This window comes from Streptomyces sp. NPDC033136, from assembly GCF_055578235.1.
In genome coordinates this window covers 194,260-250,921 of sequence record NZ_JBVIPD010000001.1, presented here as the reverse complement: position 1 = coordinate 250,921, position 56,662 = coordinate 194,260, and the positions used below count along the sequence as shown (strand labels likewise).

At 70.6% G+C, this 56,662-nt stretch carries 48 protein-coding genes, 1 tRNA gene and 4 pseudogenes (2 of these 53 running past the window's edge); 24 read left to right on the top strand and 29 right to left on the bottom strand.

Features of this window, described 5'->3' with window-relative positions; translation table 11 throughout:
• Positions 1-520, top strand: partial view of a globin domain-containing protein gene (locus ACZ5TL_RS01200; protein ID WP_468586388.1) — the 3' end only. It extends 1,070 nt beyond the left edge of the window; the window shows 520 of its 1,590 coding nt (coding positions 1,071-1,590); the start codon falls outside the window, past its left edge; it ends in the stop codon at positions 518-520.
• Between the two features lie 9 nt (positions 521-529).
• Here ACZ5TL_RS01200 and ACZ5TL_RS01195 read toward each other — a convergent pair whose 3' ends face one another.
• From ACZ5TL_RS01195 to ACZ5TL_RS01175, 5 genes are all read right to left on the bottom strand, one after another.
• Entirely contained in the window at positions 530-1,012 is a 483-nt protein-coding gene (locus ACZ5TL_RS01195) for an NUDIX domain-containing protein (protein WP_468586386.1), read from the bottom strand.
• 88 nt (positions 1,013-1,100) lie between these two features.
• A complete protein-coding gene (locus ACZ5TL_RS01190; RefSeq protein ID WP_468586384.1) occupies positions 1,101-2,006 on the bottom strand; it encodes a LysR family transcriptional regulator in 906 nt (301 codons plus the stop codon).
• Between the two features lie 189 nt (positions 2,007-2,195).
• Positions 2,196-3,398, bottom strand: a complete 1,203-nt coding sequence (locus ACZ5TL_RS01185; protein ID WP_468586382.1) for a cystathionine gamma-lyase — start codon at positions 3,396-3,398, stop codon at positions 2,196-2,198.
• On the bottom strand, positions 3,395-3,886 hold the full coding sequence (locus ACZ5TL_RS01180; RefSeq protein ID WP_468586380.1) for a low molecular weight protein-tyrosine-phosphatase: 492 nt from the start codon (positions 3,884-3,886) through the stop codon (positions 3,395-3,397). Before ACZ5TL_RS01180 ends, ACZ5TL_RS01185 begins: the two co-directional genes overlap by 4 nt.
• A gap of 6 nt (positions 3,887-3,892) precedes the next feature.
• On the bottom strand, positions 3,893-4,270 hold the full coding sequence (locus ACZ5TL_RS01175; RefSeq protein ID WP_468586378.1) for a phage holin family protein: 378 nt from the start codon (positions 4,268-4,270) through the stop codon (positions 3,893-3,895).
• Between the two features lie 60 nt (positions 4,271-4,330).
• Between ACZ5TL_RS01175 and ACZ5TL_RS01170 the strand changes: the two genes are divergently transcribed.
• The 4 genes from ACZ5TL_RS01170 (at position 4,331) to ACZ5TL_RS01155 (ending at position 6,619) form a co-directional block, all read left to right on the top strand.
• Complete coding sequence (locus ACZ5TL_RS01170; protein WP_059414731.1) at positions 4,331-4,648, top strand: cupin domain-containing protein; 318 nt, start codon at positions 4,331-4,333, stop codon at positions 4,646-4,648.
• Between the two features lie 164 nt (positions 4,649-4,812).
• Entirely contained in the window at positions 4,813-5,025 is a 213-nt protein-coding gene (locus ACZ5TL_RS01165) for a DUF5326 family protein (RefSeq protein ID WP_468586375.1), read from the top strand.
• A gap of 346 nt (positions 5,026-5,371) precedes the next feature.
• Complete coding sequence (locus ACZ5TL_RS01160; RefSeq protein ID WP_468587062.1) at positions 5,372-6,085, top strand: IclR family transcriptional regulator; 714 nt, start codon at positions 5,372-5,374, stop codon at positions 6,083-6,085.
• 99 nt (positions 6,086-6,184) lie between these two features.
• Positions 6,185-6,619 carry an SsgA family sporulation/cell division regulator gene (locus ACZ5TL_RS01155; protein WP_468586374.1) on the top strand — a complete coding sequence of 145 codons (435 nt, stop codon included), beginning with the start codon at positions 6,185-6,187 and terminating at the stop codon, positions 6,617-6,619.
• Positions 6,620-6,739: 120 nt separating this feature from the next.
• Here ACZ5TL_RS01155 and ACZ5TL_RS01150 read toward each other — a convergent pair whose 3' ends face one another.
• Positions 6,740-8,374 carry a YibE/F family protein gene (locus ACZ5TL_RS01150; RefSeq protein ID WP_468586372.1) on the bottom strand — a complete coding sequence of 545 codons (1,635 nt, stop codon included), beginning with the start codon at positions 8,372-8,374 and terminating at the stop codon, positions 6,740-6,742.
• Positions 8,375-8,628: 254 nt separating this feature from the next.
• On the opposite strand from ACZ5TL_RS01150, the gene thiC reads away from it, so the two are divergent.
• The 3 genes and pseudogenes from thiC to ACZ5TL_RS01135 form a co-directional block, all read left to right on the top strand.
• Positions 8,629-10,431, top strand: coding sequence for a phosphomethylpyrimidine synthase ThiC (thiC, locus tag ACZ5TL_RS01145; RefSeq protein ID WP_468586370.1), 1,803 nt, complete (start codon positions 8,629-8,631; stop codon positions 10,429-10,431).
• A gap of 412 nt (positions 10,432-10,843) precedes the next feature.
• The gene (locus ACZ5TL_RS01140; protein ID WP_261680111.1) at positions 10,844-11,197 is read left to right on the top strand and encodes a VOC family protein; all 354 of its coding nucleotides are present in this window, start codon (positions 10,844-10,846) and stop codon (positions 11,195-11,197) included.
• A 197-nt stretch (positions 11,198-11,394) separates the two neighbouring features.
• Positions 11,395-11,802 (top strand): annotated as a pseudogene (locus ACZ5TL_RS01135) (replication initiator); the annotation flags it as partial.
• Between the two features lie 149 nt (positions 11,803-11,951).
• Here ACZ5TL_RS01135 and ACZ5TL_RS01130 read toward each other — a convergent pair.
• Positions 11,952-12,404: a recombinase family protein gene (locus tag ACZ5TL_RS01130; RefSeq protein ID WP_468586368.1), complete on the bottom strand. Its 453-nt coding sequence runs from the start codon at positions 12,402-12,404 to the stop codon at positions 11,952-11,954.
• Positions 12,405-13,028: 624 nt separating this feature from the next.
• Here ACZ5TL_RS01130 and ACZ5TL_RS01125 point away from each other — a divergent pair.
• A pseudogene (locus ACZ5TL_RS01125) lies at positions 13,029-13,154 on the top strand (thiamine biosynthesis protein ThiC); the annotation flags it as partial.
• Between the two features lie 112 nt (positions 13,155-13,266).
• Here ACZ5TL_RS01125 and ACZ5TL_RS01120 read toward each other — a convergent pair.
• From ACZ5TL_RS01120 to ACZ5TL_RS01110, 3 genes are all read right to left on the bottom strand, one after another.
• Positions 13,267-14,136: a hypothetical protein gene (locus ACZ5TL_RS01120; protein ID WP_468586366.1), complete on the bottom strand. Its 870-nt coding sequence runs from the start codon at positions 14,134-14,136 to the stop codon at positions 13,267-13,269.
• A gap of 183 nt (positions 14,137-14,319) precedes the next feature.
• A complete protein-coding gene (locus tag ACZ5TL_RS01115) occupies positions 14,320-15,411 on the bottom strand; it encodes a metallophosphoesterase (protein ID WP_468586364.1) in 1,092 nt (363 codons plus the stop codon).
• 280 nt (positions 15,412-15,691) lie between these two features.
• Complete coding sequence (locus ACZ5TL_RS01110) at positions 15,692-16,804, bottom strand: LacI family DNA-binding transcriptional regulator (protein WP_468586363.1); 1,113 nt, start codon at positions 16,802-16,804, stop codon at positions 15,692-15,694.
• 453 nt (positions 16,805-17,257) lie between these two features.
• Between ACZ5TL_RS01110 and hisC the strand changes: the two genes are divergently transcribed.
• The 5 genes from hisC to ACZ5TL_RS01085 all read left to right on the top strand — a co-directional run bounded on the left by hisC (position 17,258) and on the right by ACZ5TL_RS01085 (position 25,840).
• Positions 17,258-18,337: a histidinol-phosphate transaminase gene (hisC, locus tag ACZ5TL_RS01105; protein WP_468586361.1), complete on the top strand. Its 1,080-nt coding sequence runs from the start codon at positions 17,258-17,260 to the stop codon at positions 18,335-18,337.
• Between the two features lie 297 nt (positions 18,338-18,634).
• Positions 18,635-20,143 (top strand): cytochrome ubiquinol oxidase subunit I, encoded by a 1,509-nt coding sequence (locus ACZ5TL_RS01100; protein WP_468586359.1) that lies wholly within the window; start codon positions 18,635-18,637, stop codon positions 20,141-20,143.
• Between the two features lie 20 nt (positions 20,144-20,163).
• The gene (gene cydB / locus ACZ5TL_RS01095) at positions 20,164-21,168 is read left to right on the top strand and encodes a cytochrome d ubiquinol oxidase subunit II (RefSeq protein ID WP_468586357.1); all 1,005 of its coding nucleotides are present in this window, start codon (positions 20,164-20,166) and stop codon (positions 21,166-21,168) included.
• A gap of 12 nt (positions 21,169-21,180) precedes the next feature.
• Complete coding sequence (cydD, locus tag ACZ5TL_RS01090; RefSeq protein WP_468586355.1) at positions 21,181-24,678, top strand: thiol reductant ABC exporter subunit CydD; 3,498 nt, start codon at positions 21,181-21,183, stop codon at positions 24,676-24,678.
• Between the two features lie 100 nt (positions 24,679-24,778).
• Positions 24,779-25,840, top strand: coding sequence for a M23 family metallopeptidase (locus tag ACZ5TL_RS01085; protein WP_468587060.1), 1,062 nt, complete (start codon positions 24,779-24,781; stop codon positions 25,838-25,840).
• A gap of 98 nt (positions 25,841-25,938) precedes the next feature.
• Here the strand turns inward: ACZ5TL_RS01085 and ACZ5TL_RS01080 are convergent, their stop codons facing one another.
• The 5 genes and pseudogenes from ACZ5TL_RS01080 to ACZ5TL_RS01060 form a co-directional block, all read right to left on the bottom strand.
• Entirely contained in the window at positions 25,939-26,826 is an 888-nt protein-coding gene (locus ACZ5TL_RS01080; RefSeq protein WP_468586353.1) for a Cof-type HAD-IIB family hydrolase, read from the bottom strand.
• A gap of 98 nt (positions 26,827-26,924) precedes the next feature.
• Complete coding sequence (locus ACZ5TL_RS01075; protein ID WP_468586351.1) at positions 26,925-27,824, bottom strand: LLM class flavin-dependent oxidoreductase; 900 nt, start codon at positions 27,822-27,824, stop codon at positions 26,925-26,927.
• 174 nt (positions 27,825-27,998) lie between these two features.
• Positions 27,999-28,451, bottom strand: a pseudogene (locus tag ACZ5TL_RS01070) (LLM class flavin-dependent oxidoreductase).
• A 113-nt stretch (positions 28,452-28,564) separates the two neighbouring features.
• Positions 28,565-29,113 carry an RNA 2'-phosphotransferase gene (locus ACZ5TL_RS01065; protein WP_468586349.1) on the bottom strand — a complete coding sequence of 183 codons (549 nt, stop codon included), beginning with the start codon at positions 29,111-29,113 and terminating at the stop codon, positions 28,565-28,567.
• A gap of 143 nt (positions 29,114-29,256) precedes the next feature.
• Entirely contained in the window at positions 29,257-31,014 is a 1,758-nt protein-coding gene (locus ACZ5TL_RS01060; RefSeq protein WP_468586347.1) for an SDR family oxidoreductase, read from the bottom strand.
• Between the two features lie 166 nt (positions 31,015-31,180).
• Here ACZ5TL_RS01060 and ACZ5TL_RS01055 point away from each other — a divergent pair, with 166 nt between their 5' ends.
• From ACZ5TL_RS01055 to ACZ5TL_RS01030, 6 genes are all read left to right on the top strand, one after another.
• Entirely contained in the window at positions 31,181-32,149 is a 969-nt protein-coding gene (locus tag ACZ5TL_RS01055; protein WP_468587058.1) for an ABC transporter ATP-binding protein, read from the top strand.
• Positions 32,139-33,056: an ABC transporter permease gene (locus ACZ5TL_RS01050; protein ID WP_468586345.1), complete on the top strand. Its 918-nt coding sequence runs from the start codon at positions 32,139-32,141 to the stop codon at positions 33,054-33,056. The genes ACZ5TL_RS01055 and ACZ5TL_RS01050 overlap by 11 nt, the downstream gene beginning before the upstream one ends.
• A complete protein-coding gene (locus ACZ5TL_RS01045) occupies positions 33,053-33,964 on the top strand; it encodes an ABC transporter ATP-binding protein (protein ID WP_468586343.1) in 912 nt (303 codons plus the stop codon). Before ACZ5TL_RS01050 ends, ACZ5TL_RS01045 begins: the two co-directional genes overlap by 4 nt.
• A 9-nt stretch (positions 33,965-33,973) precedes the next feature.
• A complete protein-coding gene (locus ACZ5TL_RS01040) occupies positions 33,974-34,693 on the top strand; it encodes an ABC transporter permease subunit (protein ID WP_468586341.1) in 720 nt (239 codons plus the stop codon).
• A 100-nt stretch (positions 34,694-34,793) separates the two neighbouring features.
• Entirely contained in the window at positions 34,794-35,066 is a 273-nt protein-coding gene (locus tag ACZ5TL_RS01035; protein WP_468586339.1) for an SGM_3592 family protein, read from the top strand.
• A gap of 283 nt (positions 35,067-35,349) precedes the next feature.
• Positions 35,350-35,436, top strand: a tRNA-Ser gene (locus tag ACZ5TL_RS01030).
• A 67-nt stretch (positions 35,437-35,503) separates the two neighbouring features.
• On the opposite strand, the gene ACZ5TL_RS01025 is transcribed toward ACZ5TL_RS01030, so the two are convergent.
• The 9 genes from ACZ5TL_RS01025 to ACZ5TL_RS00985 all read right to left on the bottom strand — a co-directional run bounded on the left by ACZ5TL_RS01025 (position 35,504) and on the right by ACZ5TL_RS00985 (position 45,530).
• Positions 35,504-36,331: an HAD family hydrolase gene (locus ACZ5TL_RS01025; RefSeq protein WP_468586337.1), complete on the bottom strand. Its 828-nt coding sequence runs from the start codon at positions 36,329-36,331 to the stop codon at positions 35,504-35,506.
• Positions 36,328-37,605: a serine--tRNA ligase gene (gene serS / locus ACZ5TL_RS01020; RefSeq protein WP_468586335.1), complete on the bottom strand. Its 1,278-nt coding sequence runs from the start codon at positions 37,603-37,605 to the stop codon at positions 36,328-36,330. The genes ACZ5TL_RS01025 and serS overlap by 4 nt, the downstream gene beginning before the upstream one ends.
• Before the next feature lie 584 nt (positions 37,606-38,189).
• A complete protein-coding gene (gene pheA, locus ACZ5TL_RS01015; RefSeq protein ID WP_468586333.1) occupies positions 38,190-39,122 on the bottom strand; it encodes a prephenate dehydratase in 933 nt (310 codons plus the stop codon).
• A 62-nt stretch (positions 39,123-39,184) separates the two neighbouring features.
• The gene (gene efeB, locus ACZ5TL_RS01010) at positions 39,185-40,474 is read right to left on the bottom strand and encodes an iron uptake transporter deferrochelatase/peroxidase subunit (RefSeq protein WP_468586331.1); all 1,290 of its coding nucleotides are present in this window, start codon (positions 40,472-40,474) and stop codon (positions 39,185-39,187) included.
• A 7-nt stretch (positions 40,475-40,481) separates the two neighbouring features.
• On the bottom strand, positions 40,482-42,566 hold the full coding sequence (locus tag ACZ5TL_RS01005; protein ID WP_468586329.1) for a copper resistance CopC/CopD family protein: 2,085 nt from the start codon (positions 42,564-42,566) through the stop codon (positions 40,482-40,484).
• A gap of 13 nt (positions 42,567-42,579) precedes the next feature.
• Positions 42,580-43,059: a copper chaperone PCu(A)C gene (locus ACZ5TL_RS01000; protein WP_468586327.1), complete on the bottom strand. Its 480-nt coding sequence runs from the start codon at positions 43,057-43,059 to the stop codon at positions 42,580-42,582.
• Positions 43,056-43,709, bottom strand: coding sequence for an SCO family protein (locus ACZ5TL_RS00995; protein WP_468586325.1), 654 nt, complete (start codon positions 43,707-43,709; stop codon positions 43,056-43,058). The genes ACZ5TL_RS01000 and ACZ5TL_RS00995 overlap by 4 nt, the downstream gene beginning before the upstream one ends.
• Before the next feature lie 94 nt (positions 43,710-43,803).
• The gene (locus ACZ5TL_RS00990; RefSeq protein WP_468586323.1) at positions 43,804-44,553 is read right to left on the bottom strand and encodes a YcnI family copper-binding membrane protein; all 750 of its coding nucleotides are present in this window, start codon (positions 44,551-44,553) and stop codon (positions 43,804-43,806) included.
• A 155-nt stretch (positions 44,554-44,708) separates the two neighbouring features.
• A complete protein-coding gene (locus ACZ5TL_RS00985) occupies positions 44,709-45,530 on the bottom strand; it encodes a hypothetical protein (RefSeq protein WP_468586321.1) in 822 nt (273 codons plus the stop codon).
• A gap of 266 nt (positions 45,531-45,796) precedes the next feature.
• Here ACZ5TL_RS00985 and ACZ5TL_RS00980 point away from each other — a divergent pair, with 266 nt between their 5' ends.
• Positions 45,797-46,261, top strand: coding sequence for an ATP-binding protein (locus tag ACZ5TL_RS00980; protein ID WP_468586319.1), 465 nt, complete (start codon positions 45,797-45,799; stop codon positions 46,259-46,261).
• A 52-nt stretch (positions 46,262-46,313) separates the two neighbouring features.
• Here ACZ5TL_RS00980 and ACZ5TL_RS00975 read toward each other — a convergent pair whose 3' ends face one another.
• On the bottom strand, positions 46,314-49,307 hold the full coding sequence (locus ACZ5TL_RS00975; RefSeq protein ID WP_468586317.1) for a glycine--tRNA ligase: 2,994 nt from the start codon (positions 49,305-49,307) through the stop codon (positions 46,314-46,316).
• Positions 49,308-49,483: 176 nt separating this feature from the next.
• Here ACZ5TL_RS00975 and ACZ5TL_RS00970 point away from each other — a divergent pair.
• Positions 49,484-50,070: pseudogene (locus ACZ5TL_RS00970) on the top strand (triphosphoribosyl-dephospho-CoA synthase); the annotation flags it as partial.
• On the opposite strand, the gene ACZ5TL_RS00965 reads toward ACZ5TL_RS00970, so the two are convergent.
• A complete protein-coding gene (locus ACZ5TL_RS00965) occupies positions 50,069-51,532 on the bottom strand; it encodes an aminopeptidase P family protein (RefSeq protein WP_468586316.1) in 1,464 nt (487 codons plus the stop codon). The pseudogene ACZ5TL_RS00970 and the gene ACZ5TL_RS00965 overlap by 2 nt on opposite strands.
• Positions 51,533-51,607: 75 nt before the next feature.
• The gene (locus ACZ5TL_RS00960) at positions 51,608-53,158 is read right to left on the bottom strand and encodes a PP2C family protein-serine/threonine phosphatase (protein ID WP_468586314.1); all 1,551 of its coding nucleotides are present in this window, start codon (positions 53,156-53,158) and stop codon (positions 51,608-51,610) included.
• 503 nt (positions 53,159-53,661) lie between these two features.
• On the opposite strand from ACZ5TL_RS00960, the gene ACZ5TL_RS00955 reads away from it, so the two are divergent.
• Together ACZ5TL_RS00955 and ACZ5TL_RS00950 are read left to right on the top strand one after the other, a co-directional pair.
• Entirely contained in the window at positions 53,662-54,327 is a 666-nt protein-coding gene (locus tag ACZ5TL_RS00955) for a bifunctional DNA primase/polymerase (RefSeq protein WP_468586312.1), read from the top strand.
• 55 nt (positions 54,328-54,382) lie between these two features.
• Positions 54,383-54,958, top strand: coding sequence for a hypothetical protein (locus ACZ5TL_RS00950; protein ID WP_468586310.1), 576 nt, complete (start codon positions 54,383-54,385; stop codon positions 54,956-54,958).
• 241 nt (positions 54,959-55,199) lie between these two features.
• On the opposite strand, the gene ACZ5TL_RS00945 is transcribed toward ACZ5TL_RS00950, so the two are convergent.
• Positions 55,200-56,165: a DUF5926 family protein gene (locus ACZ5TL_RS00945; protein WP_468586308.1), complete on the bottom strand. Its 966-nt coding sequence runs from the start codon at positions 56,163-56,165 to the stop codon at positions 55,200-55,202.
• Positions 56,166-56,496: 331 nt separating this feature from the next.
• A protein-coding gene (locus ACZ5TL_RS00940) for an ATP-binding protein (protein ID WP_468586306.1) crosses the window boundary here: on the bottom strand, positions 56,497-56,662 show its 3' end. It continues 473 nt past the right edge of the window; the window shows 166 of its 639 coding nt (coding positions 474-639); its start codon lies off the right edge, out of view; the stop codon is at positions 56,497-56,499.

The window sequence follows — 56,662 nt, the reverse complement described above, 5'->3', positions numbered from 1 at the left end:
CGGTCTGCTGTCGTTCCACGTGAAGGCCGTCCCGGCGGGCTGGGTCTCCAACGCGCTGGTGCACCGCGCCCGCCCCGGCGACATCATCCGGCTCGGTCCGCCCGCTGGTTCCATGACTGTGGACCACAGCACCGACAGCGGTTTGCTCTGCCTGGGCGGCGGCACCGGCATAGCGCCCATCAAGGCCCTGGTCGAGGACGTCGCCGAGCACGGAGAACGCCGTTCGGTCGAGGTCTTCTACGGTGCCCGCACCGATCACGACCTGTATGACATCGACACCATGCTCCGCCTCCAGCAGACGCACCCCTGGCTGTCGGTCCGCGCGATCATCGACCAGCAGGCTCACCAGCAGCTTCCGGACGCGATACGCGCCTTCGGGCCCTGGAACGAGTTCGACGCCTATCTCGCGGGCCCGCCCGGGATGATCCGCAGCGGTGTGGACGTCCTGAGGGATGTAGGCATCCCGTCGAACCGCATACGGCACGACTCCGTCGAGGAACTGGTCGCGGCCGAGAACTGATCAGCCGTCTCAGCTCAGATCAGGCGCGTGCATGGCGCGTACGCCCTCGATGTTGCCGTCCAGGTAGTGCCGCAGCGACAGCGGAACGAGATGGACCGAGGCGATTCCGACTCGGGTGAAGGGCACGCGCACGATCTCGTACTCGCCGACGGGCTCGTCCACCTCGGGGCCGTGGCGGAGGGAAGGGTCCATGGACTCCAGGTGGCACACGAAGAAGTGCTGTACCTTGACGCCGGTCGCGCCGCCGTCGTCCCCGATGTGCTCCACGGTGTCCACGAAGCAGGGCACCACGTCGGTGATCTTCGCGCCGAGTTCCTCGTGCACCTCTCGGTGCAGGGCGTCGACGACCGTCGGGTCGTCGGGCTCGACCCCGCCGCCAGGTGTGAGCCAGTAGGGATCCATGCCCGGCTTGGTGCGCTTGATCAGGATCAGGTCGTCACCGTCCAGCAGAACGGCGCGGGCGGTGCGCTTGACCACGGGTCGGACGGTCATGGGGGAAATGTGGCCCGGCTGGTTCCACGTGAAACATCGCGAAATGTGACCGGCCGGACTCCTGGAGTGAGCTACTGTCCCGCGCGCCTCAGCACCAGGCGCCCGCTGCCCTCTGCAACCACTCGTGCGCCCGCGCGATATGCGGCATCGCGAGGGTCCCGGTGCGGACCACCAGGAAGTACGTCCGAAGCGGCGGCACCGCCGGCTCGTGCAGGGCGACGATGTCACCCCGCTCCAGCACCGCCGCGCACAGATAGCGCGGCAGTACCGCCAGACCCGCACCCGCGACCGCACACGCCAGGACCGCTCGCAGGTCGGGGACGACGACCGTGCCCGGGGCGGCCGGGCGTGAGTCGAAGACAGAGGCCCAGTAGCGGGAGACGAAGGGCAACGACTCGTGTACCTCCACCACGGGCACCTGCTCCAGGGCCGGTTCCGGCTTGCGGCCCGGCTGCCCGGCGCCGAGCTGTTCGGCCCAACGCGGGGCGGCGACCAGGACGTGCTCCTCGTCGCAGAGCGCAGTCGCCGTGAGCAGGGCGCCGCGTGGCCGGGCCGTGGTGATGGCCAGATCGTGATGCCCGGCGGCAAGCCCTTCCAGGGTTTCCTCGGCGTTCCCGAAGGAGGCACGCAGAGCGAAGCCCTGGCCGTCCTCGCCGGTCAGCTCCGTGAGGGCGGGCAGGGCTCGTTCGGCGGTGAACTCCGGAGGTCCGGCGAGGTGCAGTGTCCGTAGGGAGGAGTCGTCGTCGAGGCCGGTCTCGGTGATCTCCACCAGGGCGTCGAGATGCGGGGCGGCCTTGTGGGCGAGCTCATCGCCGATGCTGGTCGGGGTCACGCCGCGGGCCTGCCGCAGGAACAGGGGACGGCCCAGTTGCCGTTCCAGCGTCCGTATCTGCGAGGTGACGGCCGGCTGGGAGAGACCGAGCAGGGCGGCGGCACGTGTGAAGGAACCGGCCCGGTGCACGGTCACGAAGGTCCGCAGCAAGGCCAGATCCACCGTGCACTCCCCTCTTCGGCCCCGCTCCGGCCCCGGACGCGTTCAACTATAAATATGTCGATAGGTCTCTGTCGCTACCGTGATTGGACACTGACAGAGAGTCAACTAGCCTTGGTCGCGCGGTTCTTGCCCGCGGAACCGGGGGACGGTCCGAGCCACGAGGGGGGAGGCTCGGACCGTCCGTGGGGATCAGACCGCCGACGCGTCCAGCGCACGCTGCACGTCCGCCACCAGGTCCTCCGGGTCCTCGGCGCCGACGGACAGGCGGATGAAGCCCTCCGGCACCGCGTCCCCGCCCCAGCGTCCGCGCCGTTCGGCCGTGGACCGCACCCCTCCAAAACTCGTCGCGTCGTCCACGAGCCGCAGCGCGTCGAGGAAACGGTCGGCACGTGCGCGTGTGGGCAGGGTGAACGACACCACACAACCGTAGCGCCGCATCTGCTGCGAGGCGATCTTGTGCGAGGGGTCGTCGGGGAGGCCGGGGTAGCGCAGTCCGGTCACCTCGGGCCGCTCGCGCAGCGCCTCGGCGACAGCCAGGGCCGTCGAGCACTGCCGGTCGACCCGCATCTGGAGCGTCGCGATCGAACGGTGCGCGATCCAGGCTTCCATGGGCCCGGGAATCGCACCGACGATCTTGCGCCAGCGCCGTACGACGGCCATCGCCTCGGGGTCACGGCCGACGACATAGCCAAGGAGGACGTCGCCGTGGCCGGTGAGCTGCTTGGTGCCGCTGGCCACCGCGAAGTCGGCGCCGAGCTGCAGCGGACGCTGGCCGAGGGGGGTCGCGAGGGTGTTGTCGACGGCCACCAGGGCGCCACGCGCGTGTGCCGCCTCCGCGAGCCGCCTGATGTCGCACACGTCGAGCCCGGGGTTCGACGGGGTCTCGATCCACAGCAGTTTCGCGCCGTCGAGGACGTCGAGCTGGGCGTCACCGCCGGTCGGCGCGGTGCGCACCTCGATGCCGTACGCCTCCAGCTGGGCCCGTACCAGGGGCAGTGCCTGGTAGCCGTCGTCGGGCAGGACGCACACGTCACCGGCCCGCAGCTGGGAGAAGAGCACCGCCGAGATCGCGGCCATGCCCGAGGCGAAGACGAGAGCCTCCACAGCGTCCTGGCCGGGCGCCTCCAGCTCGCCCACGGCGCGCTCCAGCAGCGTCCACGTCGGGTTCTCGTCGCGGCCGTAGGTGTAGGGGCCGGTCGGGTCGCCCGGGAGGTGGAAATGGGCGGCGAACACCGGTCCGGGCAGGGTGGGCTCGTGCTTGACCGGATCGGGCAGACCGGCCCGCACCGCGCGCGTGCCGTCACCGGGACCCACGGCCGCCTGGTCCGCGCCGCCCGGCCCCCGGCCGCCGCCCGTCACTCCGCCCGCGCCGCCCGTCGCGGATTCGCTCATGCCGCCCGCCCCTCCATGTCCTCGCGCACTGCCGCGAGCAGACCGGCGCTCGCCGCCTCCACCATCTCAAGACACTCCTCGAAGCCCTCCGGGCCCCCGTAGTACGGGTCCGGCACGTCGAGGGCGTCACCGGCGGCGGGGTCGTACGAGCGCAGCAGCCGCACCTTCCGCTCGTCCTGCTCCGTCGGCGCGAGGCGGCGCAGCGCCCCGAGGTGGCCGGAGTCGAGGGCGATCACCAGGTCGAGGCGGGAGAACCACGAGGGCTGGAACTGCCGGGCCGTGTGGGCGCCGGCGTACCCGTTCTCCTCCAGGACGGCGACCGTGCGCGGGTCGGCGCCGTCACCCTCGTGCCAGCCGCCCGTGCCGGCGCTGTCGACCTCCACCATGCCGTCGAGCCCCGCCTCCGCCACCCGCGCGCGGAAGACGATCTCGGCCATCGGGGAGCGGCAGATGTTGCCCGTGCAGACGAAGCAGACGCGATACGTCATGTCCGCTCAGTCCCTGTCCGGCAGGACGACGTTCAGCGCCCACGAGACGACCGAGATGATCAAACCGCCCAGGACGGCCGTCCAGAAGCCCTCCACATGGAAGCTCAGGTCGAGCGTGTCGGCCAGCCACGAGGTGAGCAGCAGCATCAGCGCGTTGACGACCAGGGTGAACAGGCCGAGCGTCAGTATCAGCAGCGGCAGGCTGAGGAGCTTGACGACTGGCTTGACCAGGAAGTTCACCAGACCGAAGAGCAGCGCGACGATAATCAGTGTGCCGATCTGCTTGCCCGTGCTGTCACCGGTCAGGGTGATCTTGTCGAGCAGCCATACGGCCACCGCCAGGGCACCCGCGTTGGCGATCGTCTTGACTACGAAATTCATCATGTGTCTGATCGTGGCAGACCTGATCGGACACAGGCACAAGAGGCAGGGGCGGACAAGGCGATGAAGGCATTCCGGCTGGACGAACTGGAGGCGGAGCGCGCCGCCAACGAGGGCGCCTACCTGCAGTTTCTGCGTGAGCAGAACATGTCGGTCGGCCTGTACGCCCTCGATGCGGGCGACCAGGATCCACAGAAGCCGCACAATCAGGACGAGGTCTACTTCGTGGTGAGCGGCCGTGCCGCGATCACGGTCGGCCTGGAGACGACCCAGGTGGCGCGCGGCAGCGTGATCTACGTGCCGGCCGGCGTCGCTCACAAGTTCCATCACATCACCGAGGACCTGAGGGTCCTGGTGGTCTTCTCTCCGCCCGAGAGGTGACGGACCGTCTCGGGGTTCCCTAGGGGTCGGGTCAGGGGGAGACAAGGGGCGTGAGGCCCCCGCCGGCCCCCCTCCCGGACCTAGCATCGAGTGCAGGACGTCAGAGATCCAGAAGACCGACAGGACCCGGCACTCGAACGGGCGGAGAGGTAAGGACGAGGGCGATGCGAGAGATCTTCGCGGGACTGCCGTGGTGGGTGAAGTGGGTCGCGGTGCCGGTCATCGCCCTGTTCGTGTTCGGCGGGCTGATCGCCAGTGTGGTCGGCTTTGTCATCGGACTGCTCTTCAAGGTGCTGCTCTTCGTGGCCCTCGTCGGCGGACTGATCTACGTCGTACGGAAGTTCACCTCGAGTTCCTCGTCCCGCGGCGACTGGTGAGACGGGTGGGGAACCGGTGGGGGTAGCGGGAAACGCCTGGAATCACCGGTTCCCTCGGGCGAGGGAAGTTTCCCGGCGGGGCGGTCTGCACGCGGTGGCAGGCGAATAGAGTCCGGAACCCGACGCGGGGACATTCCCCGCGAGCGGCGTACACCCCTCACCCGTGCTCTTCCGCACGGTCTGCCCCCCCTCGCGCTTCGGGAGTGCCCCCTTGGTCCCGGCTCACACCGCACCCGTTCACCTGCGCACCGTCCCCGCGCAACCCCGCTCGGCGACGCTCGCCGAGCCGCCGCCTCCTGCGACGCCCCCGCCTCCGGCGACCCTCATCGGATCCGTGCAGCGCGCGATGCGCCTGCTGGAGGCCGTAGCCGCGCACGAGTACGGCGCCCCCGCCAAGCAACTGGCCCGCGAGACCGGGCTGGCCCTGCCCACGACGTACCACCTGCTGCGCACCCTCGTGCACGAGGGCTATCTGTGCCGGGACAAGGGCCTGTTCTTCCTGGGTGAGGCGGCCGAGCGGCTGGGCAGCAGCGGGGCGCGGCAGAAACGTCGCAGCACGGTCGTCGACGCGCTCGCACAGTGGCGGGACACGCTCGGCGTGCCCGTGTACTACGCGGTGTACCGCGAGGGCGAGATCGAGGTCATGTGCGTCTCCGACACCCCGGGCACCCCGGCGGTCGAGGAGTGGGCCGACTTCCGGGAGACCGGGCACGCGCACGCCGTCGGGCAGTGCCTGCTGTCCCAGCTGGACGAGGATGCCCGCCGCGACCACCTCGACCGCTATCCGGTGCAGCCCCTCACGCCGTACACGGTCCGGGACAATCACAGCCTGCTGAGGCGGCTGGAGCGGATGCGGCGGATGGAACCGGTGACCGAACGTCAGGAGTACGCCCTGGGCGCGGTCTGTGCGGCGATCCCGCTCACGCTCGGCACCACGGCCGCCACGATCGCCATCTCCCTGCCCGCCCACCAGGAGGGCCGGCTGCTGCCCGCGGCCCGGCAGTTGCAGGCCGAGATCGGGCGGATGGTCGGCTCGCTGGCGCTCTCTATCACTATGTGAAAACTCACTCCTTGTGATCTGCTGTGTACGTTCAGCAAGATTCCTCCCAGTGTCAGAGGTTCGTACCCGGCCAGTCGACGGCGAATGACGGGGTTAGCGATGCGCGAGTCCGTACAGGCAGAGGTCATGATGAGCTTTCTCGTGTCCGAGGAGCTCTCGTTCCGCATTCCGGTGGAGCTGCGCTATGAGACCAGTGATCCCTATGCCGTCCGGCTGACGTTCCATTTGCCGGGTGATGCCCCGGTGACGTGGGCTTTCGGGCGGGAGTTGCTGGTCGACGGCGTCGGCCGGCCGTGCGGGGAGGGTGATGTGCGGGTCACACCCGTCGAACCGGACGCGCTCGGCGAGGTGTTGATCAGGCTTCAGGTGGGCAGCGACCAGGCGTTGTTCCGGTCTTCGACGGCACCGCTCGTCGCCTTCCTCGACCGCACCGACAAGTTGGTGCCGCTGGGGCAGGAGGGCTCGCTCGCCGACTTCGACGCCCACCTCGACGAGGCCCTGGACCGCATCCTGGCGGAACAGGGCGCCGGGTGAGACAACGACCGGGCGGCACGGTGGAGTAACGCTTCACCGGGGCTGCCGTGCTGTGCAGGATCGCTTCTTCCTACGGCGGGGCAGGCAGCTTCCGCTTCGGCTGGACCTTCGGGTGGGACGTCAGCGCTTGCGGCGCCGCCCCCTTCCCCCACGTGCCGGGACCGCTGCGGCCTCCACAGCCGGCTCCGCTCCCGAGCGGTCGGCCGAGACCACCAGCGCCGCCAGGGCGGTGGTGACCGGCACCGAGGCGACCAGGCCGATCGACCCGACCAGCGTGCGCACGATCTCCTCCGCGACCAGCTCGCTGTTGGCGACCGTCCCCACACTGCTCTGTGCGATGGAGAACAGCAGCAGCAGCGGCAGCGCCGCGCCCGCGTAGGCGAGGACGAGCGTGTTGACGACCGAGGCGATGTGGTCGCGGCCGATCCGGATACCCGCGCGGTAGAGCCCGCGCCAGCCCATCGACGGATTGGCCTCGTGCAGCTCCCAGACCGCCGACGTCTGGGTGACCGTCACGTCGTCGAGCACGCCCAGCGAACCGATGATGACGCCGGCGAGCAGCAGACCGCTCATGTCGATCGTCGGATAGAGGCCGTGGATCAGCCCGGTGTTGTCGTCGGTGTTACCGGTCAGCGCGGCCCAGTCGATGAACAGCGAGCCGAGCACGCCGATCAGCAACAGCGAGATGAGGGTGCCGAGCACCGCCACGGAGGTCCGGGCGGACAGGCCGTGACACAGATACAGGGCGATGAGCATGATGGCGCTCGCGCCCACCACCGCCACGACCAGCGGGTTCGAGCCCTGCAGGATCGCGGGCAGGATGAAGAAGTTCAGCACCAGGAAGCTTATGGCCAGCGAGACCAGGGCCATGACCCCCCGCAGCCGCCCGACGACCACGACGGCGACTGCGAAGATGCCGGCGAGCAGTGTCAGGGGCAGGCGGCGGTTGACGTCGGTGACCGAGTACTGCAGATCCGTCGGCGCGGAGGGCTCGTAGGCGACCACGACCTCCTGCCCCTCGTGCAACTGGCGGGACTGGTCCGGCTGGACGATCTCGGTGAACGTGCGGCCCTTGTCATCGCCGCTGTCGACCCGGATCGTCGCCCGCTTACAGGTGCCGTTCTCCTGCTGCACCGCGGAGGAGCCCTCGGCGGTGGAGGTGTCGCCGGTCGGCGGGACGCCCGAAGCCCCGGCCTGCTGGCAGCTCACCTCGACGACCTTGGTGACCGTGGCCTGCTCGGTCTGCCGGTCGAAGCCGACGCCGCTGCGCTCGTGCGGCGGGGCGCCGCCCGGCCACAGCACGGTGAGACCGACCAGTACGGCCGCGGCGAACGGGATCAGGACCGCCGCGATGACCTTGCGCAGATGCACGGAGACGGGGGCGGCCGGGCCGTGGCTGTGGCTGTGGCTGTGCCCGTGCCCGCCGTCCGGCGCGGAGCCGGGACCGTGTCCAGGCCCGTTCCCGTCATCGCCGCCGTGCCCGGAACCGGGCCCGCCGCCTTGCCCGGGGCCGTGACCGCCTCCAGAGCCGAAGCCCTCTCCTCCGGTACCCGGGCCCTGTCCTGCGGAGCCAGAGCCCGGCCCTCCGGAACGCGGGCCCTGCCCATGCCTCTGCGCCGGCCCCTGCCCCCGGGCAGGCCCGTGCCCGGCCCCGGCGGCGAAGTCATGGCCGTCGCCATGGCCGTTGCCGCTTGAGGCGCCGGATCCCCGGGGAGGGTCGGGCGGTGGGTAAGGGGGGCGCTGCATCGTGGTCACCGACCGATCATCGCAAGAACGAGGGGGGCCCTCTGTTCACCGCGCCAGAATTGCCGCTAGCGTGGAGGCACCTTTTGTACACGCGGGAGCTCGGAGCACCGGGCTGAGAGGGCGCTGACCTCCGTTCCAGCGATGTTTCACATGAAACATCACCGAAGTCGAGTGATGTTTCACACGGAACATCGGCAGACGGATACCGCTGCGTCGACCGCCGAACCTGTTACCGGGTAATGCCGGCGTAGGGAGTAGGTCTCATGACCAACAAGGACGCACGCACGCCTGCCTTCGTTGAGGACGGACAGTCCGAGGAGGCCGGGAAGTCCATCGGCTGGCACAAGGCGTATGTCGAGGGCACCCGCCCCGATCTGCGCGTGCCTGTCCGTCAGGTGCACCTCACCAACGGGCAGTCGGTCACGCTCTACGACACGTCTGGCCCGTACACCGATCCGCTCGTCGAGACCGATGTGCGCAGGGGCCTGTCGCCGCTGCGCGAGAACTGGATCATCGCCCGCGGCGACACCGAGGAGTACGCGGGCCGCCCTGTCCGCCCCGAGGACGACGGCATCAAGCACACCTCGCCCCGCGGCGGCCTCCGCAACCTCGACGCCGTCTTCCCCGGGCGCCCGCGCCAGCCGCGCCGCAGCAGGGACGGAAAGGCGGTCACGCAGCTCGCGTACGCCCGCCGCGGCGAGATCACGCCCGAGATGGAGTACGTGGCCATCCGGGAGAACGTTTCGCCCGAGGTGGTGCGGGACGAGATCGCGGCCGGCCGGGCGGTGCTGCCGGCCAACGTCAACCACCCGGAGATCGAGCCGATGATCATCGGCAAGCGGTTCCTGGTGAAGGTCAACGCCAACATCGGCAACTCGGCCGTGACGTCCTCCATCGAGGAGGAGGTCGAGAAGATGACCTGGGCGACCCGCTGGGGTGCCGACACGGTCATGGACCTGTCCACCGGCCGCAACATCCACACCACGCGCGAGTGGGTCCTGCGCAACTCCCCTGTCCCCATCGGTACCGTGCCGCTCTACCAGGCCCTGGAGAAGGTCGACGGCCGGGCTGAGGAGCTGACCTGGGAGATCTACAAGGACACGGTCATTGAGCAGGCCGAGCAGGGCGTGGACTACATGACGGTCCACGCGGGCGTGCGCCTGGCGTACGTGCCGCTCACGGCGAACCGCAAGACCGGCATCGTCTCGCGCGGCGGCTCGATCATGGCGGCCTGGTGCCTCGCGCACCACAAGGAGTCGTTCCTGTACGAGAACTTCGAGGAGCTCTGCGAGATCCTCGCCGCGTACGACGTCACGTACTCGCTCGGCGACGGCCTCCGGCCCGGCTCGATCGCGGACGCCAACGACGAGGCGCAGTTCGCTGAGTTGAGGACGCTGGGGGAACTCAACCGGATCGCGAAGCGTTTCAACGTACAGACCATGATCGAGGGCCCGGGCCATGTCCCGATGCACAAGATCAAGGAGAACATCGACCTTCAGCAGGAGATCTGCGATGAAGCTCCGTTCTATACGCTCGGCCCGCTGACCACGGACGTCGCGCCGGCGTACGACCACATCACCTCCGGCATCGGCGCCGCGATGATCGCCTGGTGGGGCACGGCGATGCTGTGCTATGTCACGCCCAAGGAGCACTTGGGCCTGCCGAACCGCGACGACGTCAAGACGGGCGTCATCACCTACAAGATCGCCGCCCATGCGGCCGACCTCGCCAAGGGACACCCGGGCGCGCAGGAGTGGGACGACGCGCTGTCCGATGCCCGCTTCGAGTTCCGGTGGGAGGACCAGTTCAATCTGGCCCTCGACCCGGACACGGCACGGGAGTTCCACGACGAGACCCTGCCGGCGGAGCCCGCCAAGACGGCTCACTTCTGCTCGATGTGCGGCCCCAAGTTCTGCAGCATGAAGATTAGCCAAAGCATCACAGAGCGGTTCGGTGGTGCGGCGGCGGAGGGAGCCTCGTCCGAGGAGATCGCTGAGGGGATGCTCCAGAAGTCGAAGGAGTTCGCCGAGGCAGGCAATCGGGTGTACCTGCCGATCGCCGACTGAGCCTGAAGCGCTGGAGTCAACGACTCGCGGCAAGTACTACTACTGCGAAGCGACGGGCCGGAACCGCAGCTTGGTTCCGGCCCGCGCTGACACCATGTACTACTGGCCGCAAGCGCAGCGCTGTAGTCAGCGCTGCATGACCCCCCAGGCGCTGCCGCCGATCGCGGCCAGAGCTGTCAGTAGCAGTGACAGGGCGGCCGGGGACATCTGAATACGGACGGACACATTCAGGTGCCTGCGATGCGCGTGGTGTCCCCTGGAGTGGTGTAGCAGCGATCACTTCTCGCGACTTGCTGCTTCCACATCGCGCTACTACGCCGCTCTGCGGGACACGATCCGCACACCGGACCGGCGCTCGACGGCAGTCACCCCCAGCCCTGGCAGCCAGCCGACCCTGTTTATGCTCACGCCCATGGCACTCGAATGGGAACAGATCATCGTCGACTCCTCCGACCCCATCGCCCTCGGGCGCTGGTGGGCCGAGGCTCTCGGCTGGGTAGTGGTCGACGAATCCGAGGAGATCATCGAGATCCGGCCTGAGCCGGACCAGATGCCGGGGCTGCTCTTCGTGCCTGTCCCCGAGGGCAAGACGTCGAAGAACCGGCTCCACCCCGACTTCCGCCCCGACGACCAGGAGGCCGAGGTCGCCCGGCTGCTCTCCCTCGGTGCCCGGCGCGCCGACACCGTGCAGGACGAGCAGCACTGGGTGACCCTCCTCGACCCGGAGGGCAACGAATTCTGTGTCCTGGGTGAGCGGAAGAGCTGAGCGGGGCCAGGCAGCCGTTCGGGCGGAGGTGCCCGACGGTTTCGCCCACCCGCAGCTGCCCCAGCCGCTGTTCGCCGACCCGGCTACACCACTACACGGGACATGACCCCGATGCGACAGTCGCCTACCTAGAAGTCGGTCACCTAACGTGTGAATGAGAGTAGATCACCGGCACCGAACCCGGTGAACGCCTTCTCGTGCGCTGCCGCAACCGCCGGGCAACCGTCTGCCCCGCGTGCTCACGCCTCCACGCGGGCGACACCTTCCACCTCGTCCGCGCGGGCCTCCTCGGCGGCAAGAACGTCCCTGCCACAGTCCGCCACCGCCCCCGGCTCTTCGTCACCCTGACTGCCCCGTCCTTCGGCCCCGTGCACCGCGCCGGGGAGCTGTGCCGCCCACGCCGTGACCGTGGGACATGCGAACACGACCGTCCTCGGAGCTGCGGCGCTGTCCACGGTCCCGATGATCCCTCCGCCGGCAGGCCCTTGTGTGCCGACTGCTATGACTACACCGGCCACGTGCTGTGGCACGCGCATGCGTCGAAGCTGTGGGATCGGTTCGTCATCGACGTCCGACGGCGGCTTGCCTCCTCGGTCGGCCTCGTACAGTCCCACTTCCAGGAGCATGCCCGGCTGTCCTTCGCCCGCGTCGCCGAGTACCGGAAAACGGGCGGCCGTCCACGTGCATGCAGTCGTCCGCCTCGACGGCCCGAACGGACCGGCGGACGAACCTCCGCCCTGGGCCGCGCACCGGCTCATCGAGGCCGTGCGGTCTTGAGCCAGTCGTTCGCCTTGATCCCGATCATCTTGTTGTTGCAGACCGTGCCGTCCTCCAGCACGTGGCCGCATCGCAGGATGCCGGTCAGCAGGTACTTGTGGACCAGGCCACCGCGCGGCATACCGGTTCCGCGTCCACGCTCCCTGATCTTGGCTGTGACCGCGAACCACTCCTTCGGAGTGATGATCGACTCCCACTCGCCCACGATGGGCTGATCGTCGCCGTCACGGACAAGCTCGCCCTTGATCTCGCGATATCCACACAGCCGCGCGTTCACCAGGACCTGCTTGACGGTCTGGTACTGGAAGGCGTTCCCGCGACTCGTGATGAACCCGGCCTCCTTCCACCCGCGCGTGATCTCGGAAATGGAGGCACCCGCGATCACGTCCTTCACCGCCTGACGGATGGCTGCTGCCTCGTCCGGGCGCAACGAGACCTTGTCGTCCTCCCATCCGAAGGGGCGCCACGCCGCTACCGACTGCCCACGGATCGCCCGGCTGCGGTGGCTGTTCCTGCTCCTGCGCTCCTTCTTCCGTCTCGCTGAGGGACATGGCGACCCCAGAAGCCCCTTGATCTCGAAGCCTTCGGCGTAGAGGTCCTGGATGCCGCTCAAGTCGTGGTAGACGCGTCCTTCCTGAGTGGTGAACCCCTTCAGTTACCGCTCCCAGTCACTTGGGCGCCGGTACAGCCGGTCGTCGTTGACTGCCATGACGCCGTGGATCGGGTACCCGTCCTGCGTCGTTCCGGCAGCAAGATCGGCGAGCAGCTGCTCGAAGTCATCGCGAACGATGTTCTCCTTGCGCGCGCTCTTGTCGTTGTCCGTGTAGCGGTAGACGACGAGCCATCCGAACCTTCGGGGCGGTCCCGGTCATGTCCCGGTGCTGGTCCTCGACGCCGTGGGCGTCCTTCACCCGGCCGTCGAACGATTCGTGCGTAGCAGACGACGCACTTCAGCTCCGGGTCGGCAGTCAGCATGGCGCGCACTTCCTCGACGGACGGCAGTCCCTCGGGCGTACCTCGCAGCTTGCTGACCAACTCCTCGCGTTTGCCCACGAAGATCTCGCAGGACATCCGCCGTGAACACGGCGGCACACGGACCAAGATCGAGGAGGGCATGGCCCAGAAGTCGGAGGAGTTCGCGGCGAGCGGGAACCGTGTGTACCTGCCGATCGCGGACTGACCCGACAGCACGGTGCGCTGCGCGGGGCCGGATGACCGGCTTGCGCTCCCTGAGGTGCGTCGCACGGGGGAGCGCAAGCCGACCGGCGGTCGCTGGAGGCGGGCGCCGGCGGCTACTCCGGCTGGTGTTCCGGCCCTCCGAAGTCCGGACTTGTGTAGTCCGGGCTGCTGAAGCTCGGCCGTGAGCCGCGGCTGCCGTCGTCCGGGCTGGTGAAACCCGGGCGGTCGTAGCCGAGATGCGGCATGCGGCTGACCGGTGCGGACGAGGAGGTGGGGTGCAGCGCGGCGGCTGCGCCCGGGTCGGCGAGCGACTCCCGCAGGAAGGGCAGGACGCCGCGCTCCAGCAGGGCCTCGCGCCATTCCTCCTTGGCCTGGTCGACCTCCCTCTGCAGCTCGCCGTACGGACCGCCTTCGGCCGTCGGCTTGTTGCGCAGGGCGGTGAGCAGCAGTCCCACCGCGGCGACGAGGATCGCCACCGCGGTCACGGCGCCGAACACCCAGCCCGTGGTGAGCATGGTCCGGGCGAACCCCTGCTCGGGGTCGAGCATCTGCAAGATGTAGCCAACGAGCAGGAAAATCGCCGCGGCGGTTCCGGCCAGGACGGGCGCGAGGACGGCGACGACGGCGACGGCGCCCGCGCCGGCGGTCTCGGCCGCGACCTCCCCCATGGTGGCGGCGAGCCCCGCCGCGCCCGTGCCCGGCTCGGAGGAACCGGACTCGGGCACGGACGGCGAGGAGGACGACGCCGGCTGGCGCAGCTCGTCGCGGACCTTGACGTAGTGCTGGTACTCGGCCGAAGCGGCCGCTGTGATGAGCGCGGTGGCGTTCAGCGCCATGGTGCGCAGTTGTTCGGGGTTGAGCCGCTGTCCGACAGCGGCCAGTTCAGGACGGTGTGGTGCGGAGCGCAGCGCCTCATCGAGGATCCGCTCGAATTCCTGGCGGTCCTCGCTCAACAGGTGCTGCGGAACGCTGTTCATGTGCATCCCCCGATGCTCCGTAGGGCTTGGGGCTCGGCATGCTGACGAGCCGTCGGGCAGAAACGGAGGGGAGCCTGCTACGGATAAGCCGATGGTAGAGCGGTGACGGTATGCGGTGACAGGGGGTTTACCGAAATTGGCCCCTCACCGGTCCGGTCGTCCGACGGAGAACGCCTGTCCGGTGAACGTTCACGTGGCCAGCGGCAGTTGCTGGACCAGCAGCTTTCCGGCCATGGTCACGCCGCCGTCCATCGCGATGGCGAGTCCGTCGGCGTAGACGTGCGGTCCCTCGACGACGGGGTCGCTCCGGTCCTCGTCCTCCTCGGAGCCGACCTCGCCCAGGAGGTAGGGAATCGGGCTGTGTCCGTGAACGATGCGGGTGCCCCCGTACGTATCGAGCAGGGAGCGAACGGCGTCCGCGCCGCCCTCGTCGCGGAAGGAGAACCGCTTGGTGAATTTGCGGAACAGGTCCCAGACCTCGTCCGCGTCGTTGCGCGTGAGCGTTTCGCGGACGGTGTCGTTGACCTCTTCGATGGAGCGGCCGTAGTCGAGGTAGGCGGTGGTGTCGGAGTGCACGAGCAGGTGACCGTCGACCTCCTCGACGGCGTCCAGGCGGGCCATCCACTGCAGGTGGTGGTCCTGGAGGCGGTCCATGTCGGTCTTCTGGCCGCCGTTGAGCAGCCAGGCCGCCTGGAAGGTGGCGGTGCCAGCGCCGGAGTTGACGGGCGTGTCGCCGAACCGCTTCGCGCCGAGCAGCAGCAGTTCGTGGTTGCCCATGAGCGCCTTGCAGTAGCCGCCGGCCGCGGCCGCCTCGGCGGACAGCCGCATCACCAGGTCGATGACGCCGATGCCGTCCGGGCCGCGGTCGGTGAAGTCGCCGAGGAACCACAGCCGGGCGGTGCCCGCGCACCAGTTGCCGGCGGTGTCGAGCAGGCCCTTGTCCTGCAGGGCGGCCACGAGCTGGTCGAGGTAGCCGTGTACGTCACCCACGACGTACAGCGGGCCCTGCCCGGTGCCGGCCTGCGGGGCTGCGGTGGTCTCGGGGTCCACTGTCACCTGGACAGTGTCACCCCGGTTGACGACGGGAAGGTCGCGCTGGGTCGGCGTGTAGCCCTCGGGGTAGGTCTCCTCGGGCGGCGGGGCGACCTCGCCGGGGTGGACGCTGTGGACGTACGGACCGGTCTCGTGGACGTACGCGGGCACCCGGAAGTCGCGCAGCGTCGCAGTCCGCTCCACCTCGGGTCCCTGACCGGCCCCCTGAGTCATCGACCCCTCCACCATCGCGCCGCATCTGCACCGCATCGGACTGCCTGGTCGTAGCGGCCCGCCGGTGTCGTGGGCCCATCATAGGAATGCGGATCGCGCCATGTGATGACCCAGGGGTGGTGAATCAGAGCAAGACTCCGGTTCACTGCGGCTTTCGCCCCGATTGGGCCGGTCTTCGACCACCGTGTGACCGTCCTCGCTCTTGTCGTCTTCGCGAGAACGATGCCTTCTCTCCTGGGGACCAGCCCCGTTTCTCCCCAGGGGTACGACCTTCTTTTTGCCCGGGGTGCGGGGCCTACGCGCCCTCGGGTGACCGCGGCGGGCTGACCGTCGTGCGCGGCGGGCGACGTTGGGATGACGTGCGCACGATCAGCTCCGTGGGTATCACCTGTTCCACCGGACGGTCGGATTCCACACCCTCGATGGCGTCGATGAGGAGCTGCACCACCGCGGTGCCGATGTGGCGCGGCTTCAGGGAGAGCGTGGTGATCGGCGGCTCGGTGTTGGCGTACACGGTGGACTCGCTGCAGCAGACCAGCAACAGGTCGTCCGGGACGCGCAGGCCGTAGCGGCGGGCGGCGGCGAGCAGGTCGGTGCCGTTCGGATCGAACAGTCCGTAGACCGCGTCGGGCCGGTCGGGCCGGGCGAGCAGCCGGTCGGCGGCGACGGCTCCCGCGCACGGATCGTGCGCCGGGTAGGCCTCGTACACCGGGTCCTGGCCCACGCGCTCGCACCAGCGCAGGTACGCGGTGGTCGACAGGTGGGTGTACGTGTCCGTCGTCGTGCCGGTCAGCAAGCCGATGCGGCGGGCGCCGGCGTCGGCCAGGTGGTCGAGGATGCCGAGGACGGCTGCCTCGTGGTCGTTGTCGACCCAGGCCGTGACCGGCAGCGCGCCGGCCGGGCGGCCGTCGGAGACGACCGGCAGACCCTGCCGGACGAGCTCGCTGACGACCGGGTCCTGGTCGGAGGGGTCGATGACGACGGTGCCGTCCAGGGCGACGTTCGACCACACGTCGTGACGGGAGGTCGCGGGCAGGATGACGAGGGCGTAGCCGCGGGCGAGCGCGGCGGAGGTGGCGGCCCGGGCCATCTCGGCGAAGTACGCGAACTCGGTGAAGGTGAAAGGTTCATCCCCGTAGGTCGTCACGGTCAGGCCGATGAGGCCCGACTTGCCGGTACGGAGAGTTCGGGCGGCGGCCGAGGGGCGATAGCCCAGCCGGTCGGCGACCTCGCGGACATGGCGCCTGGTGGCGTCCGGGAGCCGGCCCTTGCCGTTGAGGGCGTCGGAGACGGTCGTGATGGAGACTCCGGCTGCGGCGGCCACGTCTCTGATGCCGGCCCGACCCGGCCTGTTGCCTCGCCGTGAGGTTTCCGCGCGGCTCACCTGGTGCTTCCCTGCTGCTGTCATGGCGAGCCGATAGTAGGGCTCATGCGGTGGGGTAGTGCGGACGCATATGCACGCGTTGACAGGCACGTTTCTGCATGATCATTAAACCTCAATAGCTTTGGAAACAAAGGAGGTTGAGCGTTCCCATGCCAGTACGTGACGTGTCGGCGCGCACAGGCCTGCCAACGGGCCGATGTTGCGAAGAGGTCTCAACTCACCTGCACGGGTGATGCGCGCCAGGGCGTGAGCCACCGGCGCGTAGATATATGTGCGACGCGCCCCCAGGTCCGTACGCTTTCGTGCGGCGATGTCTCTGATGCCGGTGGGACGCGGGCAGCCCGGAGCCGGTCGTTCCGCGTGGCCGCCGGGTCGCTCCGCCGCGGGTATACGCAGCGGCGCCGAATCCTCATAAGGTGAGGAGTATTGGATGTCGGCGGCGGTCATGGGCCGCCGGTCTTCGCGAGGAGGACTGCGGTGAGCGAGACGAGCCCCAAGCTGCGCGCCGAGCTGGAGGGGATCCCCACCTACAAGCCGGGCAGGCCCGCCGCGGCAGACGGGCCGGTGGCCTACAAGCTGTCCTCCAACGAGAACCCCTACCCGCCGCTGCCGGGCGTCATGGAGACGGTGGCGGCCGCGGCCTGCAACTTCAACCGCTACCCGGACATGGCTTGTACGGCGCTGATGAACGAGCTGTCCGAGCGGTTCGGGGTGCCGCTGTCCCACCTGGCCACCGGTACCGGGTCGGTCGGTGTCGCCCAGCAGCTGATCCAGGCCACCTCCGGCCCCGGTGACGAGGTGATCTACGCCTGGCGGTCCTTCGAGGCGTACCCGATCATCACGCAGATCAGCGGCGCCCGGTCCGTCCAGGTGCCGCTGACGCCCGGTGACGTGCACGACCTCGACGCGATGGCCGACGCGATCACCGACCGGACCCGGCTGATCTTCGTCTGCAACCCCAACAACCCGACCGGCACGGTCGTGCGGCGGGCGGAGCTGGAGCGCTTCCTCGACCGCGTCCCCGGTGATGTTCTGGTGGTGCTCGACGAGGCCTACCGTGAGTTCATCCGCGACCCCGAGGTGCCGGACGGGGTCGAGCTCTACCGTGACCGGCCCAACGTCTGTGTCCTGCGGACGTTCTCCAAGGCGTACGGCCTCGCCGGGCTGCGGGTCGGATTCGCCGTCGCTCACGAGCCGGTGGCCGCGGCGCTGCGCAAGACGGCGGTGCCGTTCGGGGTGAGCCAGCTCGCGCAGGAGGCGGCGATCGCCTCGCTGCGGGCCGAGGACGAACTGCTCGGCCGGGTCGGCTCGCTGGTGTGCGAGCGCACGCGCGTGGTCGAGGGGCTGCGTTCCCAGGGCTGGACGGTGCCCGAGACACAGGCCAACTTCGTGTGGCTGCGGCTGGGGGAGCGCACGGTCTCGTTCGCCCAAGCGTGCGAGCAGGCGGGCGTGGTGATCCGGCCGTTCCCGGGTGAGGGTGTGCGGGTGACGGTCGGGGAGACCGAGGGGAACGACATCTTCCTGAAGGTGGCGGAGGGCTTCCGCAAGGAGTTCTAGTCACTCACCGTGTCAACCTCCACGGGATTGCGGTCGCGCACCGCCGTCACGATGTGCAGGTCGCTTCCCGATCTGACGTGCGTCCGTTTCACGTGAAACGGTGCACTTCTGCGCCGAAGTGCACCGTTGAGCGAACCCAGAAATCGACCCTCCAGTGCCAGGTGCCGGTCGGGCTATGCCTGGTGGGGCCGGTCGGCACCGTTCAGGGACCCCCCGCCTCTCCGGCCTCGAACAGCCATGCGTCATAATTGCTTGTGAATGTGAACGCTTTCACAAGCGTAGGTAAGGAGCGGCGACGTGGACCTGGCTTTGGCGCCGGAGACCCTGGCGCGATGGCAGTTCGGCATCACCACCGTCTATCACTTTCTGTTCGTGCCCCTGACGATCTCGCTGGCCGCGCTCACGGCCGGTCTGCAGACCGCCTGGGTGCGGACGGAGAAGGAGAAGTACCTCCAGGCGACCAAGTTCTGGGGCAAGCTCTTCCTGATCAACATCGCGATGGGCGTGGTCACCGGCATCGTGCAGGAGTTCCAGTTCGGCATGAACTGGTCGGACTACTCGCGCTTCGTCGGTGACGTCTTCGGCGCACCGCTGGCTTTCGAGGCCCTGATCGCCTTCTTCTTCGAGTCCACCTTCATCGGCCTGTGGATCTTCGGCTGGGACAAGCTGCCGAAGAAGATCCACCTGGCCTGTATATGGATGGTCTCGATCGGCACGATCCTGTCGGCGTACTTCATCCTCGCGGCCAACAGCTGGATGCAGCACCCGGTCGGCTACCGGATCAACGAGGCCAAGGGGCGGGCGGAACTCACCGACTTCTGGCTGGTACTCACCCAGAACACCGCGCTCGCCCAGGTCTTCCACACGCTCACCGCGGCGTTCCTGACCGGCGGCGCCTTCATGGTCGGCATCGCCGCGTTCCACCTGGCCCGCAAGAAGCACGTCCCGGTGATGAAGACCTCGCTGCGGCTGGGCCTGGTGACCGTCGTCGTCGGCGGTCTGCTCACCGCGATCAGCGGGGATGTACTCGGCAAGATCATGTACCAGCAGCAGCCGATGAAGATGGCCGCCGCCGAGGCCCTGTGGGACGGCGAGAAGCCGGCGCCCTTCTCGGTCTTCGCCGTCGGTGACGTCGACAAGGGGCACAACAAGGTCGCCATCGAGATACCCGGCCTGCTGTCCTTCCTCGCCAAGGACGACTTCTCCTCGTACGTGCCCGGCATCAATGACGTCAACAAGGCCGAACAGGAGAAGTACGGGCCCGGTGACTACCGGCCCAACATCCCCGTGGCCTACTGGGGCTTCCGATGGATGATCGGCTTCGGCATGACGTCGTTCGCCATCGGCCTGGCCGGGCTGTGGCTGACGCGCAAGAAGTTCCTCCTCCCCCGGTATCTGCGGGTCGGTGACGACGAGGTGCCGCATCTGGTGCTCCTGCCGAAGAAGGCGCTCGGCCCGACCCTCACCAAGTGGTACTGGCGCATCGCGATCCTCACCCTGGGCTTCCCGCTGATCGCCAGCTCCTGGGGCTGGATCTTCACCGAGATGGGCCGCCAGCCATGGGTCGTCTACGGCCTGTTCCAGACGCGGGACGCGGTCTCCCCCGGTGTCTCCCAGGGCGAAGTCCTCACCTCGATGATCGTCTTCACCACGCTGTACGCGATCCTCGCCGTCGTCGAGGTGAAGCTACTGGTCAAGTACGTCAAGGCGGGCCCGCCGGAGCTCACCGAGGCCGACCTCAACCCGCCCACGAAGATCGGCGGCGACTCCCGTGACGCCGACAAGCCGATGGCCTTCTCGTACTAGGCCGAGGGAGCTGCACAGTCATGGAACTGCACGACGTCTGGTTCGTCCTGATCGCGGTCCTGTGGACCGGCTACTTCTTCCTGGAGGGCTTCGACTTCGGGGTCGGGGTGCTCACGAAGCTGCTCGCCCGCAACCGGCCCGAGAAGCGGGTCCTGATCAACACCATCGGGCCCGTCTGGGACGGCAACGAGGTGTGGCTGCTCACGGCGGGCGGCGCGACCTTCGCCGCCTTCCCCGAGTGGTACGCCACGCTCTTCTCCGGCTTCTACCTGCCCCTGCTGCTCATTCTGGTCTGCCTGATCGTCCGGGGCGTCGCCTTCGAGTACCGGGTCAAGCGGCCCGAGGAGAACTGGCAGCGCAACTGGGAGACGGCGATCTTCTGGACCTCGCTGCTCCCTGCGTTCCTGTGGGGTGTGGCCTTCGGCAACATCGTGCGAGGCGTGAAGATCGACCAGGACTTCAACTACGCCGGCGGCGTCCTGGATCTCCTCAACCCGTACGCGCTGCTGGGCGGTCTCGTCACGCTGGCGCTGTTCACCTTCCACGGGACGGTGTTCGTCGGGCTCAAGACGGTCGGGGAGATCCGGGAGCGGGCCCGGGGGCTGGCGCTGCGCGTCGGGCTGGTGACCGCCCTGCTGGCGCTCGTCTTCCTGCTGTGGACGCAGGCCGACCGGGGCGACGGGGCGTCGCTCGTCGCGGTCGTCGTGGCCGTGGCATCGCTGGTCATGGCTCTGGTCGTGGCACGGGCCGGGCGCGAGGGCTGGGCATTCGCCCTGTCGGGGCTCACCATCGTGGCCACGGTGGCGATGCTCTTCCTGACCCTGTTCCCGAACGTCATGCCGTCGACGCTGAACCCGGACTGGAGCCTGACAGTCACCAACGCCTCGTCCAGCCCGTACACGCTGAAGATCATGACGTGGTGTGCCGGAATCGCCACCCCGGTCGTCCTGCTCTACCAGGGCTGGACGTACTGGGTGTTCCGCAAGCGCATCGGTACGCAGCACATCGCCGAGACCGCGCACTGAGGTGTGTTTCACGTGAAACCAATCGATCCGCGTCTGCTCCGGTACGCCCGTGCCACTCGCGTCTTCCTGGTGGCGGTCGTCGCCCTGGGCGCCGTCGGGGCGGCGCTGGTCATCGCGCAGGCGATGCTCATCGCCGAGGTGGTGGTCGGCGCGTTCCAGCACCGTATGGCGGCGTCCGAACTCGGCACTCCCTTGATGCTGTTGGCCGCTGTCGCGGTCGGCCGGGCGCTGGTCGGCTGGCTCACCGAACTCGCCGCGCACCGGGCGAGCGCGGCGGTGAAGTCCGAGCTGCGGGGGCGGTTGCTGGGGCGTTCCGCTCAGCTGGGGCCGGGCTGGCTGAGCGGGCAGCGGACCGGTTCCCTGGTCGCCCTGGCCACCCGGGGTGTCGACGCCCTCGACGACTACTTCGCGCGGTATCTGCCGCAGTTGGGTCTCGCGGTGGTCGTGCCGGTGGCGGTGCTGGCCCGGATCGTCACCGAGGACTGGGTCTCCGCCGCCATCATCGTGGGCACCCTGCCGCTCATCCCGGTCTTCATGGTGCTGATCGGCTGGGCCACCCAGTCGCGGATGGACCGTCAGTGGCGGCTGCTGTCGCGGCTGTCCGGGCACTTCCTGGACGTCGTCGCCGGGCTGCCGACGCTGAAGGTCTTCGGGCGGGCCAAGGCGCAGGCCGAGTCGATCCGGCGCATCACCGGCGAGTACCGCCAGGCGACCATGCGGACCCTGCGGATCGCCTTCATCTCCTCCTTCGCGCTGGAGTTGCTCGCGACGATCTCGGTGGCGCTGGTCGCCGTGACGATCGGCATGCGGCTGGTCCACGGGGAGATGGACCTGTACATCGGCCTGGTCGTCCTGATCCTGGCGCCGGAGGCGTATCTGCCGTTGCGGCAGGTCGGGGCGCGGTATCACGCGGCGGCGGAGGGACTCGCCGCGGCCGAGGAGATATTCGAGGTCCTGGAGACACCTGTCCCGGTGTCCGGCTCCGAGGCCGTGCCAGGAGGTGCTCTGTCCTTCGAGGATGTGACCGTCCGGTACCCGGGACGTTCGGCGGACGCCGTCTCGGACGTGTCCTTCACCGTCGAGTCCGGGGAGACGGTCGCCCTCGTCGGGCCGAGCGGTTCAGGCAAGTCGACGCTGCTCAACACCCTGCTGGGGTTTGTGCAGCCGGCCGAGGGCCGGGTGCGGGTCGGGGGAGTCGACCTCGTCGACGCCGACCTGGAGCAGTGGCGGTCCCGGATCGCCTGGGTGCCGCAGAGGCCGCACCTCTACGCGGGGACGATCGCCGAGAACGTACGGCTGGTGCGGCCCGACTCCGACGACGAGACCGTACGGCGTGCGCTGCGGGATGCCGGGGCGCTGGAGTTTGTGGACGCCCTGCCCGAGGGTCTGGACACCGCACTCGGCGAGGACGGGGCCGGGCTGTCCGCCGGGCAGCGGCAGCGGCTTGCGCTGGCCCGGGCGTTCCTCGCGGACCGGCCCGTGCTGTTGCTCGACGAGCCGACCGCGGCACTGGACGGGGCCACCGAGGCTGAGGTCGTGGCGGCGGTACGGCGGCTGGCGGCCGGGCGGACGGTTCTGCTGGTAGTGCACCGGCCGGCGCTGCTGGAGGTGGCGGACCGGGTGGTGCGGCTGCCCGAGCCCGAGGTCGCCGCGGTAGCCACGGTGCCCGCCGCGCTCCACGGAGCGCCCTCCGCCGAGGCCGCGCTGCCGGTTGCGGCCGCCCCGGCCGCACTGGTCGCATCTGCCGAAGAGCCTGTTTCAGACGGTGTCCTCGCACGCGTCCGCGCCATGTCCGGTGCCCGGCGCGGGCGGCTGGGACTCGCGCTGCTGCTGGGGAGTCTCTCGCTCGGGAGTGCCGTCGGGCTGATGGCGACCTCCGGGTGGCTGATCTCGCGGGCTTCGCAGCAGCCGCCCGTGCTCTATCTGATGATGGCCGTGACGGCGACCCGGGCGTTCGGGATCGGGCGGGCCGTGTTCCGGTACGCCGAGCGGCTGGTGTCCCACGACGCGGTGCTGCGGATGCTGGCGGACACCAGGGTCGCGGTGTTCCGCAGGCTGGAGCGGCTGGCGCCCGCCGGGCTGCGCCGGGCCCGCCGGGGCGATCTGCTCTCCCGGCTGGTAGCGGACGTGGACGCGCTGCAGGACTACTGGCTGCGGTGGCTGCTGCCGGCCGGGGCGGCCGTCGTCGTGTCGGCCGCGTCCATCGGCTTCACGGCGTGGCTGCTGCCCGAGGCCGGGGCCGTGCTGGCGGTCGGGCTGCTCGCCGCGGGCGTGGGTGTGCCGCTGGTCACCGGTGCTGTGGCGCGGCGGGCCGAGCACCGGCTGGCGCCCGCCCGCGGGGTACTCGCGACGCGGGTGACCGACCTGCTCACCGGCACCGCGGAGCTGACCGTCGCCGGCGCCCTGCCCGCGCGGACCACCCAGGCCCGCGAGGCCGACGGGATGCTCACTCGGATCGCCTCGCGCGCCGCCACCGCGACGGCCCTCGGCGACGGGCTCACCGCGCTGATCTCCGGCCTGACCGTCACGGCCGCCGCCCTGGCCGGCGCGCAGGCGGTCGCTGCCGGGAGGCTGAGCGGCGTGACCATGGCAGTGGTCGTCCTCACCTCGCTGGCCGCCTTCGAGGCCGTCCTCGGGCTGCCGCTCGCCGTGCAGTACCGGCAGCGGGTACGCCGGAGCGCGGAGCGGGTGTACGAGGTGCTGGACGCCCCGGAGCCCGTGGAGGAGCCGGAGCAGCCCCGGCAGGCGCCCGCGTCGCCCTTCCCGGTGGTCGTCAGGGGGCTGGCCGCCCGGCACTCCGGGCAGGGCCGGGACGCGCTCACCGGACTCGACCTGACCCTCGAGGAGGGCCGCCGCATCGCCGTGGTCGGACCCTCCGGCTCCGGCAAGACGACACTGGCGCAGGTGCTGCTGCGGTTCCTCGACGCCCGGGCGGGCTCGTACACGCTGGCGGGCGTGGACGCGTACGCGCTGCACAGTGACGACGTCCGCGGGCTCGTCGGGCTGTGTGCGCAGGACGCCCACCTCTTCGACAGCTCGCTGCGCGAGAACCTGCTGCTCGCGAAGAAGGACGCCACCGAGGACGAACTGCGCGCCGCGCTCGGCCGGGCCCGGTTGCTGGACTGGGCCGGCAGCCTGCCCGACGGGCTCGACACGCTCGTCGGCGAGCACGGGGCGCGGCTGTCCGGAGGACAACGGCAGCGGCTGGCCCTGGCCCGGGCGCTGCTCGCCGACTTCCCCGTCCTGGTGCTCGACGAGCCCGCCGAGCACCTCGACCTGCCGACCGCCGACGCGCTCACCGCCGACCTTCTGGCCGCCACCGAGGGCCGGACGACGCTGCTCATCACGCACCGGCTGGCCGGTCTGGAGGCGGTGGACGAGGTGATCGTGCTGGACCGGAGCCGGGTGGTCCAGCGCGGGCGGTACGCGGAGCTGGCGGCGGTGGACGGGCCGTTGCGGGGGATGGCCGAGCGGGAGGCGGCGTCGGAGTCGCTGGTGGCAGCGCGGTAGTGGCCTGGCGTGCCGCGCACTGAGCCGTTCGGCTCAGCCGGTCCCCCGGCCGCAGGACATGAACGAGACCTGGGCCGTGGGCTGGGCGACGATCGCTGACATGCGCTCACTTCGCCGCCATCGCCTGCTCGTTCCCGTTCTGCTGTGCGCGCTGGCGGTCCTCGCGGCCCGGCCCACCGCGACGGACAAGGAACCCGGAAGCGGCACCGGCGGCGGGGACTCGGGCCTCAGCGCCGAGGTGGCGCGGTTGTACGAGGAGGCCGCGGTGGCGACTCGGCAGTACGAGGCGGGGCGTCGGGAGGCCGAGGAGCAACGGGCCAAGGCCCAGCGGGCGGAGGAGCTCCTGGATGCCCAGCGGCGGCACATCGCCGCCCTGCAGGAGGATCTGGGCCGGATCGCCCGGGCCCAGTACCGCACCAGCGGTGGCCTGCCGGTGGCCGCGCAGATGATCCTCGCCGACAGCCCTGACGCCCTGATGCGAGGTCAGCACGCCTTCGCCCAAGCCGATCTCGCCGTGAACAACGCGATCGCCAAGAACCAGCGCGCCGAGGCGCGGCTGGCCGCGGACGAGGCCAAGGCGGCGGCCCGGTGGCAGGCGCTGGAGCGGCGCAACACGCAACTCGCCGGTCTGAAGGCGGACATCGAGCAGAAGCTCGAATCGGCCCGCTCACAGCTTCAGGGGCAGGCGGACGCGGCGGTCACGGCCGGGGCGTGCCGTGGGGCCGTCCGGCTCGACCAGCCGGAGACGGGCTTCACGAGCGACTGGGTCGCGCCGGTGGAGACGTACGAGCTGTCCGCGTCCTACGGCAGCGGCGGTGCGCGGTGGTCGAGCCGGCACACCGGGCAGGACTTCGCAGTGCCGATCGGCACTGCGGTGCGGGCCGTGGGCGCGGGGCGGGTCGTGAGGGTGTCCTGCGGCGGTGCCTTCGGCATCGAGATCGTGCTCAGGCACGCGGGTGGTTACTACACGCAGTACGCCCACCTCGCGTCCGTCGCGGTCGACCAGGGGGAGCGCGTCAGCCCCGGCCAGTGGATCGGCCAGTCCGGCAGCACCGGCAACTCCACCGGTCCGCACCTGCACTTCGAGACCCGGGTCACGCCGGAGATGGGCTCGGCGGTGAACCCGGTGTCGTGGCTGGCGGCGCGCGGGGTGTCGCTCTGACCGGACGGACCGGCCGTCACGGAGGGGGATGACCGAGCTGGCCCAGGGGAAGCCGGGCACCCCACCATGTGACCGAGCGGAGAGCCGGCACCCGGCTGCTACGGCCGCTCGGCCATCAGCTGCTCGATGACGACCGCCACCCCGTCCTCGTTGTTCGCGACCGTCCGGCCCGAGGCGGCGGCGATCACGTCCGGGTGGGCGTTGCCCATCGCGTACGAGCGGCCTGCCCAGGTCAGCATCTCCACGTCGTTCGGCATGTCACCGAAGGCGACGACCTCCTCGTGCGAGATGCCGCGCTCGGCGCAGCACAGGGCGAGGGTGCTGGCCTTGGACACGCCGGGGCCGCTGATCTCGAGCAGGGCGCTCGGGCTGGAGCGGGTCACGTTGGCGCGATCGCCGATGGCGAGCCGGGCCAGGGTCAGGAAGGCGTCGGGGTCGATCTCGGGGTGGTAGGCGAGGATCTTCAGCACCGGCTCCGCCGCTGCCCGATGGCCGGAGGACAACAGCTCCTCGGCCGGAGCGAGGCTGTCGGGAATCTCCATGTGCAGCTTCGGGTACGCCGGCTCCTGGTAGAAGCCGTACGTCTGCTCCACCGCGTACACCGTGCCCGGCGCCGCCTCGCGCAGCAGCCGCACGGCTTCCACCGCGTTCTTCCGTGCCAGCTCCCGCACCTTCACGAACCGGTGGGCGCCGGGGCCGCCGTGCAGATCGACCACGGCGGCGCCGTTGCCGCAGATCGCCAGCCCGTGGCCGTGCACATGGTCGCTGACGACATCCATCCAGCGGGCCGGGCGGCCGGTGACGAAGAAGACCTCGATGCCCGCCTCCTCGGCGGCGGCCAGCGCGGCGACCGTGCGCGGGGACACCGACTTGTCGTCGCGCAGCAGGGTGCCGTCGAGGTCGGTGGCGATCAGCCGCGGCGGGAGGGCCTTGGCCGCGGTCTCGGGCTGTCGGGTCGCTGAGGTCACCCGGCCATTGTCCCGCACATGCCTGCACGGGCGTGCGGGGCTCCGCACAGGTGAGTGGATACCGCCCTCACCAGGGACTCCTCGCCGGCGCTCGTCAGTGGGGCCCATGCGGGCCCTCAGCGCAGCTGCGCCGGTGCCTCCATCGCGATCTGCTCGAAGGTCTTCTCGTCGGCCGCGAAGTCCGAGCCGGGGATCGGCCAGTGGATCACCAGCTCGGTGAAGCCGAGTGCGGCGTGCCGGCCGGCGAAGTCGACGAAGGCGTCCAGGGACCGCAGCGGCCCGCCGCGCTCCGGGGTGAAACCGGTGAGCAGGACCTTGTCGAGGCTGGTCATGTCCCGGCCGGTCTCCGCGCAGATGTCGGCCAGCTTCTCCGTCTGCCCGCGAATGGCCTGAATCGACTGTTCAGGGGTGCTGTTCTCGTACAGCTTGGGGTCACCGGTGGTGACCCACGCCTGCCCGTACCGGGCGGCGAGCCGCATCCCGCGCGGCCCGGTGGCGGCCACCGCGAACGGCAGCCGGGGGCGCTGCACACAGCCGGGGATGTTCCGCGCCTCGTGGGCCGAGTAGAAGTCGCCCTCGTACGACACCGTGTCCTCGCTGAGCAGCCGGTCGAGCAGGTGAACGAATTCACCGAAGCGGTCGGCCCGCTCGCGCGGGGTCCACGGCTCCTGTCCGAGCGCGGTGGCGTCGAATCCGGAGCCGCCCGCGCCGATGCCCAGCGTGACCCGCCCGCCGGAGATGTCGTCGAGGGAGATCAGCTCCTTGGCCAGCGTCACCGGGTGCCGGAAGTTCGGCGAGGTGACAAGAGTACCCAGACGCATACTCTGCGTAGCTGTCGCCGCTGCGGTCAACGTGGGTACCGCCCCGAACCAGGGCCCGTTCCGGAAGGTGCGCCAGGAGAGGTGGTCATAGGTGTAGGAGGCGTGAAAGCCGAGGTCTTCGGCGCGCTGCCAGACCTTCTGCCCCTCGTCCCACCTGTGGATGGGGAGGATTACGGTGCTCAGTCGCATGCCCACGACCCTATGCTCCGGTGGCTGGGAGCAACGGCAGCGCCGGACATTCCCGGCTGGGGGTCGCCTCAGCCCCGCGGTAGCGTGCGAAGACGCGGGCGCGCTCCTGCTCCCAGATCCAGTCCCCTCCTGGAAGCCGCTGGGCCTGAGCGGCAGTTGGCCGAGGGCGAGGCGATTCGGTCATCGACCACTTCCTTCTGCGGTACCGCCTCCCGGACGGGTCGACCGTGGTGGACCGCTTCGCCGCGGGACGGAAGGACTCGACCGCGGTCGACCGGTAGACGCTGCTCGCGGCGGCAAGCAGCAGTCGATCGGAATCCTGGAGCTGCCGTGGCCTGAAAGGGCATCTGGTCGCCTTCGGGCAGAGCGACCGCTTCGACCAGCGTGACCCGGTCGAGGGGGCTTGACTGAGGTCACGAGGGTACCCAGGCGAATCCGCTCGGTGGCGGTCGCGGCGGCGGTGAGGGTCGGTACCGCACCGAACCAGGGGCCGTCCCGGAAGCTGCGCCAGGACAGGTGGTCGTAGGTGTACGCGGTCTCGAACCCGAGTTGCTCGGCCCGTGTACAGGCCGCACGGCCGCTTTGGCATCAGCGGCGGTACGGGAGGATCACGGTGCTCAGACGCAGACTCATGGCACCGGGCCTAAAGCCTTGATCCGCCGGGCAATGGCCGGTGGCGCAAGGTTGAAGAAGCACCCGTGTTTCACGTGAAACAGCCGTCGTGAGCGTCTGGCCACACCAGCAGGTCAGCGCGACCCGGGAAAGCGCAGGTAGCGCGGCGGTACAGCCTGGGTCAGCCACACCCCGTTCGCGCTGACGTGGAAGACATGGCCGTCTGCGTGCATGGCGGCCGCGTCCACTCCCAGCACGACTGGCCGCCCCCGGCGGGCTCCGACGCGGGTCGCCGTCTCGCGGTCGGGCGAGAGATGCACGGCGTGCCGGTTCATCGGCCGGAGGCCCTCGGCCCGGATCGCGTCCAGATGGAGGGCGACGGTGCCGTGGTAGAGGTGTGCGGGCGGGGTCGCCGTGGGCAGTTCGAGGTCGACCTCGACGCTGTGACCCTGGCTGGCGCGGATCCGGGTGCCTTCCACGGCGAAACGCCGTTTGTCGTTGGTGGCGACGACGTGATCCAGTTCATCGCGGGTGAGCCGGAAGCCGTGTGCGACGGCCGCGGCGATCAGGGCGTCGATCTCCACCCAGCCGGCCCCGTCGAGTGTGAGCCCTATCCGTTCCGGCTGGTGGCGCAGATGCTTCGACAGGTACTTCGACACCTTCACGGTGCGTCTTTCGTCCATCCCGCCAGGGTGCGGGAGAGACGTGAATCACGCGATTGAGTTTCACTTCCCGGGTTTGATCCACAGCCAAGTGGTGTTATCCACAGAGAGAATGGGCTTCTCTGTGGACAACTAGCCCTCATGGTACGGATTTTGGCGGCCCGTCACACCGGCGGCTTCACTCGAGCGATCTTCCTCAGCACCCCGGGCGCCCACCGCGACAGCCAGCGCGCACCCCGTGCCTCCGGCGTCACCGGTACCACCGCCTCGTTGCGGCTCACCGCCCGCAGGATCGCGCGGGCGACCTTCTCCGGCGGATAGTTGCGCAGGCCGTACAGGCGGGCGGTGCGTTTCTGGAGCCGCTTCTCCTCCTGGGCGTCGACCCCGGCGAAGTGCGCCGTTGACGTGATGGCCGTGCTGACGAAGCCGGGGCAGACTGCCGTCACGCCGATGCCCTGCCCGGCGAGCTCCGCCCGCAGGCACTCGCTGAGCATCAGCACGGCCGCCTTGGAAGTGCTGTACGCGGGCAGGGCCCGGGACGGCTGGTACGCCGCGGCCGACGCCACGTTAACGATGTGGCCGCCCTGTCCGCGCTCGGCCATCCGCCGGCCGAAGAGCCGGCATCCGTGGATGACACCCCACAGATTGACGTCGAGGACCTTCTTCCAGTCCTCCGGGGTGGTGTCGAAGAAGGAACCGGACAGCCCGATCCCGGCGTTGTTCACGAGGACGTCCACCACGCCGTACTCCGTCGCGACCTTCTCGGCGAGCTTCTCCATGGCCCGCTCGTCGGAGACGTCGGCCGTCTCCGCCCAGGCCTCGGCGGCGCCTGCCCGGCGGGACGACTCGGCGGTCCGGGCCGCTGCCTCGGCGTTCCGGTCGACGGCCACCACGCGGGCGCCGGTCTCGGCGAACGCGAGCGCCGTGGCCCGCCCGATGCCGCTGCCCGCCCCCGTGACCAGCACGAGCTGCCCGGAGAACCGCTCGGCGTGCTTCCCGCTCGCCGCCCTCGGGGACCGTCCGCTCTCGACGGACGTCACGAACGCCTCGATCCATGCGGCCAGTTGGTCGGGACGGGTGCGTGGGATCCAGTGCCCCGCCTGGATCGTCCTGCGGGTCAGCTGTGGAACCCAGTGCTCCAGTTCGTCGGTGAGCCGCTCCGACAGGAACCGGTCCTCCAGGGGTGTGATGATCTGCACGGGCGCGTGGGCGTACGCGTCCGAGCGCGGCCGGCACATCCGGGACCGGATGTTGTCCCGGTACAACCAAACCCCGTGGGCCGCGTCCGAGGGCAGGGACGAGGTCGGGTAGTTCCCACGGGGCACCTTCTCGACGCGCTCCAGGACCTTCGGCCAGCGCTTGCCGAGCGGGCCGCGCCAGGCCAGCTCGGGCAGCACGGGCGTATGCAGCAGACAGACGTACCAGAACCTGGCGCCCTGCCCGAGGAACTGCCCGGCCCGACGCGGGGTGGGCCGCCTCACCCGCCGGGCCATCCAGTGGCCGAAGTGGTCGAGGGACGGGCCGGACATGGAGGTGAAGGAGGCGATGCGCCCTTCGGTGCGTGCGACGGTGGTGAACTCCCAGGCCTGCACCGAGCCCCAGTCGTGCCCGACGAGGTGCACGGGCCGGTCCGGGCTCACCGCGTCCGCGACGGCCAGGAAGTCGTCGGTCAGCTTCTCCAGCGTGAACCCGCCCCGCAGCGGACGGGGCGCCGTCGACCGCCCGTTGCCGCGCACGTCGTACGCCACCACGTGGAAGTGCCCGGCGAGCCGCGCGGCGACCTCCGACCACACCTCTTTGCTGTCGGGGTAGCCGTGCACCAGGACGATCGTCGGCCGCTCCGGATCACCCAGCTCGGCCACACACAGCTCGACTTCGCCGGTCCGCACCCTGCGCTCCCGCGCGCCCGTGAGCAACGTCATCCGGCGAATCTGGCAGTTGTTAGAGAGTTCGTCAACAGGAGGCCCGGTCGTGGTAACTCTCAGGAATCAGGTCCCCTAAGGGCCCGTAATACTCCAGGCTGACCCCAAGACAGCTCTGCGGAGTGACGACCGCCACGCTCGCGGGCCCTACCTTCGAAGCGTGACTGTGATCGCGACCGAAAGCCTGAGCAAGCGGTTCCCCCGGGTGACCGCGCTTGACCGGCTCTCCGTGGACGTCGGGCCCGGTGTGACCGGACTCGTCGGAGCCAACGGGGCCGGCAAGTCCACACTGATCAAGATCCTGCTGGGTCTGTCCCCCGCCACCGAGGGCCGCGCCGACGTGCTCGGCCTCGACGTCGCCACCAAGGGCGCCGCCATCCGCGAGCGGGTCGGCTACATGCCCGAGCACGACTGCCTGCCGCCGGACGTCTCGGCCACCGAGTTCGTCGTCCATATGGCGCGCATGTCCGGCCTGCCGCCCACGGCCGCGCGCGAGCGCACCGCCGACACCCTGCGTCACGTCGGTCTGTACGAGGAGCGCTACCGCCCCATCGGCGGCTACTCGACCGGCATGAAACAGCGCGTGAAGCTCGCACAGGCCCTCGTCCACGACCCGCAACTGGTCTTCCTGGACGAGCCGACCAACGGCCTCGACCCGGTCGGCCGCGACGAGATGCTCGGCCTGATCCGCCGGATCCACACCGACTTCGGCATCTCCGTCCTGGTCACCTCGCACCTGCTGGGCGAACTGGAGCGCACCTGCGATCACGTCGTCGTCATCGACGGCGGCAAACTGCTGCGCTCCAGCTCCACCACGGACTTCACCCAGACCACCACGACCCTCGCGATCGAGGTCACCGACTCCGATGAGCACCGGGACGGCACCCGCGCGGTCCGCGAGGCCCTGCACGCGCGCGGGGTGAGCGTCGAGGACGGCAGCGGCCTGCCGGGCGCCGGCCACATCCTGCTGCTCACCGCGCAGGGCGAGGAGACGTACGACCTGGTCCGGGACGTGATCGCCGACCTCGGACTCGGCCTGGTGCGCATGGAGCAGCGTCGGCACCACATCTCCGAGGTCTTCACGGCAAGTGATCAGCACGAGCAGCGGAAGGAGGCGGTCGGCCATGGCGGTTGAGCACTCCACGGGGACATCCGCCCCGGCGCCGGGTGACCAGACCCGCATCCACAACATCGGCTACCGCAGCTACGACGGCCCCCGCCTGGGCCGTGCCTACGCCCGCCGCTCCCTGTACTCGCAGTCCCTGCGCGGCTCCTACGGCCTCGGCCGCTCGGTGAAGTCCAAGGTGCTGCCGATGCTCCTGTTCGTGGTGATGTGCGTGCCCGCGGCCATCATGGTCGCGGTCGCGGTCGCCACCAAGGCCAACGCCCTGCCCCTGGACTACACGCGCTACGCGATCGTCATGCAGGCGGTCATCAGCCTGTACGTCGCCTCGCAGGCACCCCAGTCCGTCTCGCGCGACCTGCGCTTCAAGACCGTGCCCCTGTACTTCTCGCGGCCGATCGAGACCGCCGACTACGTCCGCGCCAAGTTCGCGGCGCTGGCCTCGGCCCTGTTCGTCCTCACAGCCGCTCCCCTCCTCGTGCTCTACGTCGGCGCCCTGCTGGCCAAGCTCGACTTCGCCGACCAGACCAAGGGATTCGCACAGGGACTCGTGTCCGTGGCACTGCTCTCGCTGCTCTTCGCCGGCATCGGCCTGGTCATCGCGTCCTTCACCCCGCGCCGCGGCTTCGGCATCGCGGCCGTGATCGCCGTGCTGACCATCACCTACGGCGCGGTCTCCACCCTCCAGGCCATCGCCGACGCACAGGGCAGCGGCGACGCCGTGCCGTGGATCGGACTCTTCTCGCCGATCACGATCATCGACGGTGTGCAGTCCGCGTTCCTGGGCGCGACCTCCGCCTTCCCCGGCGGGGTGGGCCCGAGCAGCGCCGAGGGCGTCGTCTACGTCCTCCTCGCCCTGGGCCTGATCGCGGCGAGCTACGGACTCCTGATGCGCCGCTACAAGAAGGTGGGACTGTGACCACGCTCTCCATCGACCACGTCTCCCGCTGGTTCGGCAACGTGGTCGCCGTCAACGACATCACCATGACCATCGGCCCCGGCGTCACCGGCCTGCTCGGCCCCAACGGCGCCGGAAAGTCCACCCTCATCAACATGATGGGCGGCTTCCTGGCTCCGTCCACCGGCACGGTCACCCTCGACGGGCAGCCGGTGTGGCGCAACGAGCGGATCTACCGGCAGATCGGCGTCGTCCCCGAGCGGGAGGCGATGTACGACTTCCTCACCGGCAAGGAGTTCGTCCTCGCCAACGCCGAACTGCACGGCCTGGGCGCCAAGGCGGCCCAGAAGGCGCTCGCGACGGTCGAGATGGAGTACGCGCAGGACCGCAAGATCCAGACGTACTCCAAGGGCATGCGCCAGCGCGTGAAGATGGCGAGCGCCCTCGTCCACGACCCCTCGCTGCTGCTGCTCGACGAGCCCTTCAACGGCATGGACCCGCGCCAGCGCATGCAGCTGATGGACCTGCTGCGGCGCATGGGCGACGAGGGGCGCACGGTGCTGTTCTCGTCCCACATCCTCGAAGAGGTCGAGCAACTCGCCTGGCACATCGAGGTCGTCGTCGCCGGGCGGCACGCGGCCAGCGGTGACTTCCGCAAGATCCGCCGTCTGATGACCGACCGGCCGCACCGCTACCTGGTGCGTTCCAGCGACGACCGTGCCCTCGCGGCCGCGCTGATCGCCGACCCGTCGACATCCGGCATCGAGGTCGACCTCGCCGAGGGCGCGCTGCGCGTCCAGGCCGTCGACTTCGGCCGCTTCACGGCCCTGCTGCCGCGGGTGGCCAGGGACCACGGCATCCGGTTGCTCACGGTCTCGCCGTCCGACGAGTCCCTCGAGTCCGTCTTCTCGTACCTCGTCGCGGCGTAGGAGGCCCTGATGTACGACCCCACAGTCGCCCGGCTCACCTACCGAGCCCTGCTCGGCCGGCGCCGGGCCCTCATCCTGGGCGCCCTGCCACTGCTGCTGATCGTGATCGCCGTGGCGGTGCGCGGTCTGGCCGGAGCGGACGACCAGACGGCGTCCGACCTGCTGGGCGGCCTCGCCCTCGCCACGATGGTGCCGATCATCGGCGTCATCGCCGGTACCGGCGCGATCGGCCCGGAGATCGACGACGGCTCGGTGGTGTACCTGCTGTCCAAGCCGATCAAAAGGCCCACGATCATCTTCACCAAGCTGATCGTCGCCATCGCGGTGACGATGGTGTTCTCCGCGGTGCCGACGCTCATCGCCGGGTTCATCCTGAACGGCAACGGCCAGCAGGTCGCCGTCGCCTACACGGTGGCGGCCCTGGTCGCGTCCATCGCCTACGCGGCGCTGTTCCTGCTGCTCGGCACGGTGTCCCGGCACGCGGTGGTGTTCGGGCTCGTCTACGCGCTGGTCTGGGAGGCCCTGTTCGGCTCCCTGGTGCCGGGCGCCCGCACGCTGAGCGTCCAGCAGTGGTCGCTGGCCGTGGCCCAGAAGGTGTCCGGCGGGGACCTGGTCTCCTCCGACGTGGGTCTCACCACGGCGACGGTGCTGCTCGTGGCCGTCACGGCGCTGGCCACCTGGTACGCCGGCCAGAAGCTGCGCTCGCTCACACTCGCCGGCGAGGAGTGATGTGCCCGGCCTTGACGGGGGCCTCACCTCTGTCAGGGCACACTGGGCGAACGGAATGCAGGGAATCGTCACGGGAGTTGGACGGCTGGGAGGAGCGGGGATGGCACGCGAGAAGGCTCAACACGACGACCGCGGGCAGTCCGGGGACGCGGCTCGCGGGCCCGGGGACGGTGCGCGGGACGACCTCGACGGTGTCGTTCTGGACGAGGACTTCATACGCTCCGCCGGGACCTCCGAGCCGTCCGCCCGGGCCCGGATGCTCGCCGCGCGCTGGAGCCGCGAGGAGCCGGAGCCCCAGCCCTGGCGCTCCGACGAGCCGCCCGCGGGCTGGTTCTTCAGCAAGGCCCGCAGGCGCAGGTGGCGCAGGCGCTAGCCGGCCGAGGCTCCGCGCCCACCGCTGATTTATTCAGTGGCGTCCCATTCGCCCGGCAGGCAGAGTAGTTGTCGTCGCCGCCGGGCTCATGGCTCCGGCGTCACGAACGGGGAGAGGAGCGGGACGATGCCCATGCACGGCAGTACGTCCCGCTCCCGTCAGGGCAGCCCGCGGCGGGCTCCGGAGTAGTCGCTACCCCTCCGTCGAGTCCGCCCCGCACGGGGAGCTGCCCGGGGCGGCCGCTTCGAGCACGCGAATCGCACATCGCGTGGGCCGCCCACCCGGAGGATTGGCCGAGCGGTAAGGCACTGGCTCACTGAGCCGTGGTCGGGCTGGAAAGCCCGCGCACGTTCGATCCGTGCATCCTCCGCCGAGCACTGTCGAGCACCACTGAGCACTACCGAGCACCACCGTGCCCCGGGCAACGGGCCCGGGACTCAGCCCAGCAACCGCTCCAGCACCACCGCGATGCCGTCCTCGTCGTGGGAGGACGTCACCTCGTCGGCCACCGCCTTCAGCTCCTCGTGGGCGCCCGCCATGGCGACGCCGTAGGAGGACCAGGCGAACATCGGTATGTCGTTGGGCATGTCGCCGAAGGCGATCGTCTCGGCCGCCTTCACCCCGAGCCGCCGGGCCGCCAGCGACAGGCCGGTCGCCTTGGACAGGCCCAGCGGGAGGAGCTCGACAATGCCCTCGCCCGCCATCACGACGCTGACGAAACCGCCGGCCGTCCGCGTGGCCGCCTCGCAGAGCTCGTCGTCCGTCAGCGTCGGGTGCTGGATGTACAGCTTGTTCAGGGGCGCGCTCCACAGATCGGACGCGTCCGTGAACGGGGTGGCGGGGAGCGCACCCTGCACCGCGTACCCCGGGCCGACCAGCACCTCGCCGTCCAGGCCGTCACGGCTCGCCGCGATGTACAGCGGGCCGACCTCCGCCTCGATCTTGGCCAGCGCCACCCCGGCCAGCTGCCGGTCCAGCGTCACCGACGTCAGCAGGCGGTGCGCGCCGGCGTCGTAGACCTGCGCGCCCTGGCCGCAGACGGCCAGCCCCTGGTAGCCGAGGTCGTCGAGGATGTGCCGGGTCCAGGGGACCGCGCGGCCGGTGACGACGATGTGCGCGGCGCCTGCCGCCGTGGCAGCGGCGAGCGCGTCACGGGTACGCGCCGACACCGAGTCGTCGGAACGCAGCAGCGTCCCGTCGAGGTCGGTGGCGACAAGCCGGTACGGGAAGCCGTCCGAAGGAGCCGAGGGAGCCGTGCCGGTCACTTGGTCACCGGCTCCAGGACCTCCCGGCCGCCCAGGTACGGGCGCAGCACCTCGGGCACGCGCACCGAGCCGTCGGCCTGCTGGTGGTTCTCCAGGATCGCCACGATCGTGCGCGGGACGGCGCACAGCGTGCCGTTCAGGGTGGCCAGCGGGCGGACCTGCTTGCCCTCGCGGACACGGATCGACAGGCGGCGGGACTGGAACTCGGTACAGTCCGAGGTCGAGGTCAGCTCGCGGTACTTGCCCTGCGTCGGGATCCACGCCTCGCAGTCGTACTTACGGGCGGCCGAGGAGCCCAGGTCGGCGCTCGCCACGTCGATCACCCGGTACGGCAGTTCCAGCGAGGTCAGCCACTGCTTCTCCCACTCCAGCAGGCGCTGGTGCTCGGCCTGAGAGTCCTCGGGGGTGACGTAGGAGAACATCTCGACCTTGTCGAACTGGTGCACGCGGAAGATGCCCCGGGTGTCCTTGCCGTGCGAACCGGCCTCGCGGCGGAAGCAGGGCGAGAAGCCCGCGTAGCGCAGGGGGAGGCGGTCGGCGTCGAGGATCTCGTCCATGTGGTACGCCGCGAGCGGCACCTCGGACGTGCCGACCAGGTAGAGGTCGTCGTCGGCGAGGTGGTAGACGTCCTGGGCGGCCTGGCCGAGGAAGCCCGTGCCCGCCATGGACTGCGGGCGGACCAGGGCCGGGGTCAGCATCGGCGTGAAGCCGGCCGCGGTGGCCTGGGCCATCGCCGCGTTCACCAGGGCGAGCTCCAGGAGGGCGCCCACGCCCGTCAGGAAGTAGAAGCGCGAGCCGGAGACCTTCGCGCCGCGCTCGACGTCGATCGCGCCGAGGATCTGGCCGAGCTCCAGGTGGTCCCTGGGCTCGAAGCCCTCGGCGGCGAAGTCGCGGATGGTGCCGTGCTTCTCGAGCGTGACGAAGTCCTCCTCGCCGCCCACGGGCACGTCCGGGTGGACGAGGTTGCCGAGGCGGAGGAGCAGCTCCTGGGTCTCGGTCGCCGCAGCGTCGCGGTCCGTGTCGGCCGCCTTGACGTCGGCGGCGAGCTGGCCCGCCTTCTTCAGCAGCTCGGCCTTCTCGTCCCCGCTCGCCTTGGGGATGAGCTTGCCGAGCGCCTTCTGCTCGGCGCGCAGCTCGTCGAAGCGGACGCCGGACGACCTGCGCCGCTCGTCGGCGGACAGGAGGGAGTCGACGAGCGCGACGTCCTCTCCACGGGCGCGCTGCGATGCGCGCACACGGTCGGGGTCCTCACGGAGCAGGCGAAGGTCAATCACGCGCCCAAGGCTACCGGTGTGGGGTGACCGCCCACGACTCACTATTCCGGTGGCGTCTTACGTACCGCTATGGGTGGATTGCGCATCGTGTCAATAGAGAGCGGGCCTCTCCCCGGAACGAGGCATGCTGAGGGTGCCGCCTTGACTCGAATCCCTTGTGCGGGAAGGGACTTGGGACTCGGTTGTCCACAGGGGCCCTCGCGTGCCGGAAAGTTATCCACAGGCTGTGTGGAAGATCTGTGGACTTCGGAATTGATCACTCCGGAAGGCTCGATCACTCCTGAGAATTCCCGATGCAAGACCGTCTTATCCTCACTTTCGAGTGGATATGGGTCACCCTGAAGGGTTACGCAAGGGAAAACGATGGACGAAGGGCGACCTGGCCGTCGATGGACCCATCAGGGACCCGTAGGGCGATTTGTCGACTGACTCATGCTTCGTTGTCGACTTGTCCCCAGGTCGAGAAGCGGACCTGTGGATAACTTCTGTGGATAACGACAATCAGCAGGTACGACCGACCTGAGGCGCCCTGACGACGGCCCGGATGCGCCCCGGAAGCGCCTTGAAGACGCCCTGGAGACGGCCTAGAACCGGCCGTCCTGGCACCGCGCCACCCAGTCCGCCGCCGCCACGAACTCGTCGTCGGACGTCCCGAGCCGCGGCGGCTGGACCTCCTCCGGCCGCATGCCCGCGCGCGGGTACGAGCCGAGGTAGCGCACCTGGAGGCAGATCCGCTTCAGGCCCATCAGGGCCTCGGCCACCCGGCGGTCGGAGATGTGGCCCTCGGCGTCGATGCAGAAGCAGTAGTTGCCGATGCCCGCGCCCGTGGGCCGGGACTGGAGCAGCATCAGGTTGATCCCGCGGGTGGCGAACTCGCCGAGCAGGTCGCGCAGACCGCCGGGGTGGTCGTCGCGCTGCCACAGCACGACGGAGGTCTTGTCGGCGCCGGTCGGCGCCGCGGGCCGGGCGGGCCGGCCGACCAGCACGAATCGTGTCTGGGCGTTCTCCGCGTCGTGGATCCCGGTCTCCAGGGCCTCAAGGCCGTAGCGGGCGGCCGCGAACTCACCGGCGAAGGCGGCGTCGTACTGACCCTCCTGGACCAGCCGGGCGGCGTCCGCGTTCGAGGCGGCCGACTCCCAGTGCACGTCCGGAAGGTGCTTCTTCAGCCAGTTGCGCACCTGCGGTTGGGCGGCCGGGTGGGCGGAGACGGTCTTGATGTCCGACAGCTTCGTGCCGGGGCGGACGAGCAGGGCGAAGGTGATGGAGAGCAGCACCTCGCGGTAGATCATCAGCGGGGCGCCGGCGACCAGCTCGTCGAGGGTGGTGGTGATGCCGCCCTCGACGGAGTTCTCGATCGGCACGAACGCGGCCTCGGCCTCGCCGGCGCGTACCGCGTCGAGCGCGGACTGGACGGACACGTACGGGATGAGCTCCCGGGTGGCGGCCTCGGGAAGCGTACGCAGGGCGACTTCGGTGAAGGTGCCCTCGGGGCCGAGATACGCATAGCTCGCTGGCATGATCTCACCCTAATGGGCTCGCGGAAGCGCTATCCCCCACAAGCCCGCCCAGAGCTGAACTGTCACCCCTCCAGCAACTTCTGCCCCACATACTCGCCCTGGGCGGCCCCACCGGGCACGGCGAACAGCCCGCTCGACTCGTGCCGGATGAACTCCGACAGGGCGTCGCCGCGGTCGAGCTTGCGCTGCACCGGCACGAAGCCGCGCAGCGGATCGGCCTGCCAGCAGATGAAGAGCAGGCCCGCGTCGGGCACTCCGTCGGCGTCGATGCCGTCGTGGAAGGAGAACGGGCGGCGGAGCATCGCCGCGCCGCCGTTCTGGTCGGGTCGGGTGATCCGGGCGTGGGCGTTGATCGGGACCACGAGGTTGCCCTTGGCGTCCGTCTTCTCCAGGTCCATCGCCGTGGTCTCGGTGCCCCCGGACAGCGCCGCCCCGTCGGACTTGCGGCGCCCGATGACGTCCTCCTGCGCCGTGACCGAGAGCTTCTCCCAGTCGTCGAGGAGCATGCGGATCCGGCGTACGACGGCGTAGGAGCCGTTCGCCATCCAGGCTGGTTCGCCCTTCTCCGGGACGAAGACACGCTGGTCGAAGTCGGCCTCGCTCGGTTTCGGGTTGCGGGTGCCGTCGATCTGGCCCATCAGGTTGCGGGCCGTCATGGGGTGGGCGGTGGCGCCGGGCGAGCGGTTGAAGCCGTTCATCTGCCATCGGACCTTGGCGGCCCGGCCCGCGTCCTTCTGGATCGCGCGCAGGGCGTGGAAGGCGACCAGGGCGTCGTCGGCGCCGATCTGCACCCACAGGTCGCCGTTGCTGCGGTTCTTGTCGAGGTGGTCGGAGGAGAACTCGGGCAGTGGGTCCAAGGCGACCGGACGCTGCTTCTCCAGGCCCGTCCTGGCGAAGAAGCTGTGACCGAAGCCGAAGGTGATCGTCAGGGACGAGGGCCCGGCGTCGCGGGCCACGTCGGTGTCGTCGTGGGCACTCGGGTCGCCCGCCATCAGGCGCCGGGCCGTCTCCGACCAGCGGCGGAGCATGGCGGCGGCTTCCTTGCGGCCCGCGCCAGCGGCCAGGTCGAAGGCGATGAGATGGCCGCGGGCCTGGAGGCCCTCGGTGATGCCGGGCTGATGTTTCCCGTGAAACATCTCCCGGTCGGTGCCGAGGGAGGTGAGCGGAGCCGCCGCCTCGGAGGGGGCGGCGGCATAACCCCCGGCGGCGCCCGCCGTGCCGAGCACGAGCCCGGTGGCACCGGCGGTGGCGAGCAGCCGCCGGCGGGAGACGCCCTCCTGGGCAGAGGCCGCTTCCGTCTTACCCGGAACGGTGCCGGGGGTACGGGCCTCCGGGATGGACTGGTCAGGCATGGTCGTTTCAGCCGATCTGCGCGTTCTTGGAGACGGTCACCTCGTCGATGTCGGAGGTCCGCACGGTCACGTCGACCTGCCAGTCGCCTGCCATGGGGATCTGCACTCCGGTCGCCGACCAGTGTCCGGTAGCGATGTGGTCGGGGACGACGGGCAGGGGCCCGATGTCCTTGGCTTCGAGGGTGAACTCGACCTTCACTTCGGGGATGTCGAAGGCCCGGCCGTTGGGCCGCTCCACGTAGACGTGCATCTCGTTGCTGCCCACGCGTGCGGGGTCGAGGTCGATCGTGGCGATGCCCTTGCCGTCCTTGCCGCCGGTGTCGAACGGCATGTTCAGGGTCAGCGCCCCGGATGCGCCCGCGTCGGCGGAGGCGGACGCGGAGGACGAGGCGGCCGCCTGGGCCTCCTGCTCCGTGCGTCCCGGCTCGGTCTGCGTCAGCACGGTGGTGACGGCGAGCAGGACGACGGCGATGCCGGCCTCGGCCAGCACGGAGCGGCGCAGGCCGAAGCGGTTCGGGTCCGCGTCCCGCAGCCGTTTCTGCCGGGCGGCGTCCCGAGCGGCCCGCTGCCGGGCGAGCTGGGCGGCGCGCTCGGCGTCGGCGGGCTCGGCGCCGGTGGGCTCGATGCCGGTGGGCTCGATGCCGATGGGCTCGGACTCAGGCTGCTCGTCGGGGTCGGTGCCCGTGCCGGCGCTCCCGCCCGCGCCCGTGCCGGACCTGCTCTCGCCGGAGGCATCGGTGTCCGTGCCGCCGGACGCCTCGGCCCCCGCACCGACCCGCGCCTTCTCCCGATCCGCCGACGCCGGAACCGTCTCCGCCAGCCGACCCGTCCACCGGCGCGAAATCCACGCGACGCCGACCAGGACGGCCACCAGGGCGATCTTGGCCAGGAGGAGCTGGCCGTAGCGGGTGTCGGTGAAGGCGGACCAGGAGCCGAGCTGGCGCCAGGACTGGTACGTGCCGGTCGCGATCAGCGCGAGAACGCTGCCGAAGGCGAGGCGGGAGTAACGGCGTACGGCCGAGGCGTCGACCGGCGTGTCGGCGGGCGCCCGGTACAGGGCGACCAGCAGCGCGCCCAGTCCGCCCAGCCAGGCGGCGACGGCCAGGAGATGGAGCACGTCGACCGGCATGGCGATGCCCGCCTGGAGCCCGACCGAGGCGTGCTCGGACATCGCCCAGCTCGCGGCGAGCCCGGCCGCCACGACGACCCCGCCGATCGAGAGCCCGAAGGCGAGGTCCCGCTTCTCCTGGGCGTCCTCGCTCGCATCCGGCTGTCGGCGCAGAGGGCCGTCGTCCAGGGTGGTGGGCGACGGACGGGCGTAGGCCCCGAACAGCACGGCGACGAACAGCGCCGCCGCCGCCAGCAGCAGCAGCCGGGACACCAGGGCCGCGCCGGTCTTGGTCTGCAGCACCTGCCCGAGCAGGGACAGGTCGAAGACGTCGGCGACCTTCCCGGATCCCGTGAAGGAGCCGCGCAGGAGCAGCAGGGCGAGGGTCGCCGCGGTGAGCGCGACCCACCCGGAGACGACGAACCGCTGGACCGGCCGCACCCCGGAACCGCGCGGCCAGCACGCGAGCACGAAGGCGGCGCCGCCGGCCAGCACGATGAACCCGGCGTACGACACGTACCGCCCGAAGCCGTACAGCCAGCCGACCACCCCGTCGTCCGTCGACTGCCCGGACACCGACACGGACGTCTTGGAGGGGGCGCCGATGGAGAAGGTGTAGGCGCCGGCGACGGGGTGGCTGTCCGCCGACACGACCTGGTAGGCCACCGTGTACGTGCCGTCGGGCAGACCGGAGTGCAGCCGCACGGCGTACGTCGTGCCGCTGACGTTGGACGGCTCGCCCGTGTCGACGCGCTTGCCCTCGGGGTCGAGCACGCGCAGCGAGTCGTCGGAGAGCGCGACCTGCTCGGAGAAGGTGAGCGAGATTCGGGACGGGGCCTTGTCGACCACCGCCCCCTGCCCGGGGTCGCTGCCGGTCACCGCGGCGTGCGCGGACGCCGGACCGGCTCCGGCGAGGAGTGCGCAGGTCGCGGCCAGGAAAAGCAGCACCAGGATCCGGACGCGGGGGGCGATGGTCTGCGTCACAGTGGTCCCTCCCTCAGTGTCCGGTCTTGGGGGTGTAGGTCGCGGGCTTCACCGGCATCTCGACCTTGACGGGGTCGGAGTGGGCGAAGTGCAGTTCTACGGAGACCGTCTGGCCTTCCTTCGGCTTGCGCGTCAGCTGCTCGAACATCAGGTGGTCGCCGCCGCTCTTCAGCGCCAGTTGTCCGTGTGCCGGGATCTTCAGGCTCTTGACCTCCTGCATCGCCCCGTCGACGGTCTTGTGCACGGTGACCTGCCCGATGTCGCTGGTGACCTCGGTCAGCTCGTCGGCGGCACCGCCTTTGTTGGTGACGGTGACGAAGCCGGCCGCCATGTCGTCGGACACCGGCTGCGGCATGTACGCGGAACCGGCGGAGAGTTCCGCCGCTCCGCCCGAGGCGCCGGAGTCCGCGGAGCCCGAGTCCGAGCCGCCGCAGCCCGCCAGGGCGAGTGCCCCGGCTATGGCGAGGGCCGCCGGGCCGAGTCGCCGCCTCACGGGTTATCCCCCTTGGCGATCTTGGGGAGGTCCTTGGTGTAGTCGTCGACGGTTGCGTCCTCGCCGTAGAGCACATAGCCGCCGTCGGTCTTCGGCGAGAACGCGATGACCTGGGTGCCGTGCTCGGAGACGAGCTTGCCGTTCTTGTCCTTTGTCGTCGGCTCGATGGAGATGCCGAGGGTGCGGGCGCCGGCCTGGATGGTCGCGAAGTCGCCCGTGAGGCCGACGAAGGTGGGGTCGATGCCCTTGAGCCACTTGCCGAGCTCGGCCGAGGTGTCCCGCTCGGGGTCGGTGGTGACGAACACCACGCGCAGTTCGTCCTGCTCGGCCTTGGGCAACTGCTTCTTGGCGACGGCGATGTTGTTCATCGTCAGGGGGCAGACGTCGGGGCAGTGGGTGTAGCCGAAGTAGACCAGCGTGGGCTTGCCCTCGGTCTCCTTGCGGAGGTCGTACTTCTTGCCCTGCGTGTCGGTGAGGACCAGGTCCGGCTTCTCGAAGGGCTTGTCGAGGACCGTTGCGGCCTGGTCGGTGCCGGCCTCCTCCGACACCACGGCGACGGGCTTGTTGCTGTCGTCGCCGCTGCCGCAGGCGGTCAGGGTCAGGGAGGCGGCGGCAAGCAGAGCGGCCGCGGCGAAGGTCTTGGTGCGCATTGGAAAATGTCCCAGATGTCGGTGACCCGGCGCGCACCGGGGTGTCCCGCCCGGGGGCGGTGACCCCGGTGCGCGCCAGGCAACGGAAGCAGCGTCAGGCGTTGGTACGCCGACGCCCGGCGAGAACGCCGTAGGCGACACCCGCCGCGCCGACCACGATGCCGACGATGCCCAGGACGCGGGCGGTGGTGTCGGTGGCGTCGGAGGAGCCGGAGTCGGAGGCGGAGGCGGCGGTTTCGGTGGAGGCCTTCTCGGCCGACTTGGCGTCGGAGCCCTCGTCGGCCGACGAGTCGTGGTGCCCGTCCTCGGAGGCGGCGGACAGCTCCAGTACCGGGGCCGGGTTGTCGGGCTCGTCCTGGCCCTCCTGCGGCACCTCGATCCAGCGGACGACCTCCTTGTTGGAGTACGTCTGCAGGGCCTTGAAGACCAGCCGGTCGGTGTCCTCGGGCAGCTGGCCGACGGAGAGCGGGAACTTCTCGAAGTAGCCGGGCTCGATGCCCTTGCCGTCGGCGGTCCAGGTGACCTTGGTGACGGCCTCGGTGATCTTCTTGCCGTGCATCTCGAGCGGCTTGTCCAGCTTGGACTTGGTGACCTCGATCTTCCAGCCGGGCATCGGCTCCGGCATCACCGAGGACAGCGGGTGGTCGGTCGGGAAGGTGACCTCGAGCTTGGTGGTCGAGGCGTTGTCGCGCTCGTTGGGGACCTTGAAGTCCACGACCGCGTAACCGCCCTTGGCGGCTGTGCCCTCGGGCTGCACGCTGACGTGCGCGAAGGCGGGGGAGGACAGGGCGAGAACGGTGACACCGGCGGCGGCACCGGCCGCGGTGATACGGGAAGCCTTCATGGAAGGAAGCACTCCGCTGTGAGTCGGGTCGGGATGAGGAAGAGGGATGCGCGCGCGTGCCGCACGACGGCGTCCCTCCTCCGGGGCATCCCGGAAACCCGGAGGCTCCGAGGAGCCGGGGTCCGAGGAAGCGCAGTGGTGGTGGTCGCGTCGCGTCAGGCGGCGAGGGCGAGCGCGGCTGCGGAAGCCGTGACCGTCGGCGGGCCGCGCCGGATCACCGTGTGCTGCAGCTCGGTGGTACGGGGCATCGGCGGCGCGGGCCGCGTGGCGTGCGCGGGCCGCGGACGTGCCTCAGGTGCTTCCGGAAGCCCGGCGCTCAGGGCGGGCACCAGTGCGAGCGCGGCCCGCAGAGAGCGCACGAGCGCCCCCTCGGCGACACCTTGCGCCGACAGTTCGGCGAGCCGCAGCAGCGCCAGGTCGCCGCGGCGCAGCAGCCAGCCGGCGGCGAGCGCCGCGAGGACGTGGCCGAGCAGCATCGGCAGGGACGGCCACAGCGAGGCCGACGACCCGGGTACGGCATCCGCGGGCAGGTGCGTGTGCGCCCCCGTGGCGGGCTGGATCCGGGCGTCGGTGAGGATCTTGTGGGCCTGCGCCGGGCTGATCGCCGCCGCCGTCGTGCCGCACACGAACCGCGCGGCCTGCTGCACCAGCGCGGCATCGCTCACGCCCGCCGGCACCGAGGCCGTGGCGGCGGCCGTACCGTGCTGGCCGAGGCCGAACAAGGTGTGCAGCACTGTCTGGCCAGCGGCGAGCAGCGCCGCGATCCCCGCCAGCGAGCGCACCCGCCCGGCGAGGGGAGCCACCACGACGCCCACTCCGAGGAACCCGGCGCCCAGCGTCCACAGCGGGATCCCGTCGCAGGAGGCGAGCGCGTGACCTGCCCCGGCCAGCACGACGCAGACCGCGGCGAACACCGCGGCCCGCAGAATCCGGAGCGTGGGTCCGGAGCGCGTCGCGCACGCGTGGGGGGCAGACATGGCGGGCTCATCATCGCACTGGCCCCGCGAGCCCTGTACGCCAGGTCCGCAAGATGCCGTACGACAGGAAGGTCACCCTCTGATCCCGCACGTCCCGGGATGCGCCCCTTCTCGCACCCCGATGCCCCGATATCCACCCTCATATACACCGATCAGGACCAGTGCGCATCCGCCGTATGGGCGGCATCACGTCAACTTCGCGCTTACGCGAGGGGACTGGGGGCAATACGTAACGGTATGTCGAGCCGCGGCCAGGAGGCTGGAGCATGAGCATCTGGTGGTCACTCCATCTGCGGCGCGAAGCTGCGAGCGTGCCACTCGCCCGGCGCCTACTGATCGGCACGATGGAGACCGCGGGCGTGGACCCCGACATCTCCTACGACCTCTCCGTCGCCCTCAGCGAGGCCTGCGCGAACGCCGTGGAGCACGGCGGGGAGACAGGGTGCGACCCTGGCTCGGAGGCGTACCGGGTCACCGCGTATCTCGACGGCGAGAAGTGCAGGATCGAGGTCGCCGACGCGGGGCCGGGCTTCCCCGGGCCCTCCGTCGGCCGGTCCCGGCCGCAGATCCGGCCCGCCCACTCCGACGCGGAGCACGGCAGGGGGCTGTGTCTCATCGAGGAACTCGCCGACCACGTCCAGATCGGCAACAAGCCGGGCAGGGGCGGAGCCGTGGTGAGCTTCGACAAGGTCCTGAAGTGGCGTGAGAACGCACCGCTGATGGCCGTGTGACCTCCCCGCCCGGGCGGTGTTTCACGTGAAACACCGCCCGATAGCGGCCGCTTTACAGCGCTCCCCAGTCCAGCGTCGTCCGCGCCAGTCCCGCCACCTCCGTCAGCAGCGCCAGCCGAGCCGCGCGGACCGCCGGGTCGGGGTCCATCACCAGCACCTCGTCGAAGAAGGTGCCGATCGCGTCGACCAGCGGGGCGGAGACCTCGATCAGCGCCCCGAGATCGTCCTCGCGTCCCTGCAGGGCCTCGCGTACCTCCTGCGCACTCTCGGCGAGACGCAGTTCGGCGGGCGCGGTCAGCAGGGACGGATCCGCCGCCTCGACCCCGCCCTCGGGCAGGATCCGCACCACCCGCTGGAACGCGGCAGCCAGCGCCTCGAAGGCTTCGCTCCCGACATGCCGTTCCAGCGTGGCCAGCGTGCGGTCCCCGTGCGCGGGGCGGTCGGCCCACACCAGGACGGCCTGCACGAGCCGGTGCTCGTGCCCGGCGTCCGTGAGCTGCTGCTCATAGCGCCGGGTGATCAGCTCGGCGGCCTCCGCGACTCGCTCGGCGGGCACCTCGACGCCCTGCGCGGCATACCGTACGGCCGCCGCGCGCAGCCCCTCGCTCACCCGCACCCCGGCCACGGCGGGCAGACTCCGCAACACGTTGAGCAGCCCGATCGCGGCCCGGCGGACCCCGTACGGGTCGGAACTGCCGGTCGGCGCGGCACCGATCACGAACATGCCCGTCACCAGGTCGAACCGGTCGGCGAGCGAGAGCACGGCACCCGCGTCCCCGGCCGGCAGGGTGCCACCGGCGGAACGCGGCAACTCCATCTCGGCCAGGGCCTGGGCGACCTCGGCGGACTCCCCGGCCCGGCGCGCGTACTCCTCAGCCATCACTCCGGCCAGGCCGGAGAACTCGATCACCATCTGCGAGGCCAGATCGAACTTCGCCAGCGCACCGGCCCGCCGCACGACCCCCACCGCCTCCTCCGGAAGCCCGGCCCGCCCGGCCAGGTCGACGGCGAGGGAGGCGAGCCGGTCGGCACGGTCGGCGACCGTACCGAGCCGGTCCTCGAAGGTCAGCTTGTCCAGCCGCCGCCGGAACTCCTCCGGCGCCACCTTCAGATCCGCCCGCCAGAAGAACGCGGCGTCCTCGTACCGGGCCCGCAGCACCGCCTCGTTGCCCGCCCGCACCACGTCGTCGTCGCACAGGGCGTTGGCGAACGTCACGAAGTGCGGCATGAGCCGCTCGCCGTCCAGCACCGGCAGATAGCGCTGGTGCTTGCGCATCACCGTGGTCAGGACGCTCGCGGGCAATTCGAGATAGCGCTCGTCGAACGAACCGCGTACGGCGTAGGGGAACTCCAGGATGTCGGTGATCTCGTCGATCAGCCCGGACTGGCCCTCCACATCGATGCGCCCGCCCACCTCGGCCGCCGCCTCCAGGGCGCCGCGCACCACCGCCCCGCGCCGGGCGTCCCGGTCGAGCAGGATGCCGTGCATGTGAAGGAAGTGCGGGTAGCCCTCGGCGGAGGTCACCCGGACCTCCGGGTAGGGGGCCTGGCGCTGCACCCGGGTCGTGTCGCCCGAGGCGAGCGAGGAGACCACCACGGGCAGGGGAGTGCGGCCCAGCAGCGCGAGCAGCCAGCGCACGGGACGCGAGAACGCCAGACCCGGGTCGCTCCACCGCATGTTGCGTCCGGCCCGCAGTCCGGACACGACCTCGGCCAGCAGCTCGCTGAGCACCTCGACGGCCGGACGCCCCTCCTCGTGCCGGGTGACCGCCACGTGCTCGACCCCGTTGACCTCGACGACCCGCACATCGGCCGGTTCGGCCCCCTGACTGCGGGCGAAGCCCAGCAGCGCGGGCGTCGGAGCACCGTCCTTGTAGGCGGCGGCGACCTTGGGCCCGCGCACGGTCCGCATCGTGTCCCGCTCGCGCGGCTGCACGCCGTCGACGGTGATCACGATCCGGCGCGGTGTGGCCATCACGGTGATCACCCCGTGCCCCAGCCGCGTCTCGGCCAGCTTGGCGGTGACCGACGCGCGCACCGCCTCGGTGGTGGCGGGGACGTCGGCGTACGGGAGTTCCTCCACACCGATCTCGAACAGCAGCGTCTCGGCACCGGGCACCTTGGGCAGCCGTGCCCGCTCGGCCGGGGCCGGGGCGAGTGCCACCCCGAGCGGATGCTCCAGCGCGGCCCGCCGTCGCTCCCACAGCTTCGCCGACTCGTGCGTCAGCCCGCGCATCAGCGAGAACGCCTTGGCCCGCTCCGTCGTGCTGATCGCGCCGCGCGCGTCGAGCACGTTGAAGGTGTGGCTGCACTTCAGCACGTACGTGTACGCCGGAACCGGCAATTCGAGGTCGAGCAGGCGCCGGGCCTCGGCCGCGTACGACTCGAACAGCCGGTGGTTGGTGTCGATGTCAGCGTCGTCGAGGTAGTAGCGGCTCATCTCGTACTCGTTCTGCCCGAACACCTCGCCGTACGTGATGCCCGGCGCGTACACGATGTCCTTGAAGTGGGACACGCCCTGCAGGTTCATCAGAATGCGTTCGAGGCCGTACGTGATCTCCACCGACACCGGGTCCAGGGCGACACCGCCGACCTGCTGGAAGTAGGTGAACTGGGTGATCTCCATGCCGTCCAGCCAGACCTCCCAGCCCAGCCCCCAGGCGCCGAGCGCGGGTGAGGCCCAGTTGTCCTCGACGAACCGCACGTCATGCGCGTTCAGATCGACACCGAGCGCCCTCAGGCTGCCCAGGTACAGTTCCTGCGGGTTGCCCGGGTCGGGCTTGAGGATGACCTGGAACTGGGTGTGGGTCTGGAGCCGGTTGGGATTCTCGCCGTAGCGCGAGTCGTCCGGCCGCACGCTCGGCTCCACGTAGGCGACGCTCCACGGCTCGGGACCGATCACCCGCAGAGCCGTGGCCGGGTTGGCCGTACCGGCCCCGACCTCGGTGTTCAGCGGCTGCGTGATCATGCAGCCGTTGTCGCTCCAGTACTTCTGCAGGGTGAGGATGGCGTCCTGCATGGTCAGCGCCGTCTGGACGTTTTTCATGGTGATCGCGCCTGTTCCCCGAGTCGGCCCGGCAAGGTCGGCCATGATCTCACACGTCAACTACCGCTGACCTGGTGTTCTTTGACCGACCGGTCGGACGCTTCCCGCCCGCCCACAGCAGGCGCACAGCCCGTCCTCATACCCCTGACGGGTGGCGCCCCCAGATTCCCGGCCCCATGACGGGAACGCATCACGGGAACGGCCACGAGGACGAGGCACTCGCCCGGGCCGCCGTCGGCGCATTGGTCGACCAGCTGGCCCTGGCCCCCAAGCCGGGTCTGTCCGACCCGCGCGACCTGACGGCCCGGGCCATCCGCCGGGACCACCGCGCCCTGCGCTGGTCGGCCAGGGCGCTGCTCCCCGGTCTCACGGCGATGGCCGCCGCGGCCCGCCGCCCGGGCGAGCCCAGCGCCCGGCTCCGCGCGGAACACACGGTAGCTCTGGCGGGCGGCGGCCACCGGGCGCCCTGTGGACGCTGGGCCTGTTGGTGGTCCTCGGGCGCGCGGCGGCGGCACTGCTGCCGGGAGCCGGCCCGGCCGACACCACGGCGCTGGCCTAACAGCTCGCGGCCCACCCGGACCGCCGCGCCCTGCGCCGCCCCTCCCGCGGCTCCACGATGTCGGCCCGCTACGGCGCGGCCGGCGCCAGAGGGGAGGCCAGGGCCGGATTCCCTCATGTCCGCCGCGCCCTGACCGCTCTCACCACGGCCCGCGCTCAGGGCGCCGCAGAACCCCAGGCCCGCCTGGACGCCCCGCTGAATCTCAGCCCTTGACGGAGGCCATCCAGGCCTCGACCTCTTCGGACCGGCGAGGCAGCGCCGCACTCAGGTTCCGGTTGCCGTCCTCGGTGACCAGGATGTCGTCCTCGATCCGCACACCGATGCCCCGGTACTGCTCCGGCACGGTCAGATCGTCCGCCTGGAAGTACAGCCCCGGCTCCACGGTCAGGCACATCCCCGGCTCGAGCACGCCGTCCACGTACGCCTCGACGCGCGCCGCCGCACAGTCGTGCACGTCCATGCCCAGCATGTGTCCCGTCCCGTGCAGCGTCCACCGCCGCTGGAGCCCCAGCTCCAGCACCCGCTCGACCGGACCCTCGACGAGCCCCCACTCGACGAGCTTCTCGGTCAGCACCCGCTGCGCGGCGTCATGGAAGTCCCGGTACTTCGCGCCCGGCTTCACCGCCGCGATCCCGGCCTCCTGGGCCTCGTACACGGCGTCGTAGATCTTGCGCTGGATCTCGCTGAACCGCCCGTTGACCGGCAGCGTCCGCGTCACGTCGGCCGTGTAGTACGTGTGCGTCTCGACGCCCGCGTCGAGCAGCAGCAGGTCGCCCGACCGCACGGGCCCGTCGTTGCGCACCCAGTGCAGCGTGCAGGCGTGCGGTCCGGCCGCGGCGATCGTGCCGTAGCCGACGTCGTTGCCCTCGACGCGCGCGCGGAGGAAGAACGTGCCCTCGATGTACCGCTCGGAGGTCGCCTCGGCCTTGTCGAGGACCTTCACCACGTCCTCGAAGCCGCGGACGGTCGAGTCGACCGCCTTCTGCAGCTCGCCGATCTCGAACCCGTCCTTGACCAGGCGCGCCTCGGAGAGGAAGACCCGCAGCTCCTCGTCGCGCTCGGCGGTGACCTTGTCGGTCAGCGCGGCCTCGATGCCGGCGTCGTACCCGCGCACGACCCGCACCGGCCCGGTGGCCTCGCGCAGCGCCCCGGACAGCTCGCGCACGTCGGAGGCGGGGATGCCGTACAGCTTCTCGGCCTCGGTGAGGGAGTGCCGGCGGCCGACCCACAGCTCGCCCTGGCCGTCCAGCCAGAACTCGCCGTTCTCCCGGTCGGACCGAGGCAGGAGGTAGATCGTCGCCTCGTGGCCCTTGCCCTCGGGCTCCAGGACCAGGACGCCGTCCTCGGTCTGGTTTCCGGTGAGGTAGGCGTACTCGACGGAGGCGCGGAAGGCGTACTCGGTGTCGTTCGAGCGGGTCTTCAGGTTGCCCGCCGGGATCACCAGACGCTCGCCCGGGAAGCGCGCCGACAGCGCGGCCCGGCGGGCGGCGGTCTCGGCGGCCTGGGGGACGGGGTCGAGGTCACGCAGCTCGGTGTCGGCCCAGCCGCTCTTCATGTTCTCGGCCAGCTCGTCGGACACGCCCGGGTACAGTCCGTTCTTCCGCTGCTTGATCGGCTCTTCGCTCTCTTCCGGGGTCGCCGGTGTGAGCTCCTCGGCCACGGTCATCCTCCTCGGTACGGCACTGGACCTCCTCCACTGTACGGCGGCGTGAAAGCGGGCCCAGGCCGATGACGAGGAGCGTTACTCGAAGCGCGCCGCCAGCACGACGACGTCCTCAGCGTCGTTCTCCCCCAGTCTCGAATGCGCTCGACCCGGAGGTGCCCCCCGGTCCAGCCCGTCCGGCAGCACGCTCCGCAGGACGTGGTCGGCGATCGCGCCGGGGTCGGTCCGCAGGGCCCGGGGCACCCCGGCCGCCGCCGCGTGCAGCCGGGCGAAGGCGCGGTCGGTGGCCTCGCCGGTGCGGTGCAGCAGACCGTCGGTGTAGAGCAGAACCGTCTCTCCGGGTTCGGCGAGGATCTCCACGCTCGGTGCTTCCCAGCAGGCGAGCATGCCGAGGGGGGCGGAGACCGAGGTCTCGACGAACTCCGTGCGGCGCTGTCCGATCAGCAGGGGCGGGCTGTGCCCGGCCCCCGCCAGCGTGATCTTGCGGGCGGCCGGTTCGCAGTAGCCGAACAGGGCGGTGGCCGAGCGGGCCGGTTCGGTCAGCCGCAGCAGCAGCTCCAGGTCGGACAGGACGGCGACCGGATCCTCCCCCTCCATCACGGCGTACGCGCGCAGGGACGCCCGCAGCCGCCCCATCGCGGCGACCGCGCTGGGCCCCGACCCGGTGACGGAGCCGACGGCGAGGCTGAGGGCGGCGTCGGGCAGCGGCAGCGCGTCGTACCAGTCGCCCCCGCCGCGCGGGCCGGTGCGGTGCCGGACGGCGAGCTGGACGCCGGCCACCCGGGGCAGCCGCGCGGGCAGCAGTTCGTCGGACATCGTCGCCATGGACGCGCGTGTGCGCTCCAGTTCCACGATCCGGGCCAGGTGCTCGGCGGCGTACCGGGCGTACAGGCCGGCGAGATGGCGCTGCCGCTCGCCCGGTTCGGCGGGCTCGTCGTAGAGCCAGACGGCGGCGCCGAGGCGGCCGGCGGCCTCGGTCGACAGGGGGAGGGCGTAGCTGGCGGCGTAGCCGAGGCGGGCGGCGACCTCGCGGTGGCGGGGGTGGAGCCCCTCCTCGGCGAACAGGTCGGGGTCGGCGATGCCGCCCTCGCCGCCCGGCAGCCCCTCGAGGATCCGCCCGTGGGACAGGGCGCTGCGCGGCACGGTCTCGATGTGGCCGAGGTCGGCGCGGGCCAGGCCCAGGCCGACGGTGGTGTCCGGGCCGAGTCCGTCGCCGGGTTCGAGGACGACCAGTCCGCGCCGGGCGCCGACGAGGGCGGCGCCGGCCCGCAGCGTTTCCTGGAGCGCCTCGTCGAGCGCGGCCGTGCGGGCCAGGCGTTCGGTCAGTTCGTGCAGCGTGGTGAGGTCGGAGACCCAGCCGGCGAGGCGGTCCTGCAGGATCGCGCCGGGTGGGACCGGGGGGTGTGCGGGGGCGGCCGGGGCGGCACCCGCCGCGACGGGCGCGACAGTGTGGGCGGGCGGCGGAACCGTTGAATCGATTCCAGCCACTTTCGGAGGGTGCGGAGCGTTCATGGCGTCCGGCCTTCCGACCGGCGCGTACTGCTCAAAAGCATCGCAAACCCCCATGTCATTCTGCGCCGCTAGCAGTGTCTCCACATGTACACGCACTCGTGAGGAGATGTCCAGCATTGTCCTGCTGGGATTCCTGGTGTCCGTGAGGTTCGAGGGAACAACTCTCCTTCCTCTTGCGGAAATGTGAATTTGGCTTAAAACTGCCGCAGTGGACGGCTTATTGCGGTCGACTGGGCTTGCTCGACGGAGCGTCACAACGGTCGTGATGGGTACGTACTCGGTGAAGGCCAGGGGTGGTTGGGAATCACCCGGAACCTGGTGACGGAACCGGGCGTCCTATCCACCGACGACCGTGCCCCATCCTCCCGTGGCGGAGGCGGAGAGAAATACGCGCGACGGCAAACGCCATACTTCGCCACCCCTACGCCAGGCCCGTGCTTTTGACACACGCAGTATGGGCGGGACGGCCGCGGAGGCAGCCCACGCTCGACCCATAGGGGTTCCCCTTGCTTCCAGCAGGGGTGTGATGCGCCAACAGGTACGCACAGTGAAGTGATCGACACATGTTGTGATGTGGACCACGGTGTTGCCAGGCGTGCAACGGAAAGGAACGAGCGCTCATGCGCGAGATCCTCGGAAGGCGACGCAGGCTCCTGTCTCAGCGCGGTGACGGGAGGCCTGAACTGATCGGCGCGGCGCTGACCTACGCGACGGAATGGCAGTGGCCCGTACTCCCGGGCGTGGCGGCGGACCCGCAGGGGCCGGGCCGCTGCGCCTGCCCCGACCCGGAGTGCACGGTGCCCGGCGCGCACCCCTTCGACCCCGGCCTCCTCGCGGCCACCACCGACGGGCGCATGGTCCGCTGGTGGTGGAGCAACCGGCCGACGGCGCCGATCGTCCTGGCCACCGGCGGCAAGGCCCCCTGCGCGGTCTCCCTGCCGGCCGTGCCGGCCGCCCGCGCCCTCGAGGCACTCGACCGCACGGGCATGCGGCTCGGCCCGGTCGTCGCCTCCTCCAGCCGGTGGGCGATCCTCGTGAAGCCGTACTCCATGGAGCAGCTCGGCGAACTGCTCTACGCCAAGGACTTCGTGCCCGGCTCCCTCCGCTTCCACGGCGAGGGCGGCTACCTGGCCCTGCCTCCGTCGGAGACGGGCCAGGGCGAGATCCGCTGGGAGCGGGCACCGCTGCCCGGCTCCGCCTCACCGTGGGTGCCCGATGTCGAGGCCGTGGTGGACGCCGTGGTCGACGTGCTCACTCGTACGGGTGTGAGCGCGCCCGAGTTCTAGGACCGTAGGGCGCGCCGAGCCCGGCGCCCGCCCCGGGGCGTTATGTTCCGGGGCCATGCGGCGTCATGCCCGGGGTCGTTCCCGGGACCCCCGAAAGACCAGACTGCTCGCCCTCGCGGGCGTCGTGACGGCGTGCGCGGTCGCACTGCCACTGGCGGTGGCGGCCGCGGGGGCCGTGCGGTCCGAGGGTTCCGCGGGTGCGGTGGACGGTGCCGGCGCGCGCACGTCCGCTTCGAGCGCCGGCGACAAGGCGCCCGGCGTGCCCGGGCTCGGCCGGGGCCCGGCTGCCGCCGTGCGCTGCGGGCCCGAGCTCTCCTCCCCCGACGGCATCGAGGCGCAGACCTGTGTCGTGACGCAGGGTGCGGGCACCTGGGGACGGACCTACTACCGCAACGCGACCGGCGAGGCGCTGGACGCCGTCCTCAGCCTGATGGGGCCCGGCGACCGGACCGTGCGGATGACGTGCGCGGTGGGTGCCGGGGACGAGCTGGGGACGTGCGAGACACCCCGGGAGCCGACGCGGGGGAATCCGGCGGCCTACACGGCGGTCACGGAGTTCGCCCGGCGGGGCGGGCAGGGCCCGCTGCTGCTGCGCTCGGGAAGCAACTCACCTGCCTGGACGGGCAGTTGACGATCGGCTGCGCCGTGTGAAGGCACGCGAGCATGAAAAGACCCGGTTGCTGGCGACGGGGGATGCACCAGCAACCGGGCTACAGGAACGGTAACAAGAGATCGGCGGTTCGCAAATTCGATCTCGCCTTTCCGGTCACCGACTGGCTTGTCCCCGAAGGGAGTTGTGATGTGTCCCCGGTGTGGCGGACTGGCGGCGGTCGGCCGGCCGGGTGATCGCCGGCCGGCCCCCGCGACAGCCGTCAGCTCAGCGTGACCTGCCGGTTGGTGAGACCGCCCCGCGCGCGGCGCTCGTCCGCCGTGAGCGGCGCGTCCGTGGCCAGGGCGGCGGCGAGGCGCTCGGCGAACTCCGCCGCGGGCTTCTCCACGTCGTCGGCCGTGACCCCGCTCGGCAGGTCCCACACCGGCACCGTGAGCCCGTGAGCGCGGAAGGAGCCCACCAGGCGGGTGCCCTCGCCGAGGCTGGAGCGGCCCGCGGCGTGCAGCCGCGCGAGAGCGTCCAGAAGCTGCTCCTCGGCGTGCGGCATGACCCACCGCAGATGGTTCTTCTCCGGCGTCTCGCACCAGTACGCGGCGTCCACGCCCTGGAGCTTGACGGTCGGGATGGCCGCGGCGTTGGCCCGCTCCAGGGAGGCGGCCACCTCCGGTGTGGCGTTCTCCGCGTCGGGGACCCAGAACTCGAAGCCGCTGTGCACTTCTGGCTCGAACGCGCCCTCCGGGTCGAGCAGATCCTGCAGCCGCGGGCTGTCGGACGGGGCGCGGCGGCCCTGCACGGGCGTGCCCGGCTGGGCCTCCAGGGCGCGCTGGAGGGTGTCGGCGAGGTCGCGGCTGATGTCGCCCGAGGAGGTGTCGTTCTGCAGGCCGAGCAGGACCGAGCCGTCGTCGCGGCGCAGGGCGGGCCAGGCCATCGGCAGGACCGTGGCCAGCGTGACCGCCGGGACGCCCTCGGGCAGGCCGTCCTTGAGCGTCAGCCCGACCGTCGCCGCGGGCACCAGCTCGCGCAGAGCGACCCAGTCGCACTCGCCGGGCAGGCCCTCGAAGGGGCGGTGCACCAGCTCGGTCGCGGCGTGGGAGGCGGCCCGGCCGTGACAGGCCTTGTAGCGGCGGCCGCTGCCGCAGGGGCAGGGCTCGCGGGCGCCGACGACCGGGACCTCGCCGTCCGTGATCTGCGGGCGCTTGGCCTTCGTCTGGGGTCGCTTCTTGGCCATCGATGGGTCTCCCGGTTACGGCTCGTCTCGTACGTCGCGAGCCTAGCCGTTCGTGCCCCGGCCCACGGGGTCCTGTGGACAACACCCGGTCCGTCGCGCGTCCCGGGCCCGGTCCATGTCACCGGAGGGGTCCGGTTCCTGTCACGGGAGGCGTCCGGCGCCCGGCCCATGGCACGGGTGTCACGCGGCACTCCGTCTCCCCGTCGGTGACTGGCCGCTGCCGATAAGGCCGGTCCGGCGCCTGTTCCACGTCTTCGAAGGCGTCCGGCGCTCGGTTCACGTGACCGGAGGCGTCCGGCGGCCGGTCCATGTCATCGGAGGGGTCCGGCGTTCAGTCCATGTCGTCGAAGGCGTCCGCGAAGTCCAGCCCGGGTATCCGGGACACCGGCGGGGCCGTGACACGGGCCGCGAAGTCGTCGCGGCGGTGGCCGGCGTCCGGGTCGTGCACATCGCCGTGGACGACGACCCACACCGTGACCTCGCCGCGGACGTCGTCC

Excerpts from the sequence above, each read along its gene's own strand:
- ACZ5TL_RS01195 (WP_468586386.1), bottom strand. The coding sequence starts at position 1,012 with ATGACCGTCCGACCCGTGGTCAAGCGCACCGCCCGCGCCGTTCTGCTG.
- ACZ5TL_RS01185 (WP_468586382.1), bottom strand. The coding sequence starts at position 3,398 with ATGAGCGAATCCGCGACGGGCGGCGCGGGCGGAGTGACGGGCGGCGGC.
- ACZ5TL_RS01180 (WP_468586380.1), bottom strand. The coding sequence starts at position 3,886 with ATGACGTATCGCGTCTGCTTCGTCTGCACGGGCAACATCTGCCGCTCC.
- ACZ5TL_RS01175 (WP_468586378.1), bottom strand. The coding sequence starts at position 4,270 with ATGATGAATTTCGTAGTCAAGACGATCGCCAACGCGGGTGCCCTGGCG.
- ACZ5TL_RS01170 (WP_059414731.1), top strand. The coding sequence starts at position 4,331 with ATGAAGGCATTCCGGCTGGACGAACTGGAGGCGGAGCGCGCCGCCAAC.
- ACZ5TL_RS01165 (WP_468586375.1), top strand. The coding sequence starts at position 4,813 with ATGCGAGAGATCTTCGCGGGACTGCCGTGGTGGGTGAAGTGGGTCGCG.
- ACZ5TL_RS01160 (WP_468587062.1), top strand. The coding sequence starts at position 5,372 with ATGCGCCTGCTGGAGGCCGTAGCCGCGCACGAGTACGGCGCCCCCGCC.
- ACZ5TL_RS01155 (WP_468586374.1), top strand. The coding sequence starts at position 6,185 with ATGCGCGAGTCCGTACAGGCAGAGGTCATGATGAGCTTTCTCGTGTCC.
- thiC (WP_468586370.1), top strand. The coding sequence starts at position 8,629 with ATGACCAACAAGGACGCACGCACGCCTGCCTTCGTTGAGGACGGACAG.
- ACZ5TL_RS01140 (WP_261680111.1), top strand. The coding sequence starts at position 10,844 with ATGGCACTCGAATGGGAACAGATCATCGTCGACTCCTCCGACCCCATC.
- ACZ5TL_RS01120 (WP_468586366.1), bottom strand. The coding sequence starts at position 14,136 with ATGCACATGAACAGCGTTCCGCAGCACCTGTTGAGCGAGGACCGCCAG.
- ACZ5TL_RS01115 (WP_468586364.1), bottom strand. The coding sequence starts at position 15,411 with ATGGTGGAGGGGTCGATGACTCAGGGGGCCGGTCAGGGACCCGAGGTG.
- ACZ5TL_RS01110 (WP_468586363.1), bottom strand. The coding sequence starts at position 16,804 with ATGACAGCAGCAGGGAAGCACCAGGTGAGCCGCGCGGAAACCTCACGG.
- cydB (WP_468586357.1), top strand. The coding sequence starts at position 20,164 with ATGGAACTGCACGACGTCTGGTTCGTCCTGATCGCGGTCCTGTGGACC.
- ACZ5TL_RS01085 (WP_468587060.1), top strand. The coding sequence starts at position 24,779 with ATGCGCTCACTTCGCCGCCATCGCCTGCTCGTTCCCGTTCTGCTGTGC.
- ACZ5TL_RS01065 (WP_468586349.1), bottom strand. The coding sequence starts at position 29,113 with ATGGACGAAAGACGCACCGTGAAGGTGTCGAAGTACCTGTCGAAGCAT.
- ACZ5TL_RS01060 (WP_468586347.1), bottom strand. The coding sequence starts at position 31,014 with ATGACGTTGCTCACGGGCGCGCGGGAGCGCAGGGTGCGGACCGGCGAA.
- ACZ5TL_RS01050 (WP_468586345.1), top strand. The coding sequence starts at position 32,139 with ATGGCGGTTGAGCACTCCACGGGGACATCCGCCCCGGCGCCGGGTGAC.
- ACZ5TL_RS01040 (WP_468586341.1), top strand. The coding sequence starts at position 33,974 with ATGTACGACCCCACAGTCGCCCGGCTCACCTACCGAGCCCTGCTCGGC.
- ACZ5TL_RS01035 (WP_468586339.1), top strand. The coding sequence starts at position 34,794 with ATGGCACGCGAGAAGGCTCAACACGACGACCGCGGGCAGTCCGGGGAC.
- pheA (WP_468586333.1), bottom strand. The coding sequence starts at position 39,122 with ATGCCAGCGAGCTATGCGTATCTCGGCCCCGAGGGCACCTTCACCGAA.
- efeB (WP_468586331.1), bottom strand. The coding sequence starts at position 40,474 with ATGCCTGACCAGTCCATCCCGGAGGCCCGTACCCCCGGCACCGTTCCG.
- ACZ5TL_RS00995 (WP_468586325.1), bottom strand. The coding sequence starts at position 43,709 with ATGCGCACCAAGACCTTCGCCGCGGCCGCTCTGCTTGCCGCCGCCTCC.
- ACZ5TL_RS00990 (WP_468586323.1), bottom strand. The coding sequence starts at position 44,553 with ATGAAGGCTTCCCGTATCACCGCGGCCGGTGCCGCCGCCGGTGTCACC.
- ACZ5TL_RS00985 (WP_468586321.1), bottom strand. The coding sequence starts at position 45,530 with ATGTCTGCCCCCCACGCGTGCGCGACGCGCTCCGGACCCACGCTCCGG.
- ACZ5TL_RS00980 (WP_468586319.1), top strand. The coding sequence starts at position 45,797 with ATGAGCATCTGGTGGTCACTCCATCTGCGGCGCGAAGCTGCGAGCGTG.
- ACZ5TL_RS00975 (WP_468586317.1), bottom strand. The coding sequence starts at position 49,307 with ATGAAAAACGTCCAGACGGCGCTGACCATGCAGGACGCCATCCTCACC.
- ACZ5TL_RS00965 (WP_468586316.1), bottom strand. The coding sequence starts at position 51,532 with ATGACCGTGGCCGAGGAGCTCACACCGGCGACCCCGGAAGAGAGCGAA.
- ACZ5TL_RS00960 (WP_468586314.1), bottom strand. The coding sequence starts at position 53,158 with ATGCTGGACATCTCCTCACGAGTGCGTGTACATGTGGAGACACTGCTA.
- ACZ5TL_RS00955 (WP_468586312.1), top strand. The coding sequence starts at position 53,662 with ATGCGCGAGATCCTCGGAAGGCGACGCAGGCTCCTGTCTCAGCGCGGT.
- ACZ5TL_RS00950 (WP_468586310.1), top strand. The coding sequence starts at position 54,383 with ATGCGGCGTCATGCCCGGGGTCGTTCCCGGGACCCCCGAAAGACCAGA.
- ACZ5TL_RS00945 (WP_468586308.1), bottom strand. The coding sequence starts at position 56,165 with ATGGCCAAGAAGCGACCCCAGACGAAGGCCAAGCGCCCGCAGATCACG.